Raw genomic sequence first — 57,671 nt, forward strand, 5'->3', positions numbered from 1 at the left:
CTTTTCACCATCATAGAGGTGCGCTTTCTGCCAAACTGTCGCCATGGTCTCTTGCACCATCTCCATAGCAACTTGCTCATTACCAACATGTTTGTAAGCGAATTGCTTCAGCTTGGGTGCGTAAAAACGGAATACAAAAGCGAACGCATCTTTGTCTCGAGCCTTCACTTTATCCATGTAATCGTTCCAATCACTGCGCCCCAGTTTTTTCGGGCTATCACTCATCATAATCGGCCTTAATTTGTGGGAGGAGTCTCCTCCTCCCATTCGTCCTAATCGGTCACGTCATCGACCAACAAGTTGAAACCACCGTTGTTCCCATCATCAATGGCAACGACTTGGTACACAACACCGTTCATTACATTGACTGGTGCTGAGTCAACCGCAACAATACTTGGGTTACCAGCCACTGTTACCGTTACATAATATGTACCTTCAGCGACATATAATCCTTGTACGCTATTTTTATACGCAAAATTAGCAATAGTTGGATCACTTCCATCTATTCCTGCACTCGTAGTGAGGTAAATATCCACCATTTCCGCTATAGGATTAGCCGCAGCGTGTGTCACATTCAATGTCGCGCTAGTCGCCACAGCGCGTCTCATATCTTCAACAACCAGAGCTTCGATATCAATCGCTGGGCTAACAACACCGACTGCATAAACACTGTAATCCATTCCACCTGCAACCATTAACCCGTCAACATCTATGATCGGATTGGTTGTTGTGCCATCCACGTAAACGTCAATATCGTAAGCGCCAGCAGCAAGATCCAAATAACCACGAATCTCTTTGAACGCTAAGTCGGCAAGAGGAGCGAAGGCCGCCCCGTTAACGTTAACATCGACGACTGGCGCTCCATCGACAAGGTGTCCGACTCTTACTTCAGCTTGGCTGCCCATATCTTCAATTATAGAAGAGCCCGAACCGTCCAACACCAAGAGTTTGACAGGTGACGTGCTATTCGAATCTCCTGTGCCGATAGCGGCAATCGTCAAGTTGGAATTAGCCGCAAGAGGTACTGTGCCGGAGTCAAAAGCAACGCTGTCTCCTACGGCAAGTCGAACTTGATACTCACCAGCTGGGATGTTCAATACGTCGGTAGAAGCTTTGTAAGCAAGGTTAGTTATTGGAGTCGCGCTAGCAAGAGCAACACCTGGCTCAGTGACATAAAGATCAACAGCAGGAACGCCTGAAGCTGCATGAACAACTTGAACATCTAGACTATTGGCATCAGCCATTGAATCGGCGCTGCGAGTCACAACTAAAGGCTCAACTGGGTTTGGCGAACCATCGGCATCGCCAACAACGAACACGTTATAATTGAGGTCGGAATCAAGATCTAGTTCTGTTTTAGGTATTACGGTCGCGGTTTCATTACCTGGGAGCTGAACATCGACCTGAATCGAATTCATCCCCTCTCGCAATTTAACGTAGCCAGATCCCACACCATAATCAACATTCGTTAATGATGGTTTATCGTTGATCCACACATTTGCAAGCGGCGCATCAGAAGACGCGTGCACTGCTTGTAAATTGGAATACTCGATAGTGTCACTGTCGGAGCCACACGCCGCCAGTCCTAATGCCGCCACCATAGTTAGCGCAGCTCTGCCAAATCCTTTCATATCCTTGCCTCTTTGTTAGTCGGGGCTTCTATGGCTTCTGTCAGAAATTGCAACGCAGGAATGCAGTTCTCTGCGCCAACGAGCTGTTCGAACAGATTGCAGTCTAAAGGAAGTAATTCAAGCCAGCGCTGGGTCACCCAAGCTGAGTCATCGTAAAAACGATGCTGGTAGAGGTTTCCAAGTTGAGGAAACTCTTCATAAACATGGGATAACTGCTGGCTTAAATAGAAGAAATCTGGTGAGTTGTCTGGATGTTGCCAATTGTCTAACCATTCGACCTCTGCATGGCGTAAGCCGTCCGCATCTGCACGAACTCGTTTGACAACAAAGCGTTTCTCACCAGCGACTGTAATACCAAGAAGACCATCACTGAGTGTTTCAAAATCAACAATCCTGACCAAAGTTCCGATAGATGAAACGTTACCCACGTCTTTAGGGTCACCTTCACTTCCTACTAGGCAAACTCCAAAACCCACATTTTGTAGGCTGCATTCCTTTACCATTCGCTTATATCGTGGCTCAAAAATGCGCAGATTCATTTTACCTTCAGGGAGTACAACTGAAGTGAGTGGGAATAACATGACTTCTTTCATTCAAACGTCCTCTTTGATTCACGGATACATACGAATCCCTTATCACTCCGATCACTAACGATTTATGTTGGTTAATCGACTGGCTTAAAAAGTCATAAAATCGCTCACGCAAACGATCCAAATCACACATTTATTGCAATAAAATGCAACAAACAAAAAGTTCCGTAAATAAAGATAATTTCGTGATGCAACTCACCAAAAACGTTTCATTTTGCACCCTTTATCACTTTCATTTGGGATTTTTATCGCTATTATTCCCGCCAATTGGAAAGCGCAGCACAGATTGCGTGTTCTGAATCATTACAAACATAGAGAGTCCCCTTATGCGTAAATCACTTTTAGCTCTTAGCCTTCTAGCGGCTACTTCAGCTCCAGTTATGGCGGCAGATTACTCTGACGGCGATATTCACAAAAACGATTACAAGTGGATGCAATTTAACCTAATGGGTGCATTTGACGAACTTCCAGGTGAGTCTTCACACGACTACCTAGAAATGGAATTCGGCGGCCGCTCTGGTATCTTCGACCTTTACGGCTACGTTGATGTATTCAACCTAACTTCTGATCCAGGTAGCGACAAAGCTGGCGCAGAGAAGATCTTTATGAAATTCGCTCCACGTATGTCTCTAGATGCGGTAACTGGTAAAGACCTATCTTTCGGTCCAGTTCAAGAGCTATACGTTGCAACTCTAATCGAGTGGGGTGGTAACTCTGGTGTTAACTCTCAAAAAATCGGTCTAGGTTCTGACGTAATGGTTCCTTGGTTTGGTAAAGTTGGTGTTAACCTATACGGCACTTACGACGGCAACAAAAAGGATTGGAACGGTTTCCAAATCTCGACTAACTGGTTCAAACCATTCTACTTCTTCGAGAACGGTTCATTCATTTCTTACCAAGGCTACATCGATTACCAATTCGGTATGGATGATGATGCTGGTAACAAGTTTGGTTCAACCGCGTCAAACGGTGGTGCAATGTTCAACGGTATCTACTGGCACTCAGACCGCTTCGCAGTGGGTTACGGTCTAAAAGGTTACAAAGACGTGTACGGTATCAAAGATACTGATGGGTTCAAGTCAACTGGCTTTGGCCACTACCTTGCTGTAACTTACAAGTTCTAATTGAACCACTAAGTTTGCTCAAAAATGGCGCCTTTCGGCGCCATTTTTATTTGCTTTCCTTTTTTCCCTCATTATCCTTGCAGCAAACCTTTTTAATGAGAGCGTTTGGTGAATATCCTTATCCTCGGTCCAGGTGCGGTGGGCTCACTCTGGGCAACAAAATTTAAGCTTGCCGGGCACAATGTTTCATTGTGGGGAAGAAGTTCTGAAAGCCAACAATCACTTCAGTTGGATGACACACCCGCAATCGTATTCAGTAATCAAGATATTTCCTCCGTAAATAAAGCAGATCTCATTTTGATCACGGTAAAAGCTTGGCAAGTGGAAGACGCCATTCAGCCTTTGCTCCCTCATATCAATACAGACACGATTATCATGCTGATGCACAATGGTATGGGTACTGCCTCTGCCTTGGAGAAGGTTGTGCCAAACAATCCGATAGTGCTCGCAACAACGACGCACGGCGCATACAAACCAGATAACCAACACGTATTGCATACCGGTCACGGAACAACGCAAGCGGGTGGTTATAATGACAAAGGAATGCAGTGCGCTTTTCTGCAAGATGTTATGCATCATGCTCTTCCAGAGGTCATTTGGAATCCACACATCCAATCTGCGTTATGGACTAAGTTAGCAATTAACTGCGCGATTAACCCACTGACTGCGATTCACCAGTGTAAGAATGGTGAGCTTGCGCAGCCCGAGTTTAAGATACAACTCGAAAGCATCACTCAAGAACTGGTTGAAGTAATGAGTAAAGAAGGTATTGCTATCGAGTTTCGCTCTCTTTCCGATACGGTAATGCAAGTGGTGAACGCCACAGCTGAGAACTATTCTTCAATGAGGCAAGACGTATTCCATCAACGTCGAACGGAAATTGATTTTATAACCGGATACTTGTTAAAGGCTGCCGAGAAACATCGTATCAATACGCCTGAGAATTTAAAACTTTACCAACGCATCAAACAAATAGAACAAAGCTGGACAGAACAATGAGTAAGAAAATCTTAGTGCCAATAGCTCCAGGCACCGAAGAAATGGAAGCCGTCACCGTTATCGACATGATGGTTCGCGCGGGTTATGACGTTACAGTAGCGAGTGCTGCTTTTGATGGCTCATTGACGATGAAAGCTTCTCGCGGAGTCACACTAACTGCCGATTGTAAGCTAGTCGATATCGCTGATGATGAGTTTGACGCCATAGCGCTTTCTGGTGGTGTTGGTGGTGCAGAAATTTTTCGTGATAGCACGGTGATGATAGAAATCCTTAAGCAGCACATCTACGAGGGAAAATTGGTCGCTGCTATCTGCGCAGCACCGGCGTTGGTATTGCAACACCATGATCTTTTCCCACAATCACTGATGACCTGTCACCCGAGCTTTCAGTCACATATCCCGGAAGAGAAGTGGCGCAGCAAACGCGTGACCTTTGATATCAACCACAACCTGATCACCAGTCAAGGTCCGGGTACAGCTTTAGAGTTCGCGATGGAAGTAATCATTCAACTCTCAGGTAAAAAACACGCATGGTCAGTTGCTGAACCAATGATCCCTCTGCCTACTCTGCACTACCACAAGCTTGGTGAAGAATAATGTTTGACGTAAATGCTGTACGCGAGCAATTTCCTGCTCTAAACCAATCCGTCAACGATACGCCCTTAGTGTATCTAGATAGCGCAGCGACAACGCAAAAACCGCAATGTGTGATTAATGTCATCAGTCATTACTACAGTGCGCAAAATGCCAATGTTCACCGTGGCAGCCATAGTTTAACGGCTAATGCCACCAGCCAATTTGAAGCGGCACGAGAACGAGTGGCAAGCTTTATTGGTGCAAACAGCTCTAAAGAGATCATTTGGACACGGGGCGCAACCGAAGCACTGAACTTAATTGCTCAAACCTACGCCCGTAGCACGTTACAACCAGGTGATGAGATCTTGATTAGCGAGATGGAGCACCACGCCAACATCGTGCCCTGGCAAATCGTGGCAGAGCAAACGGGTGCTAAAGTCATTAAAGTTCCGATGACATCAGATTGCCAGTTCGACATCAGTGCATTTGAGGCGCTTCTGTCTGACCGCTGTAAAATTGTTGCTTGCGCGCAAATAACCAACGTAACAGGCACACGCCAACCTATAGAAAAAATCACTGAACTGGCGCACAACGTTGGCGCGGTTATTGTAGTTGATGGCGCGCAAGGCATCGTACATGAGCAACTTGATTTATCGGCATCAGATATCGATTTCTACGTTTTCTCAGGTCACAAACTTTATGCACCAGCAGGCATTGGGGTTTTATACGGCAAGCTTGAACTTTTGGAAGCCATGCCACCATGGCACGGCGGCGGTAAAATGGTTGAACGCGTTTCTTTCGAAAAAACGACGTTTTCTGCACTTCCTGGTAAATTTGAAGCGGGCACACCAAACGTTGCGGGCGCAATTGCTCTAGCGAAAGCCATTGAGTGGTACCAAGGTTTTGACCATCACGAAGTAGAGGATCATCTCCATGCGCTTCAGGATAAGGCCTACCAAGCACTAAGCGCTTTGGATGACATTCATATTCTAGGCTATCAACCGAATGCCTCTGTACTGACGTTCGTCATGGACGGCGTTCATCACCAAGATATTGCGACGCTGCTCGATCAACAAGGCATTGCGGTACGAGCAGGACACCACTGCGCTCACCCATTGATGGATGCGCTAAATGTGAAAGGCACGGTACGCGTCTCTTTTGGTATTTATAACACGGCTGAAGATGTGGATAGACTCATCGCCGCCGTAGAAAAAGCCGTCGACATGCTATAACGCCAACGGTTTGATTTGGAGTAACCAACAAGGTTACTCCATCTGCCTATCCAGAGTCGCCACGCAATTTCTGCCATTTCTTTTCGCAGCATAAAGCGCTTTATCTGCATGCGCATACAAACGTTTGGTGGTTTCATTTCTGCCTATTTCCACCACGCCTACACTCACCGTGACCGGAATTTCAATCTTTTCAAATTCGAACTGACAATTTTGAATGTGGGAACGTACTTCCTCTCCTACCTCTTTCGCCGCCGACAGAGAAGTTTCTGGCAAAATAATCGCAAACTCCTCCCCTCCGACTCTTGCAAAAATTTCGTCTTTGACGAGTAAGTGAGAAACCAAATCAGCTAAGGTCTCTAAGACATAATCCCCCGCATCATGACCACGTTTATCATTGATGACTTTAAAAAAGTCCAAATCAAACAATAACAACGCGGAGTGATAGTTCGGCTCTTGAGCTTTAATGACCTCTTCTGTGAGCTTTTCGAAAAAGACACGTCGATTGTAGATGTTGGTAAGAGCATCAATTTGGCTTTGATGGCGAAGAAGGGTTTCAACTCGGTGGCGATTGGAGATGTTGCGTGTAAGAATAAGGACAACGCGACGACCTCGGTATTTTATAGCGAGTGGGCAGATCTTGCCTTCGTAGTATAGGTCGCCTCTTGGCCCACTGTTAGCATCTATTCCCTGAATGCTGTCGGCGCACATCTTGTACTCGATCGTCACAATACTGTCTTGTTTCAGTGATCGACTGATCTGCTCGATAAACCAGTCGGCTTGCTCTTTTTCAAGTACGCTGTGAAGTGTCTTACCTATCAAATTGCTTCCATCGTGATAGGCTTTTTTATCTGTTCCTCCAAAAACATCAATATAGATACCATCTTCACTCAGAATAAAAGTGGGGTCTGGCATTCCGGATAACACGTCTTGCGCATGTTCCAAGGTGAATTGCATATAGGGAGGTTCCTAGCGTTTGTACCTAAATATCCCAATCGCCTCCAAATGCGTGTCAGCATTGGGGAACAGGAGCGAATGAGGCATATGTCTACTATCTAATATAGACAAATTTTAAATACAATTGAGTTTATAAAAACCAAGTGGGCAATATAATGAACCAGGATCAATAGAAAGGTTAATTAACACTAAAATAGTCGACTATTTGCATACTTTTTATCCATATGCAAAAAATGTCTCAACTCAGATACAAAAAACGCCAAACAGCTAGGTTATTCGGCGTTTTTTAAGAATTGGGAAAATGACTCGTTACACGGCGGTTTGCTTAATCTGCTCTACAATAGCTTTCAAGCCATTACCACGTGACGGGCTTAAATGGGAGACAAGCCCCAGTTGATCAAAATAAGCATCAATATCAAACGCTTGAATTTGATCGGCCGTTTTACCGTCATAAGCTGCCATTACCAAGGCAATCAATCCACGGACGATACGCGCATCGGAGTCCGCACAAAAATGCCAAACGCCATCTTGCTCTTTGCTCACTAACCACACCAAGCTTTCACAACCCGAAACGGTAACTTGTTCTGATTTCAGCTCTTCTGGCATTTTTGGCAGCTTTTTACCCCACTGAATAACCTGACGGTAACGATCTTCCCAGCCTTTAAATTGCTGCATAGTCGCTACAATGTCTTCGCTGGTGATATCTGTACCAAATGGAGAAACGGGAAAATCTGTCATGATGCGCTCTTCTTCTAGTTTACTGCTTATATTTTGAAATCAACTTCTCAACGATTCGCGATACCGCGACAAAGCCAAACGTTGCAGTTACGACAGTCGCCGCACCAAAACCGCTAGCGCAATCCATACGTTTTGGACCTTCCGCTGTCGACTTCACACCACACACTGAACCGTCTGCTTGAGGATACTTCAGCTGCTCGGTTGAAAACACGCAATCAATACCAAACTTACGAGCCGGATTCTTAGGGAAGTTATGATGACGACGCAAGGTGTCTTTGATTTTCTTCGCTAGAGGATCTTGGATCGTTTTCGTTAAGTCAGCGACCATGATCTGCGTTGGGTCAACCTGACCACCAGCGCCCCCCGTGGTGATCACTTTGATCTTGTTGCTGCGGCAATACGCCAACAAAGACGCCTTCGCTTTTACGCTGTCAATCGCATCTAGCACGTAATCAAACTCTTTGCTTAAGTACTCATGTTGATTGTCTGGCGTGATGAAATCATCAATCAGATTGACTTTACACTCTGGGTTGATCAATTTGACACGCTCGGCCATCACTTCAATCTTGCTTTGGCCAACGGTGCCCGTCATCGCATGAATTTGGCGGTTAATGTTCGTGACACAAACATCGTCCATATCAATCAGAGTCAACTCACCGATCCCAGTACGGGCCAGCGCTTCGACCGCCCATGAACCCACGCCACCAATACCAATAACACAAACGTGTGCAGCGCGAAGAATGTCCACTTCACTGTTGCCATAAAGACGACGAGTGCCGCCAAAGCGTTGATTGTAGCTGTCAGATGCTGGGGTATCGAGTTCACGCATATTGAAGTCCAGATGATCGATAGAAAAACAAAGAGTGCGATTTATACGCACTCTTTGATGAAATGTCTAGATAAGAGGCGGTTCCTCTTTCTTGGGTCGCTATTGTAGCTTTTCTGGCGGCAAAGCCCAAGGCGCTTGAGTTGGTGAGTTTTCCAGCCCAAGTTTCCAAACTCGACCAAAATGCTTGTAGTGCCCTGCTTCCGTTCCTGCTCTCGCACCAATGCCATGATACAGATCCAAATGGTTCTGTTTTACCGCACCACCAGTGTCTAAAACGATCAGCATTCGCAGTTGATGAGCACCGCTCCACGTACCATCCGCATTCAGCAATGGTACTTCCGCCAAGATTGGTGTGCCCATTGGTAAGATAGAACGGTCACCCGCGACCGCGGCCATTGGTAACAAAGGAATACCAGCCGATCCCGTTACTGGCGCTTCCGCTTTTGGCGCAAAGAAGACGTAAGAAGGGTTTTGCTCCAACAACTCGCGTACTGTTGCGTCGTCGTTGTCCATTACCCACTCTTTAATCGCTTTGAGAGACATTTTTTCACGCGGCACTTCACCACGTTCAATCAAAATGCGGCCAATACTAACGTAAGCTTTATTATTTTTCCCTGCGTACGCGAAGTACTCCAACGTATCATCATCTTCAAAATGCACATAGCCACTGCCCTGCACTTCCATCATAAACGGGTCAATACGGTTAGGCGCATAACCTAGCACTAAACCTTGGCCATCTAATGCCCCGTTGTAGATCTCCGCACGAGTCGGACAATCTGATGAGCAGTTTGGCTTGCCATAAACTGGGTACTTAAAAATGTCGTTTGGTGTATGACGCAGCTCCATCACGGGAGAAAAGTATCCGGTAAACAGCACATTACCTTTTTTATCACCACCACCCAATTGCGCGGCTTGAATGCCAAACGCACTCAACGCACTGGTATCTCCGCTCTGTTGCGCCCACTCACTTAATCGTTGATATAGCGGTTGGTATATCTTCGCCATGGATGGTGACTTTATCACCACTTGCTCAGCTTGCTTGTTAAATTCAGTAAAATCGCGTGGTTTGTTAGACTCAACCACATCCACTTGATTGAGGATCTGAGGAAACTCACCATCAAGATATTGCTGAGCACGATCATTTTGTTGAGCACAGCCAAAGAGTAGGCTCAAAGAGATAATAGGAAGGAGTTTTTTTAACACGTGTCTTTTCCGTAAAAGAGAATAGCAAAAGGATGGCAAACAAATGCATACGGTGCAATTGAAAAGCAACGACAAAATGTTTCAACGCTAAGCCAATCCGTTTACTCGTTGTAAATTCATTCAGTTAATGCAACATGATAACAGCGGAAGAATTACGGAATTGTCCGGATTATGTTTGGAAGTAAAATTTACTGATTGAGAGATGAAATTGTGATCATCCATATGGCTCACAGACGCAAGAGAGCTCTGCTTAAAAGACAATAATAAAAACGACTATCTTACCGCTATCCTTGCACGTCCCTCTAAACGGAATACAGGTAGATAATGAGCATTGGCATCCAGCTTCATTTCTGCATGCTGCTTACCCACAAAATTGAAGTGCCGCTCATTTGAACCCACTCGATACGAAAACGAATCCCCATCGAATTCAAAACTGGTCGCCACTGTAGAACCATTTACGGTAACACCGCGCTCACTCAACACAAATTCTTCACGAGCATAAGGCGCAACATCTTGCTCAACCCAGCGACCATAAATTGTCGATTTGGGAATGGGCGGATTAATGGTTCGAGTAATCAAATCACTATACAGCATGCACACGACAACGGTTCCAACTATCGCTATAAGCATGAGAGAACGCTCTAGCCACTTACGAAGCATTGATTTAGATGACGTTTTTGACAGATTTGAAGCAGTGATCGCAGCATTCTTATTAACAGCAGAAGACATGAGGTTCACGTATTGAGGAAAGACGCCACCATTGTAACCTTCCCTCTTAACGGGACCAAGAACCTACCTCAATATGTTTGTGCTTTATTCCAAAATTTCGCCTTGCCACTCAATGAATAAAAAGGCATTATTTTAACATAATTAAACAAGGGAATGGCTGTAGTGAAAATTCGTAGTACTGCTCTCGTAAAAGGATTCCGTCAATCAACACCTTATGTCAATGCTCACCGCGGAAAAACCATGGTGATCATGCTGGGCGGAGAAGCCGTCGCACACAAAAATTTTGGCAATATTATTAATGATATCGCACTCATGCACAGCCTCGGAATCAAAGTCGTGGTGGTGTATGGTGCACGTCCTCAAATTAATCAGCTGCTAGAAAAACAAGACCTCACTACGCCTTACCACAAAAATATCCGCATTACGGATGAATCGGCTTTATCTGTTGTTATGCAAGCTGCCGGACAACTTCAGCTTGCGATTACTGCGCGCCTATCAATGAGCCTCAACAATACTCCGATGGCAGGTACCCAGCTCAATGTCGTTAGCGGAAACTACATCATTGCCCAACCACTCGGCGTTGATGATGGTGTGGACTATTGCCATAGTGGACGTATTCGCCGCATTGACACCGACGCGATTAATCGCACTCTTGATCAAGGTTCAATTGTTCTGCTAGGTCCCATTGCTAGCTCTGTGACTGGCGAGTGCTTCAATTTATTATCGGAAGAAGTCGCCACCCAACTAGCGATAAAGCTGGGTGCGGATAAGCTGATTGGTTTTTGCTCCGAACAAGGTGTCATTGATGACAACGGCAATGCTGTCGCCGAGTTACTACCAATTGAGGCGGAGCATGTCATCAAAACGCTTTCTGAAAATACGTCTCCTGACCTAGATTACAACACTGGAACACTGCGCTTTCTTAAAGGCTCTATTGCCGCTTGCCGTGCCGGAGTACCTCGTAGCCACTTGATCAGTTATAAAGTAGATGGCGCCTTAATTCAGGAGTTGTTCTCTTTCGACGGTATCGGTACCCAAGTTGTTATGGCGAGTGCTGAACAAGTGAGGCAAGCTAATATTGACGATATTGGCGGTATCTTAGACCTCATTCGCCCGTTAGAAGAACAAGGTGTACTGGTTAGGCGCTCTCGAGAACAGCTAGAGCAAGAGATTGGAAAATTTACCATCATCGAAAAAGACGGCTTGATTATTGGCTGTGCTGCCCTTTATCCATACCCAGAAGAGCGTAAAGCTGAGATGGCTTGCGTAGCGATTCACCCTGACTATCGTGATGGAAACCGAGGTTTGTTACTGCTCAACTACATGAAACATCGTTCTAAATCCGAAACCATTGATCAGATTTTTGTCCTCACGACACACAGTTTGCATTGGTTCAGAGAGCAAGGTTTTTACGAAGTCAGTGTCGACTATTTACCTGGAGCCAAACAAGGGTTATATAACTTCCAGCGTAAGTCCAAAATCTTAGCGTTAGATTTATAGCTTAACCTTAAATCAGGGAGCGAAACTTAACGTTCCACTATACCAACTAACCTCAAAGGGCAGGATTTAGTTCATTAACGCTCAACCCTGCACATCGAGCTTGTTTAGGAACGAGTTTGTTGAGGAGTAAGGCCACACATAAACCCTACTCCGGACTAGCGGGTCATCATGTAAACCCAACTTAGAAATGCGCAAACCATTGCTTGATTTTTGTTCCAATTTTATCTTTTAAATATACATTTGGTTGGCTATACTCTGCTCGCTAGTGATTGGTTTTTAACCAATACGAATGGATCTAGGTGATGTAATTAGCCTTCACCCTAAAATACTGGGCAATTGAAAAACTAGTTAGCTCCGTATTGCACACCAAGGACAGTTGTTAATCTGACTTTAAATAAGCCGAGACGAGCACTGTTATGAGAACAATCATTTGTAATTCGCTTCAAAGCTTCTGGGATATGGCTGACAATCAGTTTTTAGAAGGCCTAGACGTCCACTGTGTTTTCCCCGTAAATGACGCTATCCGAGATTTTATTCTTGCTTATCAACAGCAATACAAAATACGCAGCGTGTCTTTTACCAATGCGTTTGCAAAACATGCATAAAAGAAGACCGAGCCATAAGCTCGGTCTTCTTTTACGTACGTAATCAATTCAAAACAAAATCATAGCTAACAAAGATGCAAAAATAGTGACTACGATAAAGATTAAAATAGTCCAGTACACTAGCCCAATACTTATGAACCACTTTGGGCAAACTCTACGAATATCTGTTAGCTTTCTTTTTTTGGCCAACTTAGGAAATGCAACTGCGGCAACAAGAGCTAATCCATGTATTAAGGCCCCAAAGTGAAATCCAGAAACTAAAGCAAGCTCAATATCTGTATAGTGCTCACTAGTATACGCATAGTGCTTTACTTTTTGCGGCGTGATAACAATAAGCAAAATACCTACTATCAGGTACCAAAAAACTAACAAAGCACCTGCAACAAAAAATGTAATAAAAGAAACTTCTAATAACTGCAAACTTCACCGACCTTGGTCTTACCAACTAAGTCTATATTGCTATATAACTCTTTGTATTTATCAGCAACAACTTTACCAGACGCATAACTAGCACTGGCAGAGACAACCCCTAAAGCGATAGCGCCTATCCAACCAACTGGAGTAGCCATAACTACCAGAGATATAACGGCCCCGCCAGCTAAACCAACGACTGTACTTGCTGCAGTTTCCACCAATATTTCGTTTTTCTTTGCGTTAGAGTCTGCTCTAGCTATCTGATCGCAGGCAATACCAATATTAACTGCAGTTAATACAGTGCCGCCTTTAGCTGCTACTTTTGATAACTTTGCTAACCTATCTGTATTCTTCTTAAGCGCCGCAGTAGTCATAACCCCGCCGTTTCTAGATATCCTCATAGCCTCTCGAGCTTTCTTACCATTAAAGAGAAGCTTCTCAGTTGGTCCAAGATTTTTTGCTACATTCTCTAATAGTTTTTTCCTGCGATAATCATACTGCCCTTTCGAAAACGTTCCTGATTTATAATCTCTATATAAACCATCAAGCTTTTTTAGCTCTGCAACATTTCCTTTTTCACTATCTCCTAATAAAGCCCCCATGGACGCAAAAGTAGCACCGATACCTGCGCTCGCAGGCCCCCAATTATCATCAAGCCAAGAAAGAGCCCAAAATGCTTCCTTTTCGTTTTGCGACATAGATTTCATCGTTGATTCAAATTGCGCTTGATCATGATCTGAAATGGCAATTTTAGAAGAAAACTCAGATTGCTTGGTATTTGAAACGTTCAACTTTCTCAAGTAAATAGATTGACCAGATTTAATCGAATTAGGGTCTGAAATTTTAGGGTTGTCTTTTTTTATTTGAGCAAGAGCAAAATTATAGCCATCTGTTCCAAACTTAAAATGATAAAACTTCCATATAATTCTCGTAAGAGTATCACCAGGCTTAACACTATATATGTAGCTATACCTATTAACGCTGTTAAAGTAAGTTGTATTCATTTCATTCAGATCCTTATGCCCATAATTGCGTATAATGTTAACGTTTCAGATTCAAAAACATCAATTGAAATGACTTTTCTTTCAGAAAGAGAATTGTTAAAATACAACTCATCACCAAGTTTGACATGTAACAAAGGTAAAACTGACTATAAACTAAGTCCATAATCAGTTGGTAAGCCGCTGTACTAGCCCACTCGCACGAATCGTTTTCACCTTAATGCCTCGCTTCAGAACATTGAGCTCGGCGTAAAGAGCTAAACGCTTTTTCGCGCGGGTAATGCCTGTGTAAATCAACTCACGGGTTAATATCGGGCTAAAGTCTGGTGGCAAAATCATAAGGGTGTAATCAAATTCACTGCCTTGCGATTTATGGATGGTCATGGCGTAAGCCGTTTCATGTTCAGGTACTCGGCTTGGCAAGACCGATTTCACACTGCCGTCAGGTAACTCGAAAAAGACTTTCAAACGCGGTTCTTCTTCACTGTCATCTCGCATACAAATACCAATATCACCGTTATACAAACCTAAACCGTGATCATTACGCGTAACCATGACAGGTCTGCCGTGATACCAAATTTCATCCTGAACTTGAATGAACTTGCGCGCCGCAAGCGCTTTCTCGATGCGTTGGTTTAGCCCAGCCACACCGAAGTCACCTTCACGGATCGCGCACAGCAGTCGGCATTGGTTGAAGGTATCTAACACCGCTTTGGCTTTGTGCGTTAGCGACTCTGGCTCTCCGGTTTTAGGATCAGTTTCCTGTTGTCCAATGCGTTTGAGGTAACGACCGTATTCCTGCACCAACGTCTGCATCATTTGGTTGTAATGTTGACTACTTAGTGCGAAATGTTCGATATCGGAAAAGTCACGCGCCCAGACGTTATCTACGCTCGCAGCAGAACCGGAATTAACCGCTTTTGCCAACTGACCAATGCCTGAGCGAGCGTCAAATCGGTAGCTCTTTTGCAGCATACATAAACTATCAGCAATGCTAGATGCACTGTTACCCGTATGGGCTAAAGTATCGAAGCCCGTCAGTTTTGCGATGGCTGACGCCTGCTCTTTGCCATAACCCAACGCATGGAACGAACAGATATCACCCAACACTGCCCCTGCTTCAACTGAGGCAAGTTGATCTTTATCACCTAGCAAAATCAGCCGCGCATGTTTCGGTAAGGCATCGACCACTTTATACATCATTGGTAAATCGACCATCGACGCTTCGTCGATAACCAAAATATCCAAATGCAGTGGATTTTGCTTGTTGTGACGAAATTCTGCGCTATTAGGAATCGCACCCAGCAACCGATGTAAGGTACTCGATTCAGTCGGAATTTTGGCTTTTAGCTCCGGAGAAACTGGCAGCTCTTGCACCGCTTTACCAATGGACTCGGTTAATCGCGCCGCCGCTTTCCCCGTCGGGGCCACCAGCTTGATGGTTAGATTTTTCTCTTGCGTCGCCTGTTCAATCAAAGCAGCAAGCAATTTGGTTACTGTCGTCGTTTTACCCGTACCAGGGCCACCAGAAATCACAGCAAATCGACGAGTTAACGCAACCGCCGCCGCGACTTTTTGCCAGTTCACACAAGCTGAGAGTGGCACGAGTTCATCCAGTATTTGCAAATCTTGAACCTTGCGCGCATTGCTAAGCACGGAATCAATGGCGTGCCAATCCAACGATTCGCTTGCGACCACATCAAGGTGGTCACACACCAATTGCTGACGCAACACTTGGTTGCTGCTTCCCGCTTCTACTGCTTTGCCCAACGCGTTAAACAGAAAATGGTATTGGCGTGCGAACAGATGGTTGAGCAACTCCGATAATCGCGCAAACTCTTGTGGTTGCAAGTTAACTGCGGCGCCCAGCTGATTGAGCTTTTCCGCCAGTGTCACTTCATAATGCCAATAGCGATGCAGATACAGACGCTCACCATCGAACATTAAAGGCAAGGCTTCTCCTTGCGCGCCGACCACGCTGGAATTTTGTAATACTTGAATCCAGTCTATGCCTTGCAACTGTGTGTTAAGCGCCAATGCCGACTCACCAAACAGCCCTAGCTTACTGGCTAAATCCGTAGTTTGCCCTTGTGCATCGCACAGAGACAGACAGATATGTCCTTTACCAAGCTCACTACTGACAACACCAGCGATAAACGCCAGTGCTTGGCTGTCCGACTGTTCATCATGCGTTTGAGAATCAATAAAACAGGCGAATTGGTAGTCGAGCTGACGAATAGCACCTTTGTGCGCCAAGCGTTCCAACACTACCAATAGGCTATCTTGGTCAGAATGAAGATTGTGATTTGTCGTCATTAAAGTAGCTCCATCTGCCCGGCTTGAGTTGAGCGCGTTTCAAGTACTTGACCATCAATCAAACGATCCATCTCTTGTAAGAACTCGAAAGTTGGTTTCGCGGCAAAAATGCCGTGGTCACTCTGCCCATCCATGCCGCGCAAGAACAAGTAATACACGCCACCAAAGTGCTGTTCATAATCATAATTGGCCAATCGGCTGCGTAGGAAACGATGCAGGGCTAACGCATAAATCTGGTACTGCAAATCGTAGCGGTGATCTGCCATCGCCGATTTCAGAGCCTCACCATGATAGTGCGTCACATCGTCGCCAAGATGATTCGATTTCCAGTCAAGCACGTAGTATTTACCTTGATGTTCAAACACCAAGTCGATAAAACCTTTGAGCATGCCTTGCACGGTTTGGAAACCTAAATCCCCCGCTTTCGCCGACAACGGATCGTGACGTTGAATGACTCGGTTTAACGCCGGTGCAGACAAAACTTCAATCGGCAGCAAAAATTCCATCTCCACCAAACGTTGCGACGGTGCTTTTTGATTCAGCAGCAAAGACTTACCATCCAACGGCGTTGCGAGTACGGTATCAATCAATTGCTGTAAAATAGGTAGCCACTCTTCATCGAGCTGTTCGCTTTCCATCAAGCCAAGGATGATTTGTGTATTCTCTTCCGTAGTGGCTGGCTGAGTAAATTCAACTTCCTCAAACAAGCTGTGCAGGAACGTACCCGGACGCGCACCACGAGGGAAGGTAAAAATAGAGCGCTCTGGCTCCACCAAATCCGCTTCGTCTTGCTCTTCAGATGAGTCGATATCAAAACCCGTAATCTCAATCGTGGCATCATGCTCGGCGTGATGAGAGCCTTGCTTGACCAAGCCAGAATAACTGGTGATGCGCCAGTTTCTATCGATAGGGTTTTGCAGCTCTTTCGCGCTAAGATCGTGTATTTCTTCTTGTGGCGCTACGTACTTCTCTTCGAGTTGCTGCGGCGGATCGGCCACAACGACACAATCAAGCTCGTCTTGTTGCTTTGTTAAACCTTGTTGCAAATCGTTAATGCCACCTTCTTGACCATTTTGAATCAAATAGCCAATCGCACTGCGGTGTACACCAGTTGGCTCTTTGGTCGAACGGCCATTGCGCAAAGGTGAGGCACCGATAAAACACGCATACACAGCTCGCGTTAGTGCTACGTATATCAAGCGTAAGTCTTCCGCCAAACGCTCTTTATCCGCTTGCTTCATGGACGCATCGTTGCCAGTAATATCCAGTACCGTGCGGTCATTGGCTGCATCGTAATATTTGGCTTCACTGGCTTCTCGATAGCTGAACACAAACGGCAGAAATACGAGGTCATACTCCAAGCCTTTTGATTTGTGAATAGTTACGATCTGCACTAAGTTACGTTCCGATTCTAAACGTTGGATTTGGTCATCACTGCCACCCAAACCATTTTCCGCATCACTGATAGACTGAGCGAGCCAACGCAGCAGACCGTGGTCGCTATCCAGTTCATTACTGGCTTGTTGAAGCAGTTCACCGATGTGCATTAAATCGGTAAGTACTCGCTCACCATTCTCACCCTGTGAACTCGCGCCTTCTTCTAGTAATCGCTCGGCAATATGGCGTTTGCTGATCACCGCGCGCAACATCGGCAGCACACCACGTTGAACCCAAAGCTTGCGATATTCTTTGAATTCGTTTACGGCGTTTTCCCACACAATTTCATCGTTATTAAGCGCATCCAAACTTGCTGCGTCGAGGGCAAACAGCTCAGAGGCAAGACTTGCACGCAGTGCACGGTCATTTTCTGGAGTCAGCACCGCTTGCAGCAAACGCTGTAAATCCTGCGCCACCGAACTGGTAAACACACTGTCTCGGTTAGACAGGTACACGCTGGCAATACCTTGGTCTGCTAGCGCTTGTTTGATCATTCGACCTTCACTACCTGTTCGAACCAACACCGCGATATCGCCCGCTTGAACCGCTTTCTGTTTTTCGCCATTCACCAGACACGCTTGCCCCTGTTGAGCCTGCGTCAAAATGGTTTGGATTTGGCTTGCGGTCGCCTCCGCCATCCGAGTCAAATACTCGCCTTTTGGTAGCGGTTTATCGTCCGCTTCTTGCAACCAATACGTCAGCGCGGGTTGCTTTTGGCCACCGATAGTCCAAATGCGTTTTTCGGCATTGGGACTGTACTTAACGGGTAAGAACGGGATGTCCGAATCATAGATAAATGGACTGTCTGGCAAAGCAAATACTTGGTTTACCGCCTGCACCATATCTGCGCTAGAACGCCAGTTGGTTCCTAACGTGTAGTGGGCACTTACTTGGTTACGCGCTTTGATGTAAGTGAAAATGTCTGCGCCACGAAAGCCATAAATCGCCTGCTTGGGGTCACCGATCATAAACAAACCACATTCTGGGTTGTTCAGATAAATACGGCTGAAAATACTGTATTGAAGCGGGTCGGTATCTTGGAACTCGTCAATCATTGCGACAGGATACAAAGTACGAATACGCGCCGCTAAAAGCTCGCTTTCGTCCGTATCGATAGAAGCAGAAAGTTGCGTCAGCAAATCATCAAAAGAGAGCCACTGTTTTTGATTTTTCGCGTTAGCCAGCATCACACGACAATGTTCAATTGCATGAGCAAGCAGTGGCGCTTTTAAGCTGATTGGGTTAGCAAGAAATGTTTCAATGGCTTCAAATACCGCGTGCTGCGGCGCACTGCCTTTCGGTGTTTTTTCCAACAAGACGTTTTGCGCGAATTTCTCCAGCTTGTCTGGATAATCGTAACCTGTGGTTTCCGTTGCTGCCCAAGCGTTTACCGCCTCCAACCACGTCGGCAGAGACTTTTTGGTATAGCTACGTTTGTTAATATCTGAATCTGAAATTAGCGTTAAGAAGTCATCTTGGCTTTCTCGCCACTGTGCTTTTAATTCATCAATTTTTTTCAGATTTTCAGTATGAAGATCAGCCAAACTGCCTTTCATTGCCGGAACAGAAAGGCTTAACGGCGCACCAGTTAAGTAATTGCTGATGTCAGACAACAACGCAGATGGAGAGCCCCATAGCTGGCGAATTTCTCCAGCCAAGGTAAATGGCAACGGGTAGAAATTGCGGCGCCAGTAATCGGCTACAACTTGCGCTTTTAGGTGACTTTCATCGGTCACAAACTCGTTATTAAATCGGCTGCCAGATTCAAACGCATTTTGCGTTAGCATACGTTGGCAAAAACCGTGAATGGTGTAGACCGCCGCCTCGTCCATCTGACGCTCTGCCTGCAATAAAATTTCTGCGGCTTGCTTGTGATCGTCAAACTCATTAAGCAAAGGTTGGATCACCGGGTCGGAACTCTGTCCACGCGCAAACGCGATTCGCGCATCATGGATTCTTGCCCTGATACGATCGCGTAATTCCGCAGTTGCCGCTTCGGTAAAGGTTACAACCAGAATTTGGTCGACCGTAAGCGGTACGCGATGTCGAGTTTCCGCGCTGCCATGACCAAGCAAAAGACGCAGATATAAACCTGCAATAGTGAAGGTTTTACCTGTACCTGCTGATGCCTCGATTAACCTCGCACCGTGCAGAGGAAACGTCATCGGTTCTAGTGGCGTTGGTTGAGGTTGCTCTGTGCGGTCTAACGTATGTAGAGGACACTCTGCACCTGACATTTGATCCATAACGCTGAATCTCTCCGGATTATTTACTAGGACGTATCACCTAATAAATGTGATCTATAGTTAAAAATTCTATTAATATGTTTAACAAGTTGGATAATTTAGAGCTTTGTGAGATCTTTCTCACGGTTATCCATAAGACGTACCGTTAGTATGCGCCCCACGAGATAAGCCAAACCTTTTTGGCGGCACAACTCAAATGAATTAAACAAAAGTATCATGGTCCCTCTGACCTTGTGGCCGTACAGCGAACGCCCTACAAAAAATAATGATTTTCTGGCGGCCACCCTACTCTTCCTTCTCTTTATCCAGCTGTCTTTATTACGCTTTTACATCATCAGCGTCTTGAACCGCTAAGCGCGCACCTTGCAGTACTAATGCTGTCAGCAAACGAACTTCTGAGGCCAACTCATCATTCCAAGCAGGCCAAATTCGAGAGATGTACGCATTACTGCCTTCGCCCGGGCTCATGAAGCCATCATTGAATGCGTCAGCCATTTTCTTCAAAGATTTCTCTTCGTAATCTACCCACTGACCGCGGCTAAAGCCCGCTTCAACACAAGCCAACGCCGTTTTTGGGAAATAAGGCAAAGGCTTAGTCATGCCTTCGAAAAATAAGCGAACTAATTCAGTCAGTAGCTGTTTGGCATACTGCGCATCGGCAATTTCTGGGTAGATCAAATGCAGCGCGCCTTCTTTACGATCGTAACCAATGATGTGAGTTTTCTTAGCATGACCCGACGCCGACATGGCAAGGTGATCGATCCACGCTGCAAGGTAATCCTGCGAGCGAATCTTACCGCTTCGATAGCGAATCAAACCGGATTGGTAGCATTGAGTTAGCCAACCTGTTAGGCGAACGTTTTTCTCTTCACCTTCATTTCGCTCAAACAAGGAATCAAACGTCAGGTCGATTTCCAAATCGTCTTGAGGCGCACCAGATAAAAACGCCAGTTTATACACCAGCTCTTCCGCCTGAACTCGGTTAGTTTCAAATTCGATATCACCAAACGCCCCCACCGGCAGTTTGCCTTGCGCGCGCTGTTGACTCATAAAGTGTTTAAGCACCTCTGTTTTTTTCTCTGGCTGCATCAATGTCGCTTCAAGCAAGGTTTCTAACAGCTCATCACGCATTTGATAGCTTTCCAAACCACCTAAAACAAAGGGTTCGTCGTCTTCCATCACCGGTAGTGGCGGTTCAAAGATTACTTTTAAACGACGATTGAAAAAATACTGCACTGGTAAACGCCAGAAACGTTGCAACTCGACTAAGTCGAGCTCAAGCGGGAACGTCGCTCCCAACAGATAGTCGTCTAATGCCCGATTAAAATCACGACGGACATAGCCTTGCGATTGACTGCTTTGAGTCAATGCCGCTGGAATCCACTCTTTCGCGTAGCTAGCATGCATGCCTTGGAACGCCCTTGGGCTAAACGGCACCATGGCGTGGGTATTCACCAACGCATTTAATAAGTTGTCGCCAGACTCATCAACGGGCAACGCTTCATCACCACTTAAACAATAGTTTTGGTGACAGTATTCCATCAGCTCAGAAACCAGAACCGAAGGCACTCGCTCGGTGTTGTCTTGGATTGAACGGCCAACATAACTGATGTAGAGCGTTTGCTGTGCAGACAACATCGCTTCGAGGAATAGGTAACGGTCATCATCTCGGCGCGAACGGTCGCCCGGTTTGGTTCTTCCTGTCATCAAGTCAAAGCCTTCTGGCGGCATAGAACGCGGGTACACGCCGTCATTCATCCCCAGTAGACATACGGTTCTAAACGGAATAGAGCGCATCGGCATCAGGGTACAAAAGTTCACTTGACCAGCAAGGAAGCGCTGGCTGACTCGTGTGCCAGATAATTTATTTTGAAGGTATTGGCTGATGATCGACGGCGATAACGCATCATCAAATGCGGCATCAGCTAACTGCTCTTTGAGTTGGCTGAGCGTATCGCGAATGGATTTGAGCGCCATTTCGCCTTCTAACTCAACTGAGAAGAAGTCATCCAGCAGTGAAACCAAAGTCTCTCGCCAACCATCGATAGTTTGAACATGAGAAAGTTTGCTTCGATAAGTGCTAATTTGTTGGATAAAGTGTGCCAACTTGCCCGCCAGCTCTGCGCCCATGCCTTGCACTTCGTTGTACGGAGACAAACTGCCTTGCTCGGTTTCAAACAAACCTGCGGATTCTGGCATCGCGTAGCCAAGCAACATGCGTTGAATACCAAATTGCCATGTGTTTTGACGGGTTTCCGGCAGTTCAAATTCGCGTCCGGTATTGACGTCCAATCCCCAGCGAATTCCCGATTCCTCAACCCATTGTTTAGCTTGTAAGAAATCACCTTCGCTGAGTTCAAAACGCTTTAATATCGCCGGAGTTTCCAGAAGTTCGAGTAGTTCTGATGCCAAACAGCGCGTATTGGGTAAGTTCACCAACTGCATAAATGCGGCCAGAATTGGGCTCTCTTGATCGGCGGTTCGGTCAGAAATCGAATATGGAATAAAACGCTCACCCGGCGCGTTACCAAAGACCGCCTGAATCGCAGGGCTGTAAGCGTTGATGTCCGCGACCATCACGATAATATCGCGCGGTTTTAACGTTGGGTCAGCATCGAACATCGCCAACAGTTGATCATGCAGCACTTCCACTTCACGCATCGGGCTGTGACAAGCGTGTAGGCTCAGTGATTTATCACCCAAGCTAACCACTTGTTTGTGATGACTGTTTTCAATCTGTTGGTCATCTTGATGTTCTTCAAGATTGAGAATATCCGCTTGCAATTGATGGAGCAGACTGTCGCGCTCAACATCAACAAAGGCTTCAACTTCATGAGATTCCAGCTGAGACAACAGATACATATTGTCGCGCCCGAGTTTACCCATGGATGCCAACAGACTGTTTCCGACCACATCGGTGTGCAGCTCATCGATCACATTATCTTCCAGTGATCCTTTCAGTTGCTCAGTTTCACCTTGCACTTCCGAGTGATCGTCCTGCCACACAACGTGCTGACGATGTTTCGCCGCCAAACGAGCCAGATATTTGCGATCTCGAACTTCACCCCAGTAATAACGACACGGGTTGGTGAACATCAGATGCACGTCGATGTGTTCACCAATTGCTTTTAGCGCATCCATATAGCGAGGCGGCAACGAAGAAATGCCAAAAACAAACAAACGCTTGGGTAAATGGTCAAAATTGCCGTTAAAACTCTCTAACGTGTCGATAAAGTGCTCATAAAGGTTGGCACGGTGATATGGAGACTGTCCTAATGACACAGTGTGATCATACAACGCTTGCCATAAGATCGGCTGCCACGGATGCTCATCTTCCAGCTCTGGCACACTCTGCCCAGCTTCCCAACTTGCGATCCATTCCGGACGATACACCAAGTAACCATCGAAAATATCGGCAATTTTCTCAGCCAGCTGATACAGCTTAGAGTGGTCAATGTCATCTTTGAGGTACTGCGCTAACGGCGAAAACACCTCTTGGTTGAGAAGCCCCGGAAGCAAATGCATCAACTTCCACGTCATCGCTTCTTTGTTAAACGCACTGCGTTTTGGCACGTCTGGCAATACCTGCGTAAACATTTCCCAAATGAAAGTCGCAGGGAGCGGAAAATCAATGTTCGCGGCAACACCAAACTCTTTGGCCAATTCCATTTTTAGCCACTGGGACATGCCTGGACTTTGAACCAGAATTTGTTCTTTTTCGAACGGGTTTTCCAGCGGACTGATTCGAATCAGTTCGACAAGGAGTGATTTAAGAACGTCAACTTGGTTGGAGTGATAAACAGTAAACAAATTGGGAATACCGAGCGCCGATTGAAACTGTTAGCTAGCTTAGCACAGCCCCATTTAAACCCGCAGTGATCTCGCGTTCGGAAAAAACAAAAGGTTATATATCACTCAAATAGAGTATGAATCTTCTGAATTTTCACATGTCAATCAAGTCTGACATTTCCATACAAAATGTGACATTCGTCGCAACTATTCCATAATAAAAAACACTGTTTTATACTCCCTCTACCCATAATTTATAAACAAACAAAAAGTATGTTTCGCAAACTGTCTTCCAACAGCGCTTGGCTGATTGCTTTTTTTGCTTGCTTTGCAGTGTACCTGTCGATCGCTTGTTATCCTTTTGTGTTGTCTAACAATCAGAATGAACCGCTAACCTTGTTGCAAGGTTACTATTTGGTTTCGACTCAATATGGCTGGCTGGGCTTGATCGCTCTTCCATTTATGTTGTTGAGTTTATTGCTCTCTTTTCTACCGACTCGAGCATTCAAAGGTATCGTGATCGCTATCGCGATCTGTCTATTGATCATGTTTAAAGTCGATATCCTCGTTTTTCAGCAATACAAACTTCACATCAACGCCCTATTAATCCGTATGTTTTTCGAAGGTGGCGGTGATGTCTTCGATATTTCTTGGATGAGTTGGCTTATCTTCGTCAGTGAAGTTGCCGTTCTGGTGATCGGGCTCGCCTGTACCGTTTGGGTAAGTAATAAACTGGCACAAAGCCGAGCTAAGTTCGTTTTGATCAGCGTTTGGTTTGCTGTATTGCTTAGCACGCAGATGATTCATGCGTACAAAAACGCACTTTACGACGATGAAGTCAGTCAGTTTTCGAATAACTGGCCACTTTACTACCCGCTGACGGCTCGTAAATTTATTTACAAACACAACCTAGTGGATGAGAACATTGCATCGAAGAACCGCGTAGAGTTAACCAACATTGAACGTAGCTCACTCAACTATCCGCTTGCGCCGATTCAAGTGCAAAGCAAAGAGAAACAACTCAATGTTTTGTTTATCTTGGTTGACGCGTGGCGCTACAGTGATGCGACGCCGGAAGTCATGCCAAATGTCAGTAAGTTCGCTGAAAAGACAGTGAATTTCACACAACACATGAGCGGCGGCAACTCAACTCAAGCGGGTATTTTCAGCCTGTTTTACAGCTTGCCAGCGACCTACTGGGAAAGCTTTTACGCAAGTCAACGCTCTCCTGTTTTTATGGATACGCTGCAAGCAGAAGGCTACCGCATGGGCATTTTTGGCTCGGCACCGCTCACCAGCCCGCCACTTTCTCGCACGGTATTCAAAAAAGTGTCGGACTTGACCCTGAAACAAACTGGGGAAACAGCTGTCGAGCGCGATCAGCAGATAACAGACAAGTTCATCGAGTTCCAAAAGCAGGATAGCGACAAGCCGTACTTTGGTTTTCTGTTCTACGATGCCGCCCACGGCACAGTATTTCCCGAACCTGAATTTGCGAAATTCAAACCATACTGGGAACGCGTTGACCACATTTTGCTCAACAACGATTTTGACGCTTCGCTTTACCATAATCGATACAAGAACTCGTTGTACTACATCGATAGCTTGATTGGTGATGTGCTGAAAAACGTCGACTTAGACAATACCATTGTGGTGATTTCATCAGATCATGGTGAAGAGTTTAACGACCATAAGATGAACTATTGGGGCCACACGGGTAACTACAGTGACGTTCAAGTACATGTGCCTCTTTACGTGTACATGCCAAATCGTCAGCCAGAGCAAGTTGATTACCGCACGACCCATTTTGACGTCGTGCCAACCATGATGAATACGCTGTTTGACGTTCAAGGAACAACGAGTTCATACAGCGTTGGTCATAACTTGTTTGATAGCTCTGCCTCTCGCGATTGGTATATTGCAGGCAGCTACTACAACTATGCATTGGTCGGCAAAGAACTGATGCTTGTGGTCAACCCTGGCGGGCACTCTCAGCAACTGAATCGTCAGTTAAAAGTCGAGAAAGAACAGAAAGTTCCTGTCGATATCATTCGTCATTCTCTGGATGAGATGTCGCGATTTTACAAAAAAGGCTAGCGTCCAACATCGACGCCGATTGAAATAAAAAAGCCTCTTGGTTGTAAGACCAAGAGGCTTTTTCCTATCTGTTATTTAAGCGTGATGAGCGTGCATCAAGCGTGGCTGAATCAACAAGTTGTTGATGTATTGTAAGGCCACATAAGAGACAACAAATGTTGCCACAATCAACTCAAGACCAGCTAAGCCTCGCACTTGTTGAACATAGTGCGCAGCCAATCCTTGCAACTCCATCCAATTCGCCATTTTAAACAGCGCCGTCGCACCGATCACCATCGGGAAGGTAAACGCTGCATAGCCAGGGCTGAATGGCAGTCTTAACAATTTAAAGAAGGCTAAGTAGATGATGGCTGTCATCAATACCGCGATACCAAATAGCATAGCGATGATCACTGGTGATGGTGTCGCAGTGACCGTTAAGTACCCTGCCAATGATAGACTTGCTGGCGCTGCCATGATTGCCATTGTTGGTTTCGCTGCATCCGGAATTTCATGGGTGAACATGAAACGGTAAATCATCATCGGCAACATGATCGCGTACGCCACCATACCAAACATCAATGCACCTTGTGCCACTGGTGCTAACATCGGGTTGCCAGAGAAAGACACATCCGCAACGATGATACCCACAGGCGGTACAAACCAACTAGGAACCATGTGGTGCAATTCAAAATCTTTGGCGCGATGGTAAACAAAGCTCACCAAGAACACGATGTGCAAAACCACCGCAATCAGCCAAAGCGCATCGCCAGCTAATGGGTAAAAATGGCCGAGAGAGTTCGATACCACCATAGTGCCCATCGCAAATGTCGGAACCACGCTGCCCACAACCGGATGAGCAAGATCTTGTCTCAACAGATGATTATGTAGCAAAAACTTGGTTGCCAATATAGCCAACAATATGCTTGCGATACCCGCACTAATCCACTGTCCGTAGCCATGTAATTCGGCGAAGTTTTCCCAACTCCAGCCCAAGCTTGCAATACCAAGAGCCAAACCCGCCATTGGAGTTGGCGCTCCCATTACTTTTGCTTTTGTTCTTTGAATCATGATGACCTCAACCAGACTCACTCTTGATGGGACGTATAATACGCTTGCACTTCGTTCCGATATATCTAATTATTTAAAACAAACGTTCAGAATTACTTAACGGTGGGGTATGGCAAGTCACATTTCTCTTAAACAACTGAAAGTGTTTACGACGATCACGCAGCACAAAACGCTCACAGCGGCTTCTGATAGTCTCTTTTTATCGAAAGCCGCAGTGAGCATGGCACTCTCAGAATTAGAAAAACAGATCGGCCATCACTTGTTTGATCGTGTTAATAACCGACTGATTTTGAACCAAGAAGGTCAAAAACTGCTACCACTGGCGGATGAGTTACTCAACCGAGCCAAAGACATCGAGAGCATTTTCGATGGTGACCAAGCGCTATCGGGCCAACTTCGCATTGGTGCCAGCGACACCATTGGCAACCAAGTCGCGCCCTATTTGCTTAGCGAATTTCGTCAGCAAACGAACCATCGTTCTCAAAGCCTGTTCATTTCTAACTCCGCACAAATCTGCGACATGCTGACCGATTACGAGTTAGACATAGCCCTCATTGAGGGCAAAACACTTCACCCTGAATTGCAGTCTACCCAGTTTAGCGAAGATGAAATGTGCGTGATTTGCGCGCCCGATTACCCAGCCGCGCACGAAGGGCCAGTAAACTTAACCGAGCTAGAAAACAGTGAATGGATATTGCGAGAGGCAGGATCTGGTTCACGCGAATTTTTTATGCGCGTTGTCGCACCGCGCTTGGAACATTGGCATGAAGCTTTTCAGCTCAATACCACCGAAGCGTTGATCAACTCAGTATCGGCAGGGTTAGGCTTAGGTTGCTTGTCACGTTTGTCTGCAGAACCTGCTATTCGTGACGGCCGCGTAAAACTGCTCGACATGCCTTTAGATATGAAACGTCGCTTCTGGTTACTGGTTCATAAAGAGAAATATCAAAGCCCATTGCTCAGAACGTTTATCGAATTTTGCCAAGATTGGGAGCGACCAACAAACCTTCCTTTGGCGGACAAATCCGCAAAGTGAAACCAAGATAGTTTAAATGCTAGTCAGTTAGTTGTACGTGTCTCTCATTCTGAGGCTTGTCGCTAGACTTGATTGGTCAAAAACTGTATAAAAAGCCAGTATCAATACACCAAATTAGGGGACCAACCATGGCTGTAATCGTCAAGTACGTGGTAGAACGCAATGGAGAAGAGAAAATGACTTTTACCTCTAAAGCGGAAGCTGACGCATACGACAAAATGCTGGATATGGCAGACGAGTTATTCTCACTGCTGGGTAAAAGTGAACTTCTAGAAGACGAAGGTAAGCAAGAAGATCTTGCAATGTTCCTTGCGCAAAACAAAGAAGAAGTGCTTTACGCTCTTGGTGCAAAACGTAAACCTGCACCAAAAAAAGCAAAGAAGCTTGAAGCTGTTGAAGAAGATAGCGAGCAAGAAGACGCTGCATAAGCCTCTCATTTGTTTAGAAAAAACGTCGCATTATGCGGCGTTTTTTTATTCCTTCCGTTTATCTCCATATATCTCTGAGAATATAAAGAACCGATTTAATATCCCAAATTGCTCTAAATTTCATGTTGCAGATTAGTGTGACTTAGATCTAGTCTAAATGGGTTCGGTGATGGGGTACCACCGGAATCGAAAGATTCGAACCGCTGTTAAAGCTAATGACTCCTACAGAAACGAAAACAGGTCAGCCCTGTTGGAAGTGCTTTCGCTTATGTTGTGAAAGCGAGAGTTCTGTAGTGAGCAATTCAACTCTTCTCCAACCCCGCTCCTGTTTTCTCAAAAATTAAAAAGATATCCAAAATAGTTGTTAACTCAACAAGGCAACAAACGCATGAACCTCCTGAACATAGTTTTCTATTTGATGGAGCGAATAAGAGCAGTCAACGCCGTTGAGTCTGACAAATAGGCTGGATATCGTACACTGGGAAAACACTATGCAATACTCACACGAAATCCAATCAATGTGCCCGATTCAACGCGGCGATCTTCATGCATCTGCACCGATCCCTGTCGAAGGCGCAATGATCAATCCAAAAGACGTTATCGCGATTTCTGGTCTTAGCCACGGCGTTGGTGCTTGTGCTCCTCAACAAGGTGCAGCAAAACTGACTCTTAACGTCAAAAACGGCATCATCGAAGAAGCTTTGATCGAAACGATCGGCTGTTCAGGCATGACTCAATCAGCCGCGATGGCCGCAGAAATCCTAACAGGCAAAACTATTCTGGAAGCACTGAATACCGACTTGGTATGTGATGCTATCAACGTCGCGATGCGCGAAATCTTCCTTCAATTTGTTTACGGTCGTACTCAATCTGCTTTCTCTGAAGGCGGCTTGGAAATTGGTGCGGCACTGGAAGACCTTGGTCAAACTCAACGTAGCCAAGTAGGTACTAGCTACTCAACTAAAGCAAAAGGCGTACGTTACATGGAGTTGGCCGAAGGCTACGTAACAAAACTCGCGCTAGACGAAAACAAAGAAGTGATTGGTTACCAATATCTCAACCTAGGCAAGATGATGAAAGCCATCAACGAAGGCGTATCTGCAGCAGAAGCCGCAGACAAAGCAACGGGGACTTACGGTCGTTTTGACGAAGCCGTAACTACCATCAACCCACGCCAACAATAATTGCCACCAAGAGGAAAGAGATTATGAACACTCCAATTACTGAATCTGTACGTCGCACATTAGACGAAATGCAACTTTCTTCTCTGGAAGAGGCTTACCAATACTGTATGGATCGTGGTATCGACCCTAAAGCACTAGTGATGGACACTCAACCTATCGCGTTTGAAAGCGCTGCCGATGCCTACACGCTAGGCACTGCTTTGGCGATTTTCCGCGGAGCAAAAACAGCTGAAGAAGCTGCAAACATCATCGGTGAAGGCCTTCAAGCCTGCACAAAACCAGGCAGCATCGCAGAACAACGCCGAGTGGGTATCGGTCACGGTGCATTGGCGGCTCGTCTATTGAATGAAGAAAGTGGCTGTTTCGCTTTCCTTGCGGGCCATGAGTCATTCGCAGCGGCAGAAGGCGCTATCAAAATCGCATTGAACGTGAACAAGTCACGAAAAAATCCGTTGAAAGTTATCCTAAATGGCTTGGGTAAAGACGCCGCTTACCTAATCTCACGCATCAATGGTTTCACTTACGTACGCACTCAGTACAACTACCAAACTGGTGAGTTAGTGGAAGTAGAACGTCGCCGTTTCTCCCAAGGTCCACGTGGTGAGATCCTTTGCTACGGTGCAGACGATGTGCGTGAAGGCGTGGCTATCATGCATAAAGAACAAGTGGATGTGAGCATCACTGGTAACTCAACCAACCCGACTCGCTTCCAACACCCTGTAGCAGGCATCTACAAAGCAGAACGTAACCGTGAAGGCATGCCTTACTTCTCTGTGGCATCAGGTGGTGGTACTGGTCGTACTCTACACCCAGACAACGTGGCGGCAGGTCCTGCCTCTTACGGCATGACAGATACCATGGGTCGCATGCACGCCGATGCGCAATTCGCGGGTAGCTCTTCAGTACCAGCACACGTAGCGATGATGGGCTTCATCGGTATGGGCAACAATCCAATGGTAGGGGCAACGGTTGCACTTGCAGTAGAGGTCGGTGAGCTAAGCCTCTAAGTCGATTTATCGCTTTACTATCCAAAGTCAGTAAATCCAACAAACCCAGTGTAGGGGGAGTGACTTCGGCCCTCCCCTTATTTTTTTGCGATGCTCCCTTCTCCCACTTCACTGTGTCTCTGCCCAAAATCTGTCTGATAAGGCTTTTGCGACACATTTCTCATCAGACAAACATATCTCTAAAAAGACAAAAGGTATCCATCTACAGACTTTATCTATTTCCCCTCTTTAAACTCCCTAGCACTCTCATTATGATGACTGACAACTTAATTATTTCTTGTCAATGAACAGACGAGACACAAGACTCAACACATGGAGATCAACTATGGCTTTCTTCTCTCTAGCCTTTGGTACGGCAACTAAAAACCGCGACGGCAAAATCATCGAAGCGTTTTTCCCAAACCCAGTTCTTAACCCAAGCGAAGCGCTTGTTAACGCACTAGCAGCAGTAGCAGGTTACGAGCAAGGCAACCAAGCTATCGAGATCTCTGCAGCACAAAGCGCAGAACTGGCAGCAGCATTTGAAGCAAACGGCGATGCAGCAAACGCATCTTTCGCAGCAAAAGCAGCAGAATCAGCACAACCACTTGTACTGGTTATCCTTGCCACTGACGAGCAGCCACAAAGTGTTGCTGAAGGCTTCCTAAAACTTCAACTTATCTCTAACCGTCTAGTTAAGCCACACGGCACAGTACTAGACGGTATCTTCGGTCTACTGCACAACATCGCATGGACTAACGAAGGTCCAATCGATCTACCTGAACTAGCAGAGCGTCAAATTGAAGCTCGCCTAGCGGGTCGTGCACTAAGCGTAGATTGCGTAGACAAGTTCCCTAAAATGGTGGACTACGTAGTACCAACTGGCGTTCGTATCGCTGATACTTCTCGCGTACGTCTTGGCGCACACGTTGGCGAAGGCACAACAGTAATGCACGAAGGCTTCATCAACTTCAACGCAGGTACAACTGGCGTGAGCATGGTTGAAGGTCGTATCTCTGCTGGCGTAGTGGTTGGTAACGGCTCTGACATCGGCGGCGGCGCATCTATCATGGGTACGCTATCTGGCGGCGGTAAAGTTGTGGTTTCTATCGGTGAAAACTCGCTACTAGGCGCGAACGCAGGTCTTGGTTTCCCAATGGGTGACCGTTGTACTATCGAATCAGGTCTATACGTAACTGCTGGTTCTAAAGTACGCATGCTAGATTCTGCTGGCCAAGAAGTAGAAGTAGTGAAAGCACGCGATCTTGCAGGTGTTTCTGACCTACTGTTCCGTCGTAACTCTGTAACAGGTCAAATCGAGTGTCTTGCAAACAAGAGCGCGGTTGAACTGAACAGCGAACTGCATAAAAACAACTAATTCATTCGTGAATTAGCCCTACGAAAAATCCCCCAGCAGGAAACTGTTGGGGGATTTTTTAGCTTACAGCAAAATGCGTGATTACTGATTTAAAAAGCTGACCGCTTTATCTGGGAAATCAGTAAACAAACCATCCACTTTTACTTGGTTGTAGTACACATCCATCATGCCTTCAAAGCTGTCAGTGTACGCTGGAATGCGTCCTGGATCGGCGCGGAACGTGTATGGATGCACTTGCAAGCCAGCGTCTTTTGCAGCCTTCATCAACGGCTTGATGATGATATTGTCTTTGGTTGACTTATCATCCACCAGCATCGGCTTCCAAGGTCCAATTCCTTCCGCGTAACTCGCTACTTTCTTCATTCCGTCGGCTTCGAACATCCAGTCATAACTGTATGGTGTTGCCTTGTCGCCTTTGTACACCATAGTTTCGTTCCAGTCCGTGTAAGCCATAAGCTGAACGAGCTTTAAGTCCATGTCCATTGCAGGCATGAGTTCACTGTTGATGCGTTGAAGTTCATTCGCATCAAAACACTGAAGGTAGACTTTGTCGTCTTGAGAGCCGTAACCGTACTGCTTCAAGACTTTAAGTACTGCTTTAGAAATGTCCTTACCTTCATGACGATGGAACCAAGGCGCTTTAATTTCTGGGTAAATACCGATGTCATAACCCAGCGTTTTGTTTAAGCCTTGGATCAGCTCAATCTCTTCAGCAAACGTCGGCACGGTGAAGTCAGATTTCCACATAGGGAATCGGGTTGGATAGCCCGCTACTTTGTTGCCTTTCTCATCGATGTTGAACCCTTCGGTAACTCGCAAGGATTTGATTTCCGCCAGAGTGAAATCAATCGCGTAATAACGACCATCTTTACGTGCACGATCAGGAAAACGCTCCGCAACATCCGTTACGCGATCGAGATAATGGTCATGCAACACGACCAACTGGTCGTCTTTCGTCATTACCACATCTTGCTCTATGTAGTCAGGTTTCATTGCGTAAGCAAGTGCTTTGGCTTCTAGCGTGTGCTCAGGCAAGTAGCCCGATGCGCCACGGTGCGCAATGACAAGCGGCTTCGCAATCGCACCAGCAGAGAGGCTAAGTGCTAAAAAAGTAAGACATACTGACTTTGTTTTCATTGTTATTTCCTTGATAAAGCGAAGAGGCAGTATTCCACTGCCTCTTTAAATAAATATTACGCTAGCGCTTCCTTCTCGCGCTCTTTTTGCTCGTGGTGCGCACGTTCACCTAAGAAGGCGTACATCAAACACACGATAGAAGTAATACAAGAACCCACTAAGATGATAAAGCCACCATCCCAGCCAAAGTGGTCTACGGTGTAGCCCAAAATCGCGTTTGCGGCAACTGCCCCACCCAGGTATCCAAACAAACCAGTAAGACCAGCGGCAGTACCTGCGGCTTTCTTCGGAGCGAGTTCAAGTGCGTACAAACCGATCAGCATAACCGGACCATAGATTAGGAAGCCAATTGCAATAAGCGCCATCATATCTACTGTTGGGTTGCCCGCAGGGTTAAACCAATAAACCATCACTGCAACTGTCACTAGCACCATAAATAAGATACCAGCAGGTGCACGACGACCTTTGAACAATTTGTCAGAGATCCAACCACACAATAGTGTTCCTGGAATGCCAGCCCATTCGTATAAGAAATAAGCCCATGACGATTTATCTACCGAGAAATCCTTCGCTTCTTTTAGGTAAACAGGTGCCCAGTCCAGTACGCCGTAACGAATTAGGTAAACAAATGCGTTTGCAATTGCAATCGACCAAAGAAGTTTGTTGTTGAAGACGTATTTGAAGAAGATTTCCTTCGCTGTCATTTCTTGTTCATGGGACTTGTCATAGTCATCTGGGTAATCGTCTTTGTATTCTTCAATAGGAGGCAGACCACAAGACTGAGGGGTATCGCGAACCGTCATCCAAACAAACACAGCAACCAACGTGGCGAAAAATGCAGGAACATAAAATGCAGTGCGCCAATCATCGTTAAATGCCCACAGGCCAAGAATAAATAGTGGACCAATCAAGCCACCACCCACGTTGTGCGCCACGTTCCAAACCGAAACGATCTCACCACGCTCTTTACGTGACCACCAGTGCACCATGGTTCGGCCACAAGCAGGCCACCCCATCCCTTGGAACCAACCGTTTAAGAAAAGCAAAATGAACATCGCAGTGACGCTACCAGTCGCCCATGGCATAAAGCCAAAGCAAAACATCACTAATGCAGACATCAATAGGCCGCCACTAAGGAAATAGCGAGGGTTGGAGCGGTCTGAAACGCTGCCCATTAGAAACTTAGAGAGACCATATGCAATGGAAACAGCTGCCAAGGCGACACCTAAGTCTCCGCGGCTAAAGCCTTGCTCGATAAGATAAGGCATCGCCAAACTGAAGTTTTTACGAACTAGATAGTAACCGGCGTAGCCAACAAAGATACCGATAAAGAGTTGCCAACGGAGGCGAGAGTAGGTGCTATCGATGCTGCCAGGGGACAGACGATCAATGTGCGCCTTAGGTTTGAATATTCCAAACATAGGAACCTCATTATTTTGTATGCGATGGTAAAAACACAAAAGGAGCGAACGAAACAAAATAAATCTTCGTTCGAAAGTTCATGAATTGTATGGAGTTAGGATTTTATTTCTGTGACAAATGTTGCACATGGATTAAATATAAGTAAATACAGTAAATTATATGAGCATTAATTAGATCATCGTTCAACTTTACTCAAGATTCGTTAATATTAAACTGATGTTCAAACCTCTCACTTGAGCATTCCAATTCGAAACCTTTGAAACAAAGGCTCGAATTAGAACATAAACTAACCGTAAAAAGGGCGATTTACGCCTGCCCTACTCGCTCCGAACCAACTAATAACTAAAAAGCTGAAAAACGATCACGTTTAGCATCAAACGAAATAAAAAAAACAATTTTTATTTGAATACAAGCCGAAGCAATGATTCACAAACACAAGACATTAACAGCGTTTATTCTCTTCTCAACTCATCCTATTGGTACCAATGGGATGACGATTTTTTCTAAAAGTCCAAACATGACAGCGTATTTTTTATATCACTGCTATCCCTTGATACATTTGACATTCCGCTACTCCTTTAGGGTTAATTGCTACACAAGTTCTGTGCAATAAGTCTCCAAGCACGTAGCAGCTTCACAAAACTCCTCTTACCAGTTGTGCATTCTTTTTCACATCGGTAATTTGAGCGCTCTCAACACTGGCCTCGTGACAAATAAATTATTTTCGTTGTGTTCTTTTCCGGTTAAAAGATGCGCCATTTAACAAAAACGAAGACTTTGATTAACAAATTTATGCTCAAACGCTCACTTTTAACGCTCGTTTGTTTTCGTAAACGTTTATATATGCACAATAGTATCGTGCTAGACAGGCAAAAATGATCAAAGGACTTTTAACATGACAACGAACAAACACCCCTCTCTGCTTGGAGAATGTTTGGCCGAGTTTATCGGTACAGGACTACTTATTTTCTTCGGCGTAGGCTGTGTTGCAGCCTTAGTTCTAACAGGCGCATCATTTGGACAATGGGAAATCAGTATTGTATGGGGCTTCGGTGTCGCCATCGCTATTTACTGTACGGCTGGCGTCTCTGGTGCACACATCAACCCTGCCGTTACCATCGCACTTGCTATGTTCCATGGTTTTGATAAGGCGAAAGTGGTGCCATACATTATCGCTCAAATGCTTGGGGCATTCTGTTCTGCTGCATTGGTATACAGCTTATACAGCAACCTTTTCACCGACTACGAAATCGCTCATAACTTCGTTCGCAGCAGCCAAGATGCACTAGCAACTGCTGGTATCTTCTCAACCTATCCGCATGCCTCCCTCTCTTTCTTTGGTGCTTTTGCTGTGGAATTCGTTATCACTGCTGTGCTGATGTTTGCGATTCTGGCTCTGGGCGATGAAAATAACGGCGCGGCACGTGGCGCAATGAACCCTCTATTGATCGGTATTTTGATTGCCGTCATCGGTGGTTCACTTGGCCCACTAACAGGCTTTGCGATGAACCCTGCTCGTGACTTTGGACCAAAGCTGTTCGCTTACTTCGCTGGTTGGGATTACGCTCTGACAGGTGCTAAAGACATTCCTTACTTTATCGTGCCTTTACTTGCTCCGATTGCAGGTGCGTGTTTTGGTGGTTGGTTGTATCCAAAAGCGATTGCCGCTTACCTTCCACAACAAGGTCACGGTTGCACGATTCCAAACCAATGTGAGACGGAAGAAGAAACAGAAGAAGCTAGAGCTTAAAACTGACGTAACTCGAACATTTACTAAAATATAAATAACGAAACAAAAGGATTCTTACCATGACTGAGCAAAAATACATTGTTGCCCTAGACCAAGGTACAACAAGCTCTCGCGCAGTGATTCTTGATCATGATGCGAACATCGTAAGCGTCGCGCAACGCGAATTTACTCAGATTTATCCAGAAGCTGGTTGGGTTGAACATGATCCAATGGAGATCTGGGCAACACAAAGCTCTACCTTAGTAGAAGCTCTAGCTAAGTCTGGCATCCGTAGCGACCAATTAGCGGCTATCGGTATTACTAACCAGCGTGAAACGACTATCGTCTGGAACAAAGAAACAGGTAAACCCGTTTACAATGCGATTGTATGGCAATGTCGCCGTACTGCTGATATCTGTGAAGATTTAAAAGCACGCGGTCTCGAAAACTATGTACGTGACAACACTGGTTTGGTGCTTGACCCTTACTTCTCCGGTACCAAAGTTAAATGGATTCTGGACAATGTTGAAGGCGCACGAGAAGACGCAGAAGCAGGTAAGCTGCTGTTTGGTACTGTCGATACTTGGTTAGTTTGGAAGATGACTCAAGGTCGCGTTCACGTAACCGACTACACTAACGCATCGCGTACCATGCTGTTTAACATCAACGATCTATGTTGGGATCAAAAAATGTTAGATGAGCTTGGCATCCCAGCATCTATGATGCCAGAAGTGAAGCGCTCATCGGAAATTTACGGTAAAACCAACATCGGTGGTAAAGGCGGTACTCGTATTCCTATTTCTGGAATCGCAGGTGACCAACAAGCGGCGCTTTACGGCCAAATGTGTGTTGAAGCGGGTCAAGCGAAAAACACTTACGGTACGGGTTGTTTCTTGCTAATGAATACTGGCCAAGAAAAAGTCACTTCGACACATGGCCTTCTAACTACTTTGGCTTGTGGTCCTGCAGGCGAACCAGCTTATGCACTTGAAGGCGCCGTATTCATGGGTGGAGCTTCTATCCAATGGCTACGCGATGAATTGAAAATCCTAAACGGTGCAGAAGACTCTGAATACTTCGCGACAAAAGTGGATACATCAAACGGCGTTTATGTCGTGCCTGCATTTACTGGTTTAGGCGCTCCATACTGGGATGCCTACGCACGTGGCACGATTGTCGGCCTTACTCGCGGTGTGAATTCAAACCATATCATCCGTGCAACATTGGAAGGCATCGCTTATCAAACTCGTGACGTACTGGATGCGATGCAAGCTGACTCAGGCATTAAGCTTGCGAACCTTCGCGTCGATGGTGGTGCAGTAGCGAACAACTTCCTAATGCAATTCCAATCCGATGTATTGAACACAGAAGTACACCGCCCTCAAGTAACTGAGGTTACCGCTCTTGGTGCAGCCTACCTTGCCGGCCTTGCAGTTGGTTACTGGGATAGCATTGATGAGTTGCAGAATAAAGCGGTACTTGATCGCACCTTTGAGCCACACGATGATGAAGAAAAACGCAATCGTCGTTACAAGGGCTGGAAACGTGCAGTGAAATGTGCACAAACCTGGTCTGAACTTCACGACGAAGAAGATTAATCTCATCTCCATAAGAAAAAAAGAGCGCCATTTGTGCGCTCTTTTTGCGCTTTATCCCCGATTCCTGAACTCGCTTACTTCTCACAACGAGCAAATTCGAGCACAATAGAGCTTCGAATTTGAAGCATTGGCCGTTACCAATGCACAAGGGAGTGGTAAGTGAAGCAAATACCTCGACACCAGCAGATTGTTGAGCTGGTGAAAAAACAAGGCTATGTCAGCACGGATGAGTTAGTAGAAAGATTCAATGTCAGCCCACAAACCATCCGACGCGATCTCAATGAACTCGCCGATGACAACAAAATTCGTCGTTATCACGGTGGAGCCACTATTCCTCTCAGTTCTGAAAACACATCTTACAACACGCGTAAAGCGCTCAACTTCAATGAAAAAGATGTCATTGCAGACGAGGTAGTCAAACACATTCCAGATGGTGCCACACTATTCATCGATATCGGCACCACACCAGAAGCAGTTGCGCGAGCGCTCAATAAAAACCATAAACAGTTGCGTGTTGTCACCAACAACATCAATGTTGCGACCATTCTTTTCCCTAACCCTGAAATCAAAGTCATCTTAGCGGGTGGAGAAGTCCGCAGCAGAGACGGCGGTATTGTTGGCGAGGCTACCCTCGATTTCGTTAAACAGTTCCGTCTCGACTTTGGTATTCTCGGCATTAGCGGTATCGACTTCGATGGCTCGCTATTAGACTTTGATTACCACGAAGTCCGGGTCAAACAAGCGATCATTGACAATAGCCGTAGTGTATTTCTTGCCGTAGACCACACCAAGTTCGGGCGCAATGCTATGGTGAAACTAGGCAATATTGCACAGCTCAACATGATCTTTACCAATAAGCAGCCACCAGAAGAAATCTTGTCAATTTTGAAGGAAGCTTCTATCCCACTTGAAGTGGTTGAAGCTAACGAATCAAACTCCGAAAACGAGTAACGTCAATCGTATAACTCCCCCTCAAATGACCTCTGTCTTAATTAGACAGAGGTTTTTTTTGTGTCTAAATCACACAAAACGCTCACAAACGAAAATAATAGATGATCACAAACGAAACCTGAGCTAGGATTACATTATGTTCTAAAATGCTCGTTCGCTCACCAAGAGGTCAAATTTATGAGTATACAAAATAATGCTTCCACTACTAGCTCATCCACTACCTTAGACTTGATCGTAATCGGTGGCGGCATTAACGGAGCTGGTATTGCAGCAGACGCAGCTGGCCGAGGTTTGAGTGTTGGCTTATATGAAGCACATGACTTCGCATCTGCGACTTCTTCAGCAAGTTCTAAACTGATACACGGCGGTTTACGCTACCTTGAACACTACGAGTTTCGTTTAGTTTCGGAAGCGCTCGCAGAGCGTGAGGTTATTCTTCGTAAAGCACCACACGTCGCATTACCAATGCGTTTCCGTTTACCGCATCGCCCATTCCTACGCCCAGCTTGGATGATTCGTTGTGGCCTTTTCCTTTACGATAACTTGGGTAAACGTACGACGCTGCAAGGCAGTAAAACCGTCAACCTTGCGAAATCTGGCTTGCTAAAACCAGAGATGAAAACGGGTTTCGAATACTCTGACTGTTGGGTTGATGATGCACGTTTAGTATTACTGAACGTTCTTGCGGCTCGCGAAAACCATGCTGAAGTGCGTAACTACTGCCGCGTGGAAAAAGCACACCGTGAAGGTGGTATCTGGCATGTTACTATTCACGATGTGATGACAGACCAACGTTTCGAACGTAAAGCGAAAGCGTTAGTCAATGCTGCGGGGCCTTGGGTAAAACAGTTCTTTGATGATGGATTAGAGCAAGCCTCTCCTCGTAACATTCGCTTAATCAAAGGCTCGCACATCGTTGTTCCTCGTATCCACAACGAACCGCAAGCCTACATTCTTCAAAACAAAGACAATCGCATCGTATTTATGATTCCTTACTTAGATAAGTTCTCAATCATTGGTACAACAGATGTGGAATACAAAGGTGACCCACGTGAAGTGTCGATCTCAGATGACGAAGTCGATTACCTCATTGATATCGTAAACCAACACTTTGTCCACCAGTTGACTCGCGAAGATGTAGTTTGGACATACAGCGGTGTTCGTCCTTTATGTGACGATGAATCTGACTCTCCGCAAGCAATCACACGAGACTACACGCTAGAGCTCGATGCGGAATACGACCATGCACCTCTGCTTTCTGTTTTTGGTGGTAAGTTAACGACCTACCGTAAGTTAGGTGAAGCAGCAATGAAGAAACTTGCTCCGTTCCTACCTGAAATGGGTAAAGACTGGACGGCCAACCAAACCCTTCCTGGTGGTAACTTCAGCTGTAGTCGTGAACAATTAGCGAAACAAATTCATGCTAAATACACTTGGGCGCCAGAAGCATTGATTCTTCGTTATGTCACTCAGTTTGGTACCCAAACGTGGAACTTAATGGAAGGTACAACAAGTGAAGCTGACTTAGGACAAACGTTCTCGACACAAGCCGGTGGTGTTTACCAACGTGAGATCGATTACTTAATGAACCATGAAATGGCAATGACCGATGAAGACATTTTATGGCGCCGTACTAAGCTTGGTCTTTACATGAACGAGGAAGAAAAACAGGCCTTAACGGACTATTTAAAGAAAAAGCTACAACAGAAAGTGGTTAATCTTTCTCAAGTTGGCTAACAGCTCCCCTCCCTCCCCCCACAATAAAGCCTGCTTAGTTGCAGGCTTTTTGTTTTGTTGTTTAAGCACAACACCTTGGTGCGCTCCACTCGATTGCAAATAAGAACAACTATTCATAGACATTTGGCATTAAATACAATCATACTCATTTGAAAAATAATGCATCAATGACTTCAGAGTACCGTACTCAGAGCATTGCCTCTCTATGGCAATGCAATTCTCGCGAAAGAAGTATCTTGAGGTTATTTTGGTATCGGCTCAAACAAGGAAAAGAAAATGGGTTTTATGATTGAACATTGGGACTTCTCAACCCCAGAAGCAACTCAACAATCCACCACGGCAGAGCAAATTCAAGCTAAGCATTGGTACCATTGCGAACGGCTGCATCCTGATATTCGTGGTTGGCTGGAGCAAAACCAAGTACCTCGAGCTACGGTTGATCATCTATTAGCCGACGAAAGTCGACCATCTTTCCATCCTTTGGATGACGAGAACTTCATGTTGATTTTACGAGGCGTCAATATGAACGGCAATGCATCACCAGAAGATATGCTTAGTATTCGAATTCTCTACTTTCAAGGCGCACTCATTTCAACTCGTAAAATTCCATCACGCGCGATCATGGAGATTCGCCAAGCATTAGCGGAACACAAAGGCCCAAAAAGTCTTGCCAGTTTACTTCATCAGATCATTGAAGGATTAAACAGTAAAATAGACATTTACCTTGATACGATTGAAGAAACACTAAACCAGTTCGACGTGAATGATGAGTCGACGTACAAACATATGGCGACTCAAAAAGCACTGATTTCTATCAAGCGTTTTATTCGCCCTCAGCAGTACGCTATCCGTGATCTTGTGGAGTCAGAATCAGAATTGATTGCTTTGAGACCTCATCAATATCGCTTCGCACACAATAATATTACGCGCATAAATGAAACACTTGAGTTTTATCTTGGAGAAGTGGCGCTTTTCCAAGAAGAGATCAAACATCATCGTGATGAGAAAACCAATAAAAACAGTTACCTGTTTACTTTGGTAGCAACGATTTTTCTACCAACCAGCTTCTTAACAGGTTTACTCGGTATCAATGTTGGTGGAATGCCAGGCGTGGAATCCACCATGGCATTCACCTGGTTCTGCATCGCCTTAATTGTCATTTTTGGTCTAGAGTGGTGGCTATTTAAACGCTTGGGGCTCACGAATAAAGCGGACGACGAAGACGAATAAACACTAAACCTATAAAGAACAAAAACCAAAAGAGGAGCACGCGGCTCCTCTTTTCTCTACTCACATTAGAATCTTATCCGGGGTGACCATCCACACGAGGGGTCACAAGCATCACACCAAAGCGCCACACAAATAGCCCAAACGCAACAATCCATAATCCCCCGCTGATATCAATCCACAGTATCATGTTCGCTGGATCAAAGATCACGGCGAAACTGCGAACCAAAGCTGCCGCGGTAATTGCTGCAAACGCAAGGCTCATGTTTGGCCCTTTGTAGATCATGCGACCAGTATGTCCCATCGTCACCCGTGTAATCATCGCTAAAATCAAACCGCCTAACGCACCTATCGCAAACAGGTGAATGAGGTTATGGCTGGCAAATGCATCTCCCCAGACGCCTCGCAAAATTAAGCTTAGTGGTAAACACAAATACGCAGCATGCAGCGACCACACTAAAGGCTCGCTCAGGGTTAACCAAGGTTTCCAGCGAACAAAACGCACCAACTGAGCAACACCTGCAAATAGCATCAAAGGACTACCTAGTTCTGCAAACGTCACAGGGAAAAAGCTCAGCACAAATAGCATTACCAATGGCAAGTTCGCGAACCACTCTAACCAAGCCAATGGTTGCGCTTTTTCGAAATTAAATCGACGCGCAGTAAAAAATGGAATCACACGTCCGCCCATCACTGACAACAGCAAGGTAAACCACCACAGCATTGCTTGCCACACCGCTGAAGAGCTAAAGGGCGGCATACCTTTTATCGTTGCGTAGCTTGCAAAGTTCGCAAAGATGGCTAAAAGAAACAGTGGAACGAAAAACAAATTACGCCAACCTTTGGCTCGATACACACGAATGCCCACCTCATAGGCGACAAACAGTAAAAATACCGCTTCGATACTGCTGGTTAACCATAACGGTGCTGGTGTCCAAAGCAATATGCGGGGCACTAACCACAAGCCAAATAAAGCCAGAAGCATGTAATGCTTGGTACCATTAATGCCAGTCCAGTTTTGTACCGCGGTCAGTACAAAGCCAACTACAATGGCCATCGAAAAACCGAACAACATTTCATGTACGTGCCACCACAATGCAGGCACGGCTAATGCGTTTGGCTGTCCGCCTTGGAACATCCACACCCACAACGCAATCGCAACAATGGCGTAAATCGACCCAAACAGAAAAAACGGCCGAAAGCCTAATCGCAGCCATGCGGGGATTTTTTCTTCTACTTTTTTATCGGTGATATTCAGCATTATCTTGCCCTCAAGCGTCTCTCGATGCTGGTTAACTCAACTACATATTGATGCTACCATAAACATGTATAAAAAATACATGTTTATAATTAAGATTATACTTAAGAGGTAAAGTTGTGCTTCAGATGCGGGTTAGGTATAAACATGAGAGGCACAACTATCAGTTAAGGGATGCAACGACAATGTACATATTTGGCTATGGCAGTTTGATTAATTCTGCGTCGCGTAAGTTAACCGGACAAACGGGAGAAGCCATTCCCGTCATAGCACATGGGTTGGTTCGCTACTGGGGGAAGATTGACGACAGCTACAGCCTCTCTCCATTAGTGGTGAACCAAGGCGATGGACAGGTTAATGGCGTTTTACTCGAAGTAAATGAAGAAGCGCTCGCAGAATTCGACCGCCGTGAGCGAGGTTATCATCGTATTCAACTTCAGCCAGATCAAATCGAAACAGATGCGAGTTTTAACCAAGAACATGACATTTGGGTTTACGTAAAAGACGAGCCACTACCACCATGCGAAAAGAGCCCAATCATGCAAAGTTATGTTGATACCGTACTGGCAGGTTGCTTGGAAGTTTCCCACGCGTTTGCAGAGCATTTTGTGCGTCACACCATTGGCTGGCAACACGCGAAAGAAAATGACCGCCACCAACCCAAATATGGCAACCTTGCAGGCGTACAAGATCACCATTATGAGTTGATTGATAATCTAATAAAAAAAGGAGCCTAACGGCTCCTTTTTAGTATCTATGTTTTGCTTACGCGAGCTTAAAACTTGTAATCAACACCAACGTACAGGCTGTCAAAATCAAAATCTTCGCTGCCACCGTTTTCGGCATCAATACTTACCGAAGAAGCACGGTAGCCACCAGATACAACCAAACCTGAAGCGAACTCATAACCAGCCTCAACACCGTAGTTAAAGCCTACATCACGACCATCATCGGTAACAGTGCTAGATGATTTCACTTCATAAGAAACACTCATTACACCAAGGCCAGCAATCGCACCAACATAGAAGCCTGTACCTGCAAATTGGTATTTAGGCTTCGCATTGAAATTGAACGCAGAAGCATCAACACTAAATTTAACCGGCCACCCCATGTAAGAAAATGTTTCTTCAAAGTCGCCAAAGTATATGTACTCACCTTCAAAAGCTAGTTTGAAGTTTTCTGAATATTGAAGCTCTTTACCTACAGCAAGGCTAAGACCTGTCGCAGAAAGATCTTTTGACAAGCTTTTAACTTTAAGATCTGAATTTACCAAATCAGCACCAACATACCAGTTACCTTTTGCTTGAACTGATGCTGAAGCAACCACTGCACCTAAAGCCAATAATGGCAATACTTTTTTCATTATAATTTCCTAATTTTTCATACTGTTAGACAGCTTTTAAAAGCGCGGAGATTATAAATAGAGTTGAATACTTTCCTATTGATTTGTTTATAAAATGAGACACAAAACATAAACATGAACAATAAAACGTTTGCTTGATTAAACTCTAAACAGCTCGAGTCCTATTAAGTACTAGAGTTACCACAAGTAGCAAGTTTCCAAACCAGTCGCGTTTTTCAGTATTTTTACAGCAATATAATCCTTACGTTTACGGCTTTATTTATTACTCAATAGAGTCTATTTCATGAAAACAATTTGGCTTGATATGATGATTTAAAGTGTTTAGGACTGTCTTACTAAAGGTTTGTGCATATCTAAGTAGCTGTTTAAAATAGTCAGATTATTGAGCTCACACTTGGGCAGTGCCAACGGGAAATTTACATGGCAAAGCTAAAAGATATCGCCATTGAAGCAGGCGTCTCACTTGCAACCGTATCGCGGGTTTTGAACAACGACCCAACGTTGAGCGTTAAAGAAGAAACCAAATACCGCATTTTGGAAATTGCAGAAAAACTGGAGTACCGCACCAGTAGCTCGAAGAAAGGCATCAAAGAAGCTAAGCAAAAACATCACTTTTTAGCCTTATATAACTACAAACAAGAAACAGAGGTGAATGACCCTTACTACTTATCAATTCGTCATGGGATTGAAACGCAATGCGACAAATTAGGTATTACGCTAACCAATTGCTATAACAGTGAAATTGATGTTGAAACGAAAAAGATAACAGGTGTCCTTTTAGTCGGAAATGTCGACCAAAAGGTAGTAGATAAATTACCTAAACGTCTAGCCGATAGCATTTGCTACATAAACTTTTCAGATCCAACCTGCCCTTATGATTGCGTTGATGTCGACCTTATTCGAATCAGTAGGCAAGTAGTTGATTTCTTTGTACAACGAGGCCACCGCCGCATCGGTTATATTGGCGGTCAAGACAAGCACGACGCAGCTGACACTCGTGAAAATGTGTTTTTGGACTATGGCTATCTAAAAGGCGTGGTCGCAGAACATGATATACACTATTGTGCCTGCTCTAGTTTGTCCGGTTATAACTTAGCGAAAGAGATGCTAGCCAAAGGTGACTTCCCGAAAGCAGTATTCATTGATTCAGACTCCATCGCGATTGGCATAGTACGTGCAATCCATGAATTTGGCTTAAAGATACCAGAGGATATTACGCTGATTAGTATGAATGATATTCCTACTGCTCGCTTTACCTTTCCGCCGTTGTCTACAATTCGTATTCACTCTGAGTTGATGGGAACTCAGGGAGTGAACTTACTGGTGGAAAAATACCGAGATGGACGCTTACAACCTCTTTATGTATACGTGCAAACAGAGCTTAAACTACGTGGTACAACTCAATGATACCTTTTCCATTAATCTCTTTTATGAATTAAATCTGAAACATCCCCCCCTTACCAAAGACATTCATTTTGCACAATCAGTACTGTTTCGGTGTAACGCCGATAGCTCAGCGGGTAGTAAGGAGTTCAACAACAAATAACTCTAAGCACCATGAGTGCCCCAAATGTTTATCATTTAGAGGTGATGGTCGAAGAAACCAACTCGCGTAGCCAAATGCCTTTGTCTTCATTGTTTCGGCTGGAATGCCACAGCATAGCAATATCAAAATCCGCAACGGCGATCGGCGGCTTAACGGTAACGAGATCGTCCGAAAAGCCCTCCGCCAATGCCATTTTTTCTGGCACGATGGCAATGAGATCGCGTTTTTTCAATAGATGCCGAATAGTGAGAAAGTTGCGCGACGCCACGGTGACTTTGCGGCTCAAGCCATGTTCTGCAAGCTTTTGGTCTACTTGTGTCTTTAAGCTCCCATCGGGACTTACCAGAGCTTGCTCTATGTTCGCGAACGCTTCCAGAGACAGCTGTGTTTCCCCTTGCAATACCTGTTTATCACACATGCACACGTGCTTTTCGGTGTACAAGTACAAGCTCTCAAAGTTGTCATCCAACACCGGCATGCTGCCAATAATGACATCGAGCTTTTCATGCTCAGTTAATGCCACGTAGTTGCTACGATTGACGTTAATAAAACTGATCTGCGCCTCTGGGGCGCGCTGGCGTATTTCGTCATAAAGCCTAGGAGCAAAGATAAACTCGGCATAATCCGTTAACCCGATGCGACATACACCCGCGTAATTTTCAGGTTGGAAGGCAGACTTAGTGAGCAAGTCTTTGGCGATAGAATCCAACAAGTGATGCACAGTTGGCGCGATGTGGTGAGCGTGCTCGGTGGGCTCCATCTTGTGCCCTTTTCGCTCAAAAAGCGGGTCGTCAAACAACAACCTTAAACGAGACAAACTATGACTCATCGCCGACTGGCTAACGTAACTTTTCTCTGCCGCGACGCTAACGCTTCGATAGCGATACAAGTAGGAAAACGTCACCAATAAGTTCAAGTCAATGTTGCGCCACTGAATGTCCTCTTTCACTCCAACATCCTCATCCCATTTCATTCATAGATGAAATTAAAATCATCAATTTGAGTCATTTTAGAGCATTCGATAAATTAGCAACAATGCTTTTTAGATAAACAGGCTCGACATGTTCACCATATTCAAAACTTTTTTCTGGCTGGGTTGGTTCAGCTTCGGCGGCCCGGCGGCTCATATTGGTTATTTTCGCCAAACATTTGTTGAGAAACTGAAATGGCTTGATGACAGCGAGTACGCGCAAATTGTCGCGCTCAGTCAGTTTTTGCCGGGACCGGGCTCAAGCCAAGTTGGCTTTGCTTTAGGCTATAAACGTGGCGGTTTAGGTGGCGCATGCGCAGCATTTGTCGGATTCACGCTTCCTTCAGTGGTCATCATGTTGGCGCTGGCGATAGTGAGCAGCCAAATCACCGACACCGCAGTGTTCCAAAACATCGTTCACGGCCTAAAACTGCTCGCAGTCGTCGTCGTGGCGGATGCGACTTGGGGCATGTACAAAAACTTCTGCCAAAGTAAACTGACCGCGGGTTTGTGCGTCGCGACTGCGATTGCGTTGCTGGTGGCACCAAGCATCATGACGCAAATGTTCGTGTTGATCGCAGCAGGTTTTGTCGGAATGCGGTATCTGAAGAAAGACTCCGCGCCATCAGCCGAGTCGTTTAAACCGTCTATCGCGCCATTGGCTCTATTTGCGATGCTTTTACTCGGCTTACCGTTAGTGGCTCATACGTTACCTTTACTTGGGCTGTTTAGTGATTTTTTCCAAGCTGGTAGCTTAGTGTTTGGTGGCGGTCATGTGGTTCTGCCGCTTCTGCAAAACATTGTTGGCGACCAGCTCAGCCAAGATGCATTTTTAACAGGCTACGCCGCTGCACAAGCTGTACCAGGGCCAATGTTCACCTTTGCGACTTTTATCGGTTATGAGCTTTCGGATACGCCAATTTTAGGTGCGCTGATCGCAACGCTTGGCGTATTCCTCCCAGGGTTTCTTTTACTACTTGGCGTTCTTAAGAACTGGCAAGCACTGGCAGGAAAACCGCTGGTCTCCGGCGCCATCAACGGTGTAAATGCCTCGGTAGTAGGGTTACTACTCGCGGCACTTTACCAGCCAGTATTTAGCAGCGCAGTTGTTGCTCCCATCGACATGGCGTTAGTGGTTGCAGGTTTTTATCTACACAAAAAGCTCAACCTTTCGGTTCTGTGGATGATCGTGTTTTTTGTGGCGGCAGGCCTTGTCACGGGCATGATGTAGCCTGCTGATACGCCAACTATTGAATCCAGATAAACCACGGGTACTCAAATACGAGTGCCCTTGCTTAGATTAGATAGTGAAAACGGAACAGACCCCGATAAAAAGAGCATCACAAATTATGACTTAATTTCTCTCGGTTAAGCCATTGTTCATTCTTACCAACTTAACTGCATCATGACGAGAATGGACATCGAGTTTTTTGTACAACTTGTATATATGGCTTTTCACTGTACTTTCAGATAAAAAAAGTCTTGAAGCAATTTGTTGATTTGAAATGCCGTACACAAGTAGCTCTAGAATCTGTTTTTCTCTGCATGTTAACTCATCATGCTGCTGTTCTTCGGACAAATTTGCATGCCGATAATTGAGGACTAACTTCTCTAGGTACATTCTTGGTAGCCACAACCCACCTTTCAGTACGTATTCCGCGCCATCACATATATGTGTCACTGATGCACTTCGGAGCAAAATTCCTTTTAACAACTTCCAATGCAGTAAGTCCGTTTGTACTTTTTCACAAGGGACGTTGTGAAGCATAAAGGACCACCCAAATAGATCAAAATCTGGTAACTTTCCTTGTACTTCAAGCTGACGCATAAAATCGTAATCAATAAACATCAAATCGATACTGAGTGAGTGACTTCTGAACACCACTTCATCTGGTTGCATTATCTTTACATCGACATCATGAATGGAAGACAGCTGTTTTTTTATTAAGTTACTTTGTAAATTACTCTCAGCTAGCAGTATCAAGTGCTTCTTTTCCATAGTCCCACCACATTAACTTACCTGTTTCACCAACCCCCGTTAGAAAATTAATTGGAGGCAGCAAAGAGAATTTATCTTCATTTTAAGTAGAAAATATAGCACTTCAGAATGATATCGCATTGCTTTTCAGCACCGAAAAAGACTTAAAAAGTATGAACCTGTTGTGTTTTTATCCATACTTTTCAACCTGTGTTAGCATAAGGATATGATTTATAATATTAAATAATAAAGATAATAATTGGATAAAATGCCATTTATAAAAAATGGATGACTGCTCCGCTCAGTGCAATAGAACAAATTACTTCTTTATATTGGCTTCATTTCATACTTGATGAGTACTTAAAGTAAATACAAAAAATAACATTATGATTATGTTATTTTTTTCTTTAATACTTTAAATAGACGTACCTAAATACTCCCTTCCAGCCTGAATCATTCTCAATAATGAGAACAGCTTTCACTGATCCTTTCTTATAATTTCATCGCTTCCCACAACATTTGAAGGAAGCAGCAAGAAGTTAAGTGCAGTCATTTTTAATCAGGAATAACAGGAAATGGAGTAATCGTTATGACTCTAAACAAAACAGGGCTTGCTTTAGCAATGTCAGCAATTTTATTTAGTGGCTCTCTAATCGCGAATGAGATCGATGATGGAGACGACAACATGCAATGGACTGACAGCGCTAATACCGATATCGGTTTATCTGGCAGCTTCAATGATAACAGTGACAATAGCGCATCTCTCGGTGTTGGTGATAGCTTCAACGACAACAGCGATAATAGTGCGTCACTAGGTATTGGTCATAGCTTCAACGACAACAGCGACACTGACAACAGTGCAACTCTTGGTGTTGATGACAGCTTTAATAACAACAGCGACAACTCAAACTCGAGCACTAACACAGCTCAAAGCCACAACGACAATAGTACGTCTAACGCTAACGACAACAGTACCAGTGCTGATCTTGATGTGAGCCTAAATAGTGATAGTAGTGACTCAAGTACTAACACAAATAGAAGCCACAACGACAACAGCGACTCTAGTACTACTGTAAGACGTAGCAACAACGACAACAGTGACTCTAGTATCAACAGTAGCTTTAACGATAACAGCGATAATCGTAATCAAAGCGACAACCGTAACCAGAGTGATAACCGTAGCTACGCTGATTCAAGCACAACAAACTCGAACAGCTTTAACGACAATAGTAACTATCAAAGTGACTCGAGCTCAACAAATGTTGATAGCTTCAATCAAGTCCATATGGATACAGATATGGTTGTTGCGAGCTCAAGCCTAATGGGTGGTGTTACAGGTGCATCAGTTATTTATGCAACTAACGCGGATGATACTCGAGTTCGAGTTGAAAACATGAACACCCTTGGTGGTCTTGGTGGTGCAGCTGGTATTACTACCGTTGGTCAAAATGCTGGTTCAAATTCACTTGTACAACAATCTGTTACAACTAATGCAAGTGTGTTTACTGGGGGTGAGTAACCGACTAGTAGGAGAAAGCGATGCGTTTGGCAATCTGTACTTTGAGTATGATAGTTGCCTGCACTGCACTCGCTGATGACATTGCATTATCTGGCGGAGAAGTTAGCTTGGATATCATGAATGAATCAAGAGGTGGACAAAATGTTGAACTCGACTTGGTTTATGCAGAATCAGATATCAATGGTATTTCGTCAGATAATGTCGCGTCAAACACCGTGAGTGGTAACAATATACTATCAAGTGGAGCGTTCGCAGACAGTTCGGGTATATCCAACGTAATTCAGAACAGCGGAAACAACGTTTTAATCCAGAACTCTACCGTCGTTAACCTGACACTCAAGTAAACAATATGAAAGTATTAAATAACTTAATTTGGCTGATGCTCGTTTATTCAGCATCAGCCATTTCATTAGAACTGCTACCTTACCGAGCACATTACTCTGTTCCTGTTAAAAGCTACAAAGAAATAGTGTTCGGTGATGTTTTTCGCCAACAGTATGACTTCAGCTGTGGCTCTGCCGCCCTGGCTTCTCTTCTCACTTTTCATTATGCAACAGAGTCATCTGAACAAGATATCTTCAAAAGCATGTTTGAAAAAGGTGATAAAGAAAAAATCAAAGAGAAAGGTTTTTCTTTGTTGGATATGAAGTTTTACTTGGATTCCATAGGGTTACGTTCTGACGGCTTTCAAGTAGGACTGGAGAAAATTAAAGAAGTCGGCGTCCCTGGGATTACTCTCGTTAATTTCGACGGGTATATGCATTTTGTTGTCATCAGAGGTATAAACAATCACTCAGTTATTCTAGGAGACCCTTCTAGAGGAACCATGATAATGAAACTGGATGAGTTTGAAAAATATTACCAAGGAATTGTGTTACTGGTCCGTAACGAAGCGGAAATGGGACGGTCTAGCTTTATAACCAATGATAATTTCACCGTATATCAAAGATCACCATTAAAAACAGGAGTGTCTAGAGATTCCTTAGGGGTATTTAGCATTACTCTCCCAGTTTCCGGTGAAAATTAATATAACATTGTTTTAAATAACTTTAAGAACTTAACAACCTGAAAGGCCTACATTATGAACTACAATAAATTTTTGTTAGTGCTTTGTATGCTAATACCTCATTTTAATGTGAATGCTAAAGATGTTGGCCTGCAAGAACTTACTCCTCTTTCAAATTTATCTTTAGAAGAATATCGAGGTGGTTTCCAAATTACGGACGAGTATATTATTAATATTGGATTAAGCATTACTACGACTATAAATGGCGATGATATTTTGAACACAAATATTGCCAACTTAGTAATTGAAAATGGTAATTTAAAAAACATTAGCGCAAATAGTGAAAATCAAAGTGGAGATGTTTTCAACCAGGGTATTGTTAACATCATACAATTTGGTGAAGGCAATATTATTGGAGATGATTCTATAGATTCACCCAAAATGCCTTCGTCTCAAAATCCTAATATAATAAGTTCAGACTTTATAAATTCAAGTATTATCAATATTATTCAAAACACGAAAGATAACAGTATTATTGGACTTAGCACGCTCGTAGACATTGATGCTCAAGTAAATGGGGTAATACGGGAAATCAAAGCAAACCAACAATTAGAAGACGCCTTATTGAACCACCTTCAATGAGCATTTCCATTTTTATCTGAAAAATTGTCACGTTAAGCTTCTTTGATATTAGAAACGACTGATATCTATGATTACATACCAAAAGAAAGTTCGATATATCAATCGGCCACCATCATTTTAAGAATATATACCTACTTTATCCAATATAATCCAATCAATTTATAATGCGAACACTAGGCGCTAACGATAAATTAGGCCCAAGACTCAAGGGCCTAATATCCATTTTACAAATTAAAAGGTACTCGTACTGTTAATTGAAAGTCGGGAGTATCTTCTGTAAGACCAGCTTGAGCACTAACATTGATAGATGAGCGTTCACTAAAGGCATAGTTTATACCAAAAGTTAATGCATCTAATTGAAGCAACTTAGCATCATCTGCCGATCTGCCATTTACTTTGCTTTTTAAAATAGTTTTATGGCTAAGTCCTAAAGAGAATGAAAGATCAGGATTCACCGCAAACCCCATTCCCCCTGAAAGAGAAATAGTGTCTCCAAGTTCAACATCAGCTTTTGTGTCGCCAACTGTAACAGTATCCTCTAAGTTATAAATATAACTTAGACTAGCGAACAAGACCGCAGGATCAACAGGGTGAATAAGAGATAAATTAGGCTCAAAACTCCAAAAACCCGAACCTGTAGGGACATCACTAAATGAGTTGCTTCCATCTTCAATAGAAACATCATAAGGCGATCGTCCTGTATCCGACTTTACTCTAAGGCCACCTACCCAGTATGGCGCAGACTCAAAGTTAAACTGGTGCCTCAATGCGAACTCTACATCACCAAGCCCTCCGCCATCCACCGTTGTGTTTACTACTTCACTGTTTGAACCATCTTGAATGGGGCGCGTAGAAACTTGGTCATTACGATACACATACGGCACTCTAACTTCTAACTCTGTGGCGTTTGTTAAACCGTACCGAGCAGTTAATCCAACGGTTACTGTAGTCCTATCCGAATCACTCACTTCAATTCGCCCAACAATCAGAGTTGGTAAGACTGTATACCCAACAACAGATACTTTGTTTGAAGAGTTTTGTGTATAGCTTAAAGACGAATCAAATGACCATTTACCTTTAGGTGTGAGAACGCCTGGGCGCTCAATAACATCACCAACCGTTTGGGCGCGCTGAGGAATATCATCTCCTTCAGCACCATATGCATTCCCCGCAATGAATAAACTACAAAGATAGGTACCCAGTAAAGTCTTCCGTAACATCACATCTTTCCTTTTGCTGATGATCGTACCCAAGTAATCTCAGGCAATAGCTTGAGGTGAAGCTCCTAACTTTCCAAAGTAAGATTAGTATAGCTACTTCAAAACCACGACATACCTTTAAGTTTGGCGCTTTGAAGAAATTAGGAGACATTTATACTTATCTTCAACACTAAGCCACTAGTTAATAAATAATTAGGATAGATTCTATGTTTTCGCAATATTATTAATAAAATAAATTGCTTACCTGTGCTCTTAGTATGAAGTCGGTATGACATAACAGCTGAAAAGCCTGTTCTCTTTTGCGTAGCATCAATCACATTGCTTTTTAGATCGAGTCGCTCCGACTTCAACCATAACTAACGCTATCTTCCCCACATATTTCATCAAAATGCATTCCCGTGTCGCGATTTAACATGCTAAAGTTAACAATGCGTTAACAATTATAAATACAATGAGAAGACATGGAGTCACTTAAAATGAATCAGCCGAATCTAAATAGCGCTGCTGGTTGCGCTCTCCCACCACCAAATGAAATGATCCTCAAATGGGCTCAAGAGCGTCCAAATGAGGTCTACCTAAAACAAATTATTAACCGACAGTTTGTTGAGTACACATTCTCTGATGTTGCAGATCAAGCCTTAAAACTTGTCAGCGCACTACGCTCGCTTGGTGTAAAGCCTGGCGACAAAGTTGCGTTAGTATCTAAAAACTGTGCAGAATGGTTTATTTGCGATCTTGCTATGATGCTTGGTGACTATGTCAGTGTGCCAATCTTTCCTACCGCCGGTGCAGACACCATCGAATACTGTGTGACTCATAGTGAAAGTAAAGCGATCATTGGCGGAAAACTCGATGATCCCAAAGCAACTCAGCAAGTCATTGATGCTATGCCTGAACTCATTAGCATCGCTCTACCTTATGACACGGCACCTAAGTGTAAGCACGAATACCAAGCGCTCATTGCTGATGCAGTGCCAAGTGAAGAGCGTCCGCAGCATTACGATGACAAGCTAATGTCGTTGGTGTATACCTCAGGCACATCAGGGTTACCGAAAGGCGCGATGCTAACTTACGGCGCATTCAGTTGGTCTGTTCAGCAACTGATCAATCATATTGGTATCCAAGAAAACGACCGATTGTTCTCTTATTTACCGCTCGCTCATATTACAGAGCGTGTTTATATCTTCGGTTCATCGATTATGGGTGGCGTGCCAACAGCATTTCCAGAGTCACTGGACACTTTTATCGAAGATGTGAAGATGCACCGACCAACTCTGTTTATCTCCGTCCCACGATTATGGACGCTATTCCAGCAACGTATTCAAGACAAACTTCCACAGAAGAAGCTCAATATTCTGTTGAAAATCCCATTCGTCAATTCTTTGATCAAGAAAAAGCTAGCAGATGGTCTAGGTTTAGATCAGGCTCGAGTATTAGGCTGTGGCTCTGCACCTGTCTCGCCAGCGCTGTTGGAATGGTACCACTCAGTGGGCCTTGATATCACAGAGGCTTGGGGGATGACGGAATCATTTGCCTACAGCACGCTCAACTACCCATTTAGAGCTGACAAAATTGGTAGTGTCGGTAATGCAGGGCCAGGCATTGAGTTAAAAATCGCAGCCGATGATGAAATCATGGTGCGTGGCAAAGGGCTATTTTCTGGCTACTACAAAAATGATATTGCCACCCAAGAGTCTTTTGATTCAGAGGGCTGGCTACACACAGGCGATATCGGCGCTATCGACTCAGATGGTTATCTAACGATTCAAGGACGTAAAAAAGATAACTTCAAAACCGCCAAAGGTAAATTTGTCTCTCCGGTTCCTATCGAGAAAAAGCTTTTCGAGTACAGTCGCGTAGAGATGATGTGTCTCATCGGTTTAGGGCTACCCGCTCCGATTCTTTTGGTTGTGCCACATGACTTCCCTAACTTTGATCGAGAGCGATACGCACGTACCACACGTAAAGTTATTGCCAGGATGAATCAAGAACTCGCCTCTCATGAGCAAATCAAAGGTGTGTTAATGATTAAAGAACCTTGGAGTATAGAAAATGGCGTACTGACGCCAACGCTTAAAATTAAACGTCATGTGCTCGAACAAAAGTATCATGAGATAGGCCACAATTGGCCAAAAGATGAATTGGTCGTGTGGGAAGAAGACTTGTAATTTTGCTTGCACTCCTCAACACCATTGGGGAGTGCAACTTAACTTTGAGCTTGAATCAAACTCATAGACTACTCTCTCCAGAATGGCTTACTCACTTCACAACTAATCTCCCTTTCACCTAATCCAATATCGTCCCAAAGGTGCTTTGGTAACTCTCTCAAGTGACGACGTGTCTTATAGTTCCTTCTCCAAGCCGCCAGTTTAGAATAAATTAACTGTAACCCGCTCTGATGGGCAGTAGGTATAGTACGCTCACAAGTGTGTGTCATGTTTTCCATTTCAAAGATCCCTATACAATGTTGACCACTTAATAATCAGCGACTACGCTGATAACCTCAAACGATAGAATCTGCCATAGAGTTAAGGAAAACTAATGTGAAAGATCGAATGCCTCCCTTACAAAGCTTGTATTACTTTTTCGTTGCAGCAAAGGAAGGAAGCTTTAAAACGGCAGCAAAAGAACTGTTTGTTACGCCAGCGGCCATTAGTCAGCAAATTCGTCATTTAGAAGAGTTCTTAGGCACGGACCTATTTGTTCGTCAGCACAGAAAAATCGTGCTCACACCAGAGGGAGAGCTACTGTTTAGTCAGGCAGAAAGAGGGTTTGCTCATTTGCAGCAAGGGGTAAGATTAGTCAATCAAGATCCAAACCCGAACCACCTTTCGATATCAACACTCCCCTCTTTCGCTCATCATTGGTTAGTCCCGAAAATTACGGCTTTTCGTCAGCGTCACCCTGATATCGCCTTGCTATTAGAACCAACCAATGATTTGGTGTCTTTTCAAGATAGCCAGATAGATTTATGTGTTCGTTACGGTTTAGGAAAGTACCCCAATTTAGAATCACAATGGCTAATGGACGAAGCTTTTTATCCAGCTTGTCATCCGGTGTACCAGAAAGAGCACGGGATCTATAACATCGAGGATTTAAGCAAAGCTGAGCTGATTGAAGATGTTTGGCCTGATCTTGATTGGAATATGTGGTTAGCAACCTTGGGTCACTGCGCAGCAAAGCCTACCTTAAAATACAGTGGATCACATCTCGTGCTTGAGGCTGCACTATCACTTCAAGGCGTGGCATTAGTAAAACACAGTTTAGCTCATCAATATTTTCGTTCTGGCAAATTGGTCCGAATTGGAGATATCGCTATCAAGCCCAACTTTGCGTATTACTTGTGTGCGCCAAAAGGCTACTTAAAAAGACCTAAAGCTCAATTGTTTGCGCAATGGTTGAAGGAAGAAATAGAAATATTTGAAAAGTCAGTGGTACCAGACTTTAAGACCATTGACCTAAAAGGCAACAGTACTAGAACGGCATCATAACAAACGCTAAATAGGAATAAAACAAACACGCTCTGCGTATAAGACTGCTAAATACAAAAAGCCCCGCACTAAGCGGGGCTTTCAAGTTATAGAGTTAACTTAAGAATTACTTCTTAGCGTTACGCTCTTTAACGTCAGCAATTACTTGCTCTGCAACGTTTGTTGGACATGGTGCGTAGTGTGAGAACTCCATAGAGAACTGACCACGACCAGAAGTCATAGTACGTAGAGTACCGATGTAACCAAACATTTCTGATAGAGGTACATCACCCTTGATACGTACGCCAGTAGAAGCTGCTTGTTGGTCTTTGATCATACCACGACGACGGTTAAGGTCACCGATTACGTCACCAACGTGATCTTCTGGAGTGAACACGTCAACTTTCATGATTGGCTCAAGAAGTTGCGCGCCAGCTTTAGGCATAGACTGACGGAATGCACCTTTCGCTGCGATTTCGTAAGCGATAGCTGAAGAGTCAACTGCGTGGAAACCACCGTCGAATAGTTCAACTTCAACGTCTAGAGTAGGGAAGCCAGCTAGAACACCGTGCTCCATCATTGACGCAAAGCCTTTCTCAACTGCAGGCCAGAATTCTTTAGGTACGTTACCACCAACAACTGTTGATTTGAACGTGAAGCCAGAGTTTGGCTCACCTGGTTTGATGCGGTAGTCGATCTTACCGAACTGACCAGAACCACCAGACTGTTTCTTGTGCGTGTAGCTATCTTCGATTGCTTGAGTGATAGTTTCACGGTAAGCAACCTGTGGAGCACCAACTTCTAGCTCAACGCCGTAAGTACGCTTA

General features: G+C 44.7%; 49 protein-coding genes and 1 riboswitch (2 of these 50 cut by a window edge). Of the genes, 26 read left to right on the forward strand and 23 right to left on the reverse strand.

Annotated elements, in window-relative coordinates; translation table 11 throughout:
- The 3 genes in view from R8N28_RS13340 to R8N28_RS13350 are tightly spaced (at most 44 nt apart) and all read right to left on the reverse strand, a layout consistent with a single transcriptional unit that may run on beyond the window.
- On the reverse strand, window positions 1–228 hold the start of the coding sequence (locus tag R8N28_RS13340; protein WP_005380255.1) for an RNA polymerase sigma factor. 357 nt of this gene lie to the left of the window's left edge; 228 of the gene's 585 nt are visible here — the first part of the coding sequence; the start codon lies at window positions 226–228; its stop codon lies beyond the left edge, outside the window.
- Between the two features lie 44 nt (window positions 229–272).
- Window positions 273–1,631 (reverse strand): DUF4397 domain-containing protein, encoded by a 1,359-nt coding sequence (locus R8N28_RS13345; RefSeq protein ID WP_005380254.1) that lies wholly within the window; start codon window positions 1,629–1,631, stop codon window positions 273–275.
- Complete coding sequence (locus R8N28_RS13350) at window positions 1,628–2,224, reverse strand: LON peptidase substrate-binding domain-containing protein (RefSeq protein WP_005380253.1); 597 nt, start codon at window positions 2,222–2,224, stop codon at window positions 1,628–1,630. The genes R8N28_RS13345 and R8N28_RS13350 overlap by 4 nt, the downstream gene beginning before the upstream one ends.
- A gap of 323 nt (window positions 2,225–2,547) precedes the next feature.
- Here R8N28_RS13350 and R8N28_RS13355 point away from each other — a divergent pair, with 323 nt between their 5' ends.
- From R8N28_RS13355 to csdA, 4 genes are all read left to right on the forward strand, one after another.
- On the forward strand, window positions 2,548–3,345 hold the full coding sequence (locus tag R8N28_RS13355) for an outer membrane protein OmpK (RefSeq protein ID WP_005385292.1): 798 nt from the start codon (window positions 2,548–2,550) through the stop codon (window positions 3,343–3,345).
- A 108-nt stretch (window positions 3,346–3,453) separates the two neighbouring features.
- The gene (panE, locus tag R8N28_RS13360) at window positions 3,454–4,344 is read left to right on the forward strand and encodes a 2-dehydropantoate 2-reductase (protein WP_065274774.1); all 891 of its coding nucleotides are present in this window, start codon (window positions 3,454–3,456) and stop codon (window positions 4,342–4,344) included.
- Window positions 4,341–4,940, forward strand: a complete 600-nt coding sequence (locus R8N28_RS13365) for a DJ-1 family glyoxalase III (RefSeq protein ID WP_006742560.1) — start codon at window positions 4,341–4,343, stop codon at window positions 4,938–4,940. The genes panE and R8N28_RS13365 overlap by 4 nt, the downstream gene beginning before the upstream one ends.
- Window positions 4,940–6,151, forward strand: a complete 1,212-nt coding sequence (gene csdA, locus R8N28_RS13370; RefSeq protein WP_065274775.1) for a cysteine desulfurase CsdA — start codon at window positions 4,940–4,942, stop codon at window positions 6,149–6,151. The genes R8N28_RS13365 and csdA overlap by 1 nt, the downstream gene beginning before the upstream one ends.
- A 33-nt stretch (window positions 6,152–6,184) precedes the next feature.
- Here csdA and R8N28_RS13375 read toward each other — a convergent pair whose 3' ends face one another.
- From R8N28_RS13375 to R8N28_RS13395, 5 genes are all read right to left on the reverse strand, one after another.
- Window positions 6,185–7,105: a sensor domain-containing diguanylate cyclase gene (locus R8N28_RS13375; RefSeq protein ID WP_065274776.1), complete on the reverse strand. Its 921-nt coding sequence runs from the start codon at window positions 7,103–7,105 to the stop codon at window positions 6,185–6,187.
- 309 nt (window positions 7,106–7,414) lie between these two features.
- Window positions 7,415–7,843, reverse strand: coding sequence for a cysteine desulfurase sulfur acceptor subunit CsdE (gene csdE, locus R8N28_RS13380; RefSeq protein WP_005385278.1), 429 nt, complete (start codon window positions 7,841–7,843; stop codon window positions 7,415–7,417).
- Between the two features lie 19 nt (window positions 7,844–7,862).
- Window positions 7,863–8,672: a tRNA cyclic N6-threonylcarbamoyladenosine(37) synthase TcdA gene (gene tcdA / locus R8N28_RS13385; protein WP_005391724.1), complete on the reverse strand. Its 810-nt coding sequence runs from the start codon at window positions 8,670–8,672 to the stop codon at window positions 7,863–7,865.
- A 99-nt stretch (window positions 8,673–8,771) separates the two neighbouring features.
- Window positions 8,772–9,875 carry a murein transglycosylase A gene (gene mltA, locus R8N28_RS13390; protein ID WP_005391723.1) on the reverse strand — a complete coding sequence of 368 codons (1,104 nt, stop codon included), beginning with the start codon at window positions 9,873–9,875 and terminating at the stop codon, window positions 8,772–8,774.
- A 273-nt stretch (window positions 9,876–10,148) separates the two neighbouring features.
- Complete coding sequence (locus R8N28_RS13395; RefSeq protein WP_005380234.1) at window positions 10,149–10,604, reverse strand: DUF2850 domain-containing protein; 456 nt, start codon at window positions 10,602–10,604, stop codon at window positions 10,149–10,151.
- 162 nt (window positions 10,605–10,766) lie between these two features.
- On the opposite strand from R8N28_RS13395, the gene argA reads away from it, so the two are divergent.
- A complete protein-coding gene (gene argA, locus R8N28_RS13400) occupies window positions 10,767–12,104 on the forward strand; it encodes an amino-acid N-acetyltransferase (RefSeq protein WP_012841478.1) in 1,338 nt (445 codons plus the stop codon).
- Between the two features lie 416 nt (window positions 12,105–12,520).
- Complete coding sequence (locus tag R8N28_RS13405) at window positions 12,521–12,709, forward strand: hypothetical protein (protein WP_005380230.1); 189 nt, start codon at window positions 12,521–12,523, stop codon at window positions 12,707–12,709.
- Window positions 12,710–12,757: 48 nt separating this feature from the next.
- Here the strand turns inward: R8N28_RS13405 and R8N28_RS13410 are convergent, their stop codons facing one another.
- The 5 genes from R8N28_RS13410 to recC all read right to left on the reverse strand — a co-directional run bounded on the left by R8N28_RS13410 (window position 12,758) and on the right by recC (window position 23,933).
- Window positions 12,758–13,129: a hypothetical protein gene (locus R8N28_RS13410; protein ID WP_031780957.1), complete on the reverse strand. Its 372-nt coding sequence runs from the start codon at window positions 13,127–13,129 to the stop codon at window positions 12,758–12,760.
- A complete protein-coding gene (locus R8N28_RS13415) occupies window positions 13,117–14,127 on the reverse strand; it encodes a LysM peptidoglycan-binding domain-containing protein (protein ID WP_054574840.1) in 1,011 nt (336 codons plus the stop codon). Before R8N28_RS13415 ends, R8N28_RS13410 begins: the two co-directional genes overlap by 13 nt.
- A 165-nt stretch (window positions 14,128–14,292) precedes the next feature.
- Entirely contained in the window at window positions 14,293–16,440 is a 2,148-nt protein-coding gene (gene recD, locus R8N28_RS13420) for an exodeoxyribonuclease V subunit alpha (RefSeq protein ID WP_065274777.1), read from the reverse strand.
- Complete coding sequence (gene recB, locus R8N28_RS13425) at window positions 16,440–20,114, reverse strand: exodeoxyribonuclease V subunit beta (protein WP_065275082.1); 3,675 nt, start codon at window positions 20,112–20,114, stop codon at window positions 16,440–16,442. Before recB ends, recD begins: the two co-directional genes overlap by 1 nt.
- A gap of 327 nt (window positions 20,115–20,441) precedes the next feature.
- Window positions 20,442–23,933, reverse strand: coding sequence for an exodeoxyribonuclease V subunit gamma (gene recC / locus R8N28_RS13430; RefSeq protein WP_065274778.1), 3,492 nt, complete (start codon window positions 23,931–23,933; stop codon window positions 20,442–20,444).
- A gap of 252 nt (window positions 23,934–24,185) precedes the next feature.
- On the opposite strand from recC, the gene R8N28_RS13435 reads away from it, so the two are divergent.
- On the forward strand, window positions 24,186–26,009 hold the full coding sequence (locus R8N28_RS13435; protein WP_065274779.1) for a DUF3413 domain-containing protein: 1,824 nt from the start codon (window positions 24,186–24,188) through the stop codon (window positions 26,007–26,009).
- A 75-nt stretch (window positions 26,010–26,084) separates the two neighbouring features.
- Here R8N28_RS13435 and R8N28_RS13440 read toward each other — a convergent pair whose 3' ends face one another.
- Window positions 26,085–27,059, reverse strand: a complete 975-nt coding sequence (locus R8N28_RS13440) for a TDT family transporter (RefSeq protein WP_017636010.1) — start codon at window positions 27,057–27,059, stop codon at window positions 26,085–26,087.
- 109 nt (window positions 27,060–27,168) lie between these two features.
- Here R8N28_RS13440 and R8N28_RS13445 point away from each other — a divergent pair, with 109 nt between their 5' ends.
- The 5 genes from R8N28_RS13445 (at window position 27,169) to dapD (ending at window position 32,071) form a co-directional block, all read left to right on the forward strand.
- Entirely contained in the window at window positions 27,169–28,095 is a 927-nt protein-coding gene (locus R8N28_RS13445; RefSeq protein ID WP_054577570.1) for a LysR substrate-binding domain-containing protein, read from the forward strand.
- Window positions 28,096–28,223: 128 nt separating this feature from the next.
- On the forward strand, window positions 28,224–28,523 hold the full coding sequence (locus R8N28_RS13450) for a YebG family protein (protein WP_005380208.1): 300 nt from the start codon (window positions 28,224–28,226) through the stop codon (window positions 28,521–28,523).
- A gap of 156 nt (window positions 28,524–28,679) precedes the next feature.
- Window positions 28,680–28,755: riboswitch (Fluoride riboswitch) on the forward strand.
- A gap of 259 nt (window positions 28,756–29,014) precedes the next feature.
- Window positions 29,015–29,707, forward strand: coding sequence for an iron-sulfur cluster assembly scaffold protein (locus R8N28_RS13455; RefSeq protein ID WP_005386501.1), 693 nt, complete (start codon window positions 29,015–29,017; stop codon window positions 29,705–29,707).
- A 23-nt stretch (window positions 29,708–29,730) separates the two neighbouring features.
- A complete protein-coding gene (locus tag R8N28_RS13460; protein WP_042521368.1) occupies window positions 29,731–30,714 on the forward strand; it encodes a GGGtGRT protein in 984 nt (327 codons plus the stop codon).
- A gap of 325 nt (window positions 30,715–31,039) precedes the next feature.
- Window positions 31,040–32,071 (forward strand): 2,3,4,5-tetrahydropyridine-2,6-dicarboxylate N-succinyltransferase, encoded by a 1,032-nt coding sequence (gene dapD / locus R8N28_RS13465; RefSeq protein WP_042521367.1) that lies wholly within the window; start codon window positions 31,040–31,042, stop codon window positions 32,069–32,071.
- A gap of 81 nt (window positions 32,072–32,152) precedes the next feature.
- Here the strand turns inward: dapD and glpQ are convergent, their stop codons facing one another.
- Together glpQ and glpT are read right to left on the reverse strand one after the other, a co-directional pair.
- Window positions 32,153–33,208 (reverse strand): glycerophosphodiester phosphodiesterase, encoded by a 1,056-nt coding sequence (glpQ, locus tag R8N28_RS13470; protein ID WP_005380201.1) that lies wholly within the window; start codon window positions 33,206–33,208, stop codon window positions 32,153–32,155.
- Window positions 33,209–33,264: 56 nt separating this feature from the next.
- A complete protein-coding gene (gene glpT, locus R8N28_RS13475; protein ID WP_005380199.1) occupies window positions 33,265–34,629 on the reverse strand; it encodes a glycerol-3-phosphate transporter in 1,365 nt (454 codons plus the stop codon).
- An 896-nt stretch (window positions 34,630–35,525) separates the two neighbouring features.
- On the opposite strand from glpT, the gene R8N28_RS13480 reads away from it, so the two are divergent.
- The 5 genes from R8N28_RS13480 to R8N28_RS13500 all read left to right on the forward strand — a co-directional run bounded on the left by R8N28_RS13480 (window position 35,526) and on the right by R8N28_RS13500 (window position 41,875).
- Window positions 35,526–36,380, forward strand: coding sequence for an MIP/aquaporin family protein (locus R8N28_RS13480; protein WP_005380195.1), 855 nt, complete (start codon window positions 35,526–35,528; stop codon window positions 36,378–36,380).
- A gap of 59 nt (window positions 36,381–36,439) precedes the next feature.
- The gene (glpK, locus tag R8N28_RS13485; protein WP_005380193.1) at window positions 36,440–37,957 is read left to right on the forward strand and encodes a glycerol kinase GlpK; all 1,518 of its coding nucleotides are present in this window, start codon (window positions 36,440–36,442) and stop codon (window positions 37,955–37,957) included.
- A gap of 159 nt (window positions 37,958–38,116) precedes the next feature.
- Complete coding sequence (locus R8N28_RS13490; RefSeq protein ID WP_005380192.1) at window positions 38,117–38,908, forward strand: DeoR/GlpR family transcriptional regulator; 792 nt, start codon at window positions 38,117–38,119, stop codon at window positions 38,906–38,908.
- A 177-nt stretch (window positions 38,909–39,085) separates the two neighbouring features.
- Window positions 39,086–40,645: a glycerol-3-phosphate dehydrogenase gene (glpD, locus tag R8N28_RS13495; RefSeq protein WP_005391703.1), complete on the forward strand. Its 1,560-nt coding sequence runs from the start codon at window positions 39,086–39,088 to the stop codon at window positions 40,643–40,645.
- A gap of 276 nt (window positions 40,646–40,921) precedes the next feature.
- Window positions 40,922–41,875, forward strand: coding sequence for a CorA family divalent cation transporter (locus tag R8N28_RS13500; RefSeq protein ID WP_005391702.1), 954 nt, complete (start codon window positions 40,922–40,924; stop codon window positions 41,873–41,875).
- Between the two features lie 73 nt (window positions 41,876–41,948).
- On the opposite strand, the gene R8N28_RS13505 is transcribed toward R8N28_RS13500, so the two are convergent.
- On the reverse strand, window positions 41,949–43,133 hold the full coding sequence (locus tag R8N28_RS13505; protein ID WP_005391701.1) for an NnrS family protein: 1,185 nt from the start codon (window positions 43,131–43,133) through the stop codon (window positions 41,949–41,951).
- 182 nt (window positions 43,134–43,315) lie between these two features.
- Between R8N28_RS13505 and R8N28_RS13510 the strand changes: the two genes are divergently transcribed.
- On the forward strand, window positions 43,316–43,867 hold the full coding sequence (locus R8N28_RS13510) for a gamma-glutamylcyclotransferase family protein (RefSeq protein ID WP_025768214.1): 552 nt from the start codon (window positions 43,316–43,318) through the stop codon (window positions 43,865–43,867).
- 38 nt (window positions 43,868–43,905) lie between these two features.
- On the opposite strand, the gene R8N28_RS13515 is transcribed toward R8N28_RS13510, so the two are convergent.
- A complete protein-coding gene (locus tag R8N28_RS13515; RefSeq protein WP_017820436.1) occupies window positions 43,906–44,493 on the reverse strand; it encodes an outer membrane beta-barrel protein in 588 nt (195 codons plus the stop codon).
- Window positions 44,494–44,913: 420 nt separating this feature from the next.
- On the opposite strand from R8N28_RS13515, the gene ebgR reads away from it, so the two are divergent.
- On the forward strand, window positions 44,914–45,900 hold the full coding sequence (gene ebgR / locus R8N28_RS13520) for a transcriptional regulator EbgR (RefSeq protein ID WP_065274780.1): 987 nt from the start codon (window positions 44,914–44,916) through the stop codon (window positions 45,898–45,900).
- A 170-nt stretch (window positions 45,901–46,070) separates the two neighbouring features.
- Here the strand turns inward: ebgR and R8N28_RS13525 are convergent, their stop codons facing one another.
- Window positions 46,071–46,988: a LysR family transcriptional regulator gene (locus tag R8N28_RS13525; RefSeq protein ID WP_005380171.1), complete on the reverse strand. Its 918-nt coding sequence runs from the start codon at window positions 46,986–46,988 to the stop codon at window positions 46,071–46,073.
- 112 nt (window positions 46,989–47,100) lie between these two features.
- On the opposite strand from R8N28_RS13525, the gene chrA reads away from it, so the two are divergent.
- Entirely contained in the window at window positions 47,101–48,240 is a 1,140-nt protein-coding gene (gene chrA / locus R8N28_RS13530) for a chromate efflux transporter (RefSeq protein ID WP_065274781.1), read from the forward strand.
- Window positions 48,241–48,363: 123 nt separating this feature from the next.
- On the opposite strand, the gene R8N28_RS13535 is transcribed toward chrA, so the two are convergent.
- A complete protein-coding gene (locus tag R8N28_RS13535) occupies window positions 48,364–49,008 on the reverse strand; it encodes a helix-turn-helix transcriptional regulator (RefSeq protein WP_065274782.1) in 645 nt (214 codons plus the stop codon).
- A gap of 568 nt (window positions 49,009–49,576) precedes the next feature.
- Between R8N28_RS13535 and R8N28_RS13540 the strand changes: the two genes are divergently transcribed.
- The 4 genes from R8N28_RS13540 to R8N28_RS13555 are packed head-to-tail and all read left to right on the forward strand — an operon-like array spanning window position 49,577 to window position 52,154.
- Window positions 49,577–50,506, forward strand: a complete 930-nt coding sequence (locus R8N28_RS13540) for a hypothetical protein (RefSeq protein WP_005391691.1) — start codon at window positions 49,577–49,579, stop codon at window positions 50,504–50,506.
- Window positions 50,507–50,526: 20 nt separating this feature from the next.
- Entirely contained in the window at window positions 50,527–50,850 is a 324-nt protein-coding gene (locus tag R8N28_RS13545) for a hypothetical protein (protein WP_005380167.1), read from the forward strand.
- Between the two features lie 5 nt (window positions 50,851–50,855).
- Entirely contained in the window at window positions 50,856–51,533 is a 678-nt protein-coding gene (locus tag R8N28_RS13550; protein ID WP_005380165.1) for a C39 family peptidase, read from the forward strand.
- Window positions 51,534–51,587: 54 nt separating this feature from the next.
- Window positions 51,588–52,154: a hypothetical protein gene (locus tag R8N28_RS13555; protein ID WP_025768212.1), complete on the forward strand. Its 567-nt coding sequence runs from the start codon at window positions 51,588–51,590 to the stop codon at window positions 52,152–52,154.
- 224 nt (window positions 52,155–52,378) lie between these two features.
- On the opposite strand, the gene R8N28_RS13560 is transcribed toward R8N28_RS13555, so the two are convergent.
- Window positions 52,379–53,374: a transporter gene (locus R8N28_RS13560; RefSeq protein ID WP_005380160.1), complete on the reverse strand. Its 996-nt coding sequence runs from the start codon at window positions 53,372–53,374 to the stop codon at window positions 52,379–52,381.
- 476 nt (window positions 53,375–53,850) lie between these two features.
- Here R8N28_RS13560 and R8N28_RS13565 point away from each other — a divergent pair, with 476 nt between their 5' ends.
- Window positions 53,851–55,542 (forward strand): AMP-binding protein, encoded by a 1,692-nt coding sequence (locus R8N28_RS13565; protein WP_031779037.1) that lies wholly within the window; start codon window positions 53,851–53,853, stop codon window positions 55,540–55,542.
- A gap of 68 nt (window positions 55,543–55,610) precedes the next feature.
- Here R8N28_RS13565 and R8N28_RS13570 read toward each other — a convergent pair whose 3' ends face one another.
- The gene (locus R8N28_RS13570; protein WP_005380156.1) at window positions 55,611–55,820 is read right to left on the reverse strand and encodes a DUF1127 domain-containing protein; all 210 of its coding nucleotides are present in this window, start codon (window positions 55,818–55,820) and stop codon (window positions 55,611–55,613) included.
- Window positions 55,821–55,917: 97 nt separating this feature from the next.
- Here R8N28_RS13570 and R8N28_RS13575 point away from each other — a divergent pair, with 97 nt between their 5' ends.
- Window positions 55,918–56,865 (forward strand): LysR substrate-binding domain-containing protein, encoded by a 948-nt coding sequence (locus R8N28_RS13575; protein WP_005380154.1) that lies wholly within the window; start codon window positions 55,918–55,920, stop codon window positions 56,863–56,865.
- A 106-nt stretch (window positions 56,866–56,971) separates the two neighbouring features.
- Here the strand turns inward: R8N28_RS13575 and fusA are convergent, their stop codons facing one another.
- On the reverse strand, window positions 56,972–57,671 hold the 3' end of the coding sequence (fusA, locus tag R8N28_RS13580) for an elongation factor G (protein ID WP_005386444.1). 1,391 nt of this gene lie beyond the right edge of the window; the window shows 700 of its 2,091 coding nt (coding positions 1,392–2,091); the start codon falls outside the window, past its right edge; its stop codon occupies window positions 56,972–56,974.

The organism is Vibrio sp. Vb1554, assembly GCF_033344235.1.

Coding starts and splice junctions, on each gene's coding strand:
- glpT (WP_005380199.1), bottom strand. CDS start 34,629: ATGTTTGGAATATTCAAACCTAAGGCGCACATTGATCGTCTGTCCCCT.
- csdE (WP_005385278.1), bottom strand. CDS start 7,843: ATGACAGATTTTCCCGTTTCTCCATTTGGTACAGATATCACCAGCGAA.
- R8N28_RS13515 (WP_017820436.1), bottom strand. CDS start 44,493: ATGAAAAAAGTATTGCCATTATTGGCTTTAGGTGCAGTGGTTGCTTCA.
- R8N28_RS13445 (WP_054577570.1), top strand. CDS start 27,169: ATGGCAAGTCACATTTCTCTTAAACAACTGAAAGTGTTTACGACGATC.
- R8N28_RS13450 (WP_005380208.1), top strand. CDS start 28,224: ATGGCTGTAATCGTCAAGTACGTGGTAGAACGCAATGGAGAAGAGAAA.
- tcdA (WP_005391724.1), bottom strand. CDS start 8,672: ATGCGTGAACTCGATACCCCAGCATCTGACAGCTACAATCAACGCTTT.
- R8N28_RS13560 (WP_005380160.1), bottom strand. CDS start 53,374: ATGTTACGGAAGACTTTACTGGGTACCTATCTTTGTAGTTTATTCATT.
- R8N28_RS13570 (WP_005380156.1), bottom strand. CDS start 55,820: ATGGAAAACATGACACACACTTGTGAGCGTACTATACCTACTGCCCAT.
- R8N28_RS13550 (WP_005380165.1), top strand. CDS start 50,856: ATGAAAGTATTAAATAACTTAATTTGGCTGATGCTCGTTTATTCAGCA.
- R8N28_RS13405 (WP_005380230.1), top strand. CDS start 12,521: ATGAGAACAATCATTTGTAATTCGCTTCAAAGCTTCTGGGATATGGCT.
- R8N28_RS13510 (WP_025768214.1), top strand. CDS start 43,316: ATGTACATATTTGGCTATGGCAGTTTGATTAATTCTGCGTCGCGTAAG.
- recD (WP_065274777.1), bottom strand. CDS start 16,440: ATGACGACAAATCACAATCTTCATTCTGACCAAGATAGCCTATTGGTA.
- ebgR (WP_065274780.1), top strand. CDS start 44,914: ATGGCAAAGCTAAAAGATATCGCCATTGAAGCAGGCGTCTCACTTGCA.
- R8N28_RS13350 (WP_005380253.1), bottom strand. CDS start 2,224: ATGAAAGAAGTCATGTTATTCCCACTCACTTCAGTTGTACTCCCTGAA.
- glpK (WP_005380193.1), top strand. CDS start 36,440: ATGACTGAGCAAAAATACATTGTTGCCCTAGACCAAGGTACAACAAGC.
- R8N28_RS13540 (WP_005391691.1), top strand. CDS start 49,577: ATGACTCTAAACAAAACAGGGCTTGCTTTAGCAATGTCAGCAATTTTA.
- R8N28_RS13455 (WP_005386501.1), top strand. CDS start 29,015: ATGCAATACTCACACGAAATCCAATCAATGTGCCCGATTCAACGCGGC.
- R8N28_RS13500 (WP_005391702.1), top strand. CDS start 40,922: ATGGGTTTTATGATTGAACATTGGGACTTCTCAACCCCAGAAGCAACT.
- dapD (WP_042521367.1), top strand. CDS start 31,040: ATGGCTTTCTTCTCTCTAGCCTTTGGTACGGCAACTAAAAACCGCGAC.
- R8N28_RS13365 (WP_006742560.1), top strand. CDS start 4,341: ATGAGTAAGAAAATCTTAGTGCCAATAGCTCCAGGCACCGAAGAAATG.
- R8N28_RS13480 (WP_005380195.1), top strand. CDS start 35,526: ATGACAACGAACAAACACCCCTCTCTGCTTGGAGAATGTTTGGCCGAG.
- R8N28_RS13460 (WP_042521368.1), top strand. CDS start 29,731: ATGAACACTCCAATTACTGAATCTGTACGTCGCACATTAGACGAAATG.
- R8N28_RS13395 (WP_005380234.1), bottom strand. CDS start 10,604: ATGTCTTCTGCTGTTAATAAGAATGCTGCGATCACTGCTTCAAATCTG.
- chrA (WP_065274781.1), top strand. CDS start 47,101: ATGTTCACCATATTCAAAACTTTTTTCTGGCTGGGTTGGTTCAGCTTC.
- R8N28_RS13355 (WP_005385292.1), top strand. CDS start 2,548: ATGCGTAAATCACTTTTAGCTCTTAGCCTTCTAGCGGCTACTTCAGCT.
- R8N28_RS13375 (WP_065274776.1), bottom strand. CDS start 7,105: ATGCAATTCACCTTGGAACATGCGCAAGACGTGTTATCCGGAATGCCA.
- glpQ (WP_005380201.1), bottom strand. CDS start 33,208: ATGAAAACAAAGTCAGTATGTCTTACTTTTTTAGCACTTAGCCTCTCT.
- R8N28_RS13345 (WP_005380254.1), bottom strand. CDS start 1,631: ATGAAAGGATTTGGCAGAGCTGCGCTAACTATGGTGGCGGCATTAGGA.
- R8N28_RS13505 (WP_005391701.1), bottom strand. CDS start 43,133: ATGCTGAATATCACCGATAAAAAAGTAGAAGAAAAAATCCCCGCATGG.
- R8N28_RS13435 (WP_065274779.1), top strand. CDS start 24,186: ATGTTTCGCAAACTGTCTTCCAACAGCGCTTGGCTGATTGCTTTTTTT.
- R8N28_RS13535 (WP_065274782.1), bottom strand. CDS start 49,008: ATGGAAAAGAAGCACTTGATACTGCTAGCTGAGAGTAATTTACAAAGT.
- R8N28_RS13545 (WP_005380167.1), top strand. CDS start 50,527: ATGCGTTTGGCAATCTGTACTTTGAGTATGATAGTTGCCTGCACTGCA.
- glpD (WP_005391703.1), top strand. CDS start 39,086: ATGAGTATACAAAATAATGCTTCCACTACTAGCTCATCCACTACCTTA.
- R8N28_RS13415 (WP_054574840.1), bottom strand. CDS start 14,127: ATGAATACAACTTACTTTAACAGCGTTAATAGGTATAGCTACATATAT.
- R8N28_RS13440 (WP_017636010.1), bottom strand. CDS start 27,059: ATGATTCAAAGAACAAAAGCAAAAGTAATGGGAGCGCCAACTCCAATG.
- R8N28_RS13565 (WP_031779037.1), top strand. CDS start 53,851: ATGAATCAGCCGAATCTAAATAGCGCTGCTGGTTGCGCTCTCCCACCA.
- csdA (WP_065274775.1), top strand. CDS start 4,940: ATGTTTGACGTAAATGCTGTACGCGAGCAATTTCCTGCTCTAAACCAA.
- R8N28_RS13555 (WP_025768212.1), top strand. CDS start 51,588: ATGAACTACAATAAATTTTTGTTAGTGCTTTGTATGCTAATACCTCAT.
- recB (WP_065275082.1), bottom strand. CDS start 20,114: ATGTCAGGTGCAGAGTGTCCTCTACATACGTTAGACCGCACAGAGCAA.